The sequence below is a fragment of the Brevundimonas sp. genome (assembly GCF_041911375.1).
Lineage (GTDB): Bacteria > Pseudomonadota > Alphaproteobacteria > Caulobacterales > Caulobacteraceae > Brevundimonas.
In genome coordinates this window covers 1-50,886 of sequence record NZ_JAYRPA010000035.1, presented here as the reverse complement: position 1 = coordinate 50,886, position 50,886 = coordinate 1, and the positions used below count along the sequence as shown (strand labels likewise).

The following is a 50,886-nucleotide window of genomic DNA, read 5'->3' as shown; positions in this document are numbered from 1 at the left end:
GGGCGCCCTGCCCGTGCTGCCGGTCGCCGACAGCCTGCGGCGCGCGACCGACGGCCGGATGGACGGCGTGGTCGAGCGGGACGGTCTGTGGCGCGCCCAGACGCCCCAGGCCTTCCGTCGTGGCGTGATCGAGGGCGCCTACGCGGCCTGGAGCGACGCCGAACCGCCCGCCGACGAGGCCGTGGTCGTCCAGCGCCACGGCGGCCGGGTCGCCCTTGTCGACGGCGACCCGCGGCTGATGAAACTGACCTACCCTGAGGATTTCGCCATGGTCGAGGCCCTATCGCCGCGTCAGACCCGCATCGGCTCCGGCTACGACGTCCACCGCTGGGGGCCCGGCGGGTCGGTCTGGCTTTGCGGGATCGAGGTGCCGCACGACCAGACGCTTATCGGCCATTCCGACGCCGACGCCGGCCTGCACGCCCTGACCGACGCGATCCTGGGCGCGCTCGCTGACGGCGACATCGGCGACCACTTCCCCCCCACCGATCCGAAGTGGAAGGGCGCGTCCTCGGACCAGTTCCTGCGCCATGCCGCGGATCTGGTGACCGCGCGCGGCGGGCGCATCATCAATCTCGACGTGACCCTGATCTGCGAGCGTCCGAAGGTGAAGCCGCATCGTCAGGCCATGCGCGAGCGTATCGCCAGCCTGCTGTCGCTTCCCCTGGACGCCGTCAGCGTCAAGGCCACCACCACCGAGGGGCTGGGCTTCACGGGGCGCGGCGAAGGCCTGGCCGCCCAGGCCGTCGCGACGGTCGACCTGCCGGCGCCGCTCTAGCCGACAGCGTAGCGCATCTGCCGGACCAGCGAGCCGAACAGATTGACGTAGTCGTCGGTCCACGGGCGCACCGACGTCGGCTGCAACCGACGCCAGCGGGGATCTTCGCGATAGGGCGCCATGCCGGCCTCGGTCGGCGACAGGATCATCGCCTCGGTCGAGGCCTCCGCCATGACCGGCGTGTCGTCGCGCTCGATATAGACCTGGTGCAGGTTCGGGACGTTCAGGGCCTGCGCGGCGGCTTCGGCCGGCAGGGTGATCTCCAGGTTTCGGTTGGACAGGTGCAGCACCACCACGCCGTCGGGCTTGAGCAGGCGCAGATAGCCTTGGATGGCCTCGACCGTCAGCAGATGGGTCGGGACGGCGTCGGAGGTGAAGGCGTCGATGATCAGCAGATCGTAGCTGCCGGGCGCCTCGCGGGCCATCGTCAACCGCGCGTCCCCCAGGACCGTGCGCACCGGCCCGTCGGCGCAACCGTTGATGAAGCTGAACCAGCGCGGGTCGCGCGACATCCGGTCCACCATCGGATCGATCTCGAAGAAGGTCAGCCGGTCCTGTTCGCGCTTATAGGCGGCCATGGCGCCCGAGCCCTGGCCGACCACGCCGATGACGGCGCCGTCCGGATGGCGCGTCTGGGTCTGTAGCGCCGCCTGCCCCAGGGGCGCCGACGTCGCATAGTACAGGGTCGGCTGGCAGCGATAGCGGGCCGCCTGGGCCTGGGCCCCATGCAGCGTCGTGCCGTGCATCAGCACATGCACCGGCCCGCCCAGCGCCGGATCCGGCGAGGTCGCCACCCGCATCACGCCGAAGAAGCTTCGCTCCGACATGTCCCAGTCGTAGCCGCGCGAGATGTGATAGCCGGACCAGACCATGGCGGCGATGACGACGGTGAAAAGGACCGCCCGGTCCCGCACCATAAAGGCGAACAGCGCCGCGACGCCCAGCGTCCCCTGCGCCATCCGGACCATGTGCGCCTCAGGCACAAGGGCGCGGAAGCCGGGATTATAGCGCATGGTCTCCAGCACGCCGGGCGGCGTCAGGGCGATGGCCACGCCGATCAGCATACAGGCGATCTCCCAACGCTTCAGCGGCCCGCCGCCCCACGGCCGGAACAGGCCCACGGCGATCAGGACCAGCGGGTACTCCCAGACCATGTTGAACACGACCGGCGCGACCAGGGCGTTGAACGCTCCGCCCACCACGCCGCCCAGGGACAGCAACAGGTAGAACTCGGTCAGCCGATCCGGCGCCGGCCGGCGCGCCGCCAGCAACTGGTGGCACATCAGGGCCGTGATGAAGAAGGTCGCCAGATGGACGACGAAGATCACCGCCCACTCGCCCGTGCGGAAGGCGATCAGCGCCGCGCAGGCCGCCGCCGCGCAGCCCTGGATCGAAAGCGTCAGCGGCAGAGAGATCGCCGGCCGCGACTGGAAGGCGATGACGAACGTCAGCAGATAGAGCGCCAGCGGCAGGACCCACAGGAAGGGCGCCGAGGCCACATCGGTCGACAGGTGGGCGGTCACGCCCAGCATCAGGCTGGAAGGCGCCGCCGCCAGCAGGACCAGCAGGCCCTTCTCGCGCCAGGCGATCGGCGCGCTCGTCGCCAGCCGCGGCGGCTCCGGCGCCGTACGGGTCCGGCGCAGCCAGACGACGGCGCCCAGCCCCGCGACCATCAGGACGAACAGTCCGTAGCCGCCGCTCCAGCCCCAGCGCTGCCCCGACAGGCTGGCCAGAGGTTCGATCAGGATCGGATAGGCCAGCAGGGCCAGGAAACTGCCCAGGTTCGACGCCGCGTACAGCACATAGGGATTGCGACCGTCGGCGTGTCCGACCCGGACACGGGCGAACCAGGCCTGCAGCAGCGGGGCCGTCGCCGACAGGACCGCGAAGGGCGCGCCGACCGAAAGCGCCAGGGTCGCCAGCAGCCACGCCGTCGGGGACGCGGGGTCGGGATCACCCAGTAAACCGTTGATCCTGAGCGGCAGGAACAGCGCCGCCGCCAACAGCAGCGCAAGGTGTATTCCCACCTGACCGCGCAGAGAGCCGACCCGCTGAAGCAGGTGGGCGTAGCCGTATCCGACCAGCAGCGCCGTCTGGAAAAAGACCATGGAGGCGTTCCACACCGACGGCGAACCGCCCAGCGTGGGCAACACCAGCTTGGCGACCATCGGCTGGACGACGAACACCAGACAGGCCGAGGTGAAGATGGCCGTCGCGAACAGCCAAGGCGTGACCCGATCCCGCGTCGCCTCGGAGGGTGGAGACTCTGGATAGACGGCGTCGGTCATGGCTCTGGTTAGAGCGGGACTCGCAGCCTATGAAAAGATCATGTTCCCCGAAGACATCCAGCAGAGCGCGCAGCAGATCGTCGCAATCGCGACCGCGCGCGGCCTGATGCTGACCACGGCCGAAAGCTGCACCGGCGGGCTGGTCGCCGGCGCCCTGACTCAGATTCCCGGCTCCTCCGCCGCTCTTGACCGCGGCTTCGTCACCTATAGCAACCTGGCCAAGATGCAGATGCTGGGCGTGCCGGCAGCCACGCTGACGACTTACGGCGCCGTCTCGCGCCAGACGGCCGAGGCGATGGCGCAGGGCGCAGCCGCTCATGCTCAGGCGACCGTCGCCGTCTCGGTGACCGGCGTCGCCGGACCGGGCGGAGGCTCGGCGGACAAGCCGGTCGGGCTGGTGCATTTCGCCGCCGTGGGGCCGGCGGGCCTCATCCATCGCGAGGCGCGCTTCCGCGACATCGGCCGCGACGCGGTTCGCCTGGCCAGCGTCCGCGTGGCGCTGGGTCTGCTGGCCGAACAATTGGCGTGAACGGCTCCACCATCATCGATGCGCGCGGTCATCGCTGCCCGACGCCCAGCCTCAAGCTGCAAAAAGCCATGCGGGGCGCCGCCCCGGGCGCGCGGTTCACCCTGCTGGCCACCGACCCTATGGCGCGCATCGACGTGCCGTACCTGATGCAGCAGTTGAAGGGCCGCGTGGTGTCGGTGGACCAGGCTGACGGCGCCTTGCGGATTACAGTCGAGACTGGCCCCGGGACGCTCGCCGCTCCGACAGACTGACCACGCCCGCCGGCGGCTTGGCGACGGTCGCCTGGTCCCGCGCCGCGATCTCCATCTCCGTGGCGAAGGCGCCGCCGTAGAAGATCGCGTTGACGTTCCACGACAGCCAGATCAGCAGCACCACGACCGCACCGACTGATCCGTAGGTCGCGCCCAGCGGCGCGATCTGTTCGACATAGATGGCGCACAGCCAAGATGCGACCACCGACATCAGGGTGGCGATCAGTCCGCCGACCAGAGCGGGCAACCAGGCCACCGGCGTCCTGTGGCTCATGGCGTAGCGATAGAGCAGCGTCAGCCCCAGAGCCAGGCCGGCCGCCGGCAGCAGGGTGTCCATCGGCCCCAGCCCGCCCCCGCTCTGCGCCCCGGCCGGCGACGCGGCGTGGGCCAGGATGCGGGCGGTGACGACGGCGCCGGAGACGATGGTGAACAGCGCGAAGGCGAAGATGGCCACGAAGAAGGCCAGCAGGTTGAACTTGAAGAAGCCGTGCGGCTCCGTTTCGTCATGGATCAGGTTCAAACCCGCCAGCAAGGCCTTGAATCCACGGTGCGCGGCATAGGCGCCGACAATCAGGGCAAAGGCGCTCTGGGTCGACACGGTGCGCGCCGAGGCGTTGGCCAGGCGGCTGATCTCATCCTCAAAGATGCCTTGGGCGGCGCTGGGCAGAAGGTCCGACAGGGCGGCCGCCTGCTCGCTGACCTGGCCGATCGACAGGCCCAGCTTGTAGAAGCCGATCAGAATGGCGATGGCCGGAAAGACCGCCAGCAGGGCGAAGAAGGACACCCCGCCCGTGTAGAGCATGACGTCGCGTCCCCAGCTGCGGGCGAAGGCTCTTACAGACAGCCGCCCCCAGAAGTCGGGCGCCTTCAACACCGCGCGGCTCAGATGCTCGCTCAACCAGGTTCTCTCGACCGCCTTCGCCAAGCCGGGGAACCTAACCGATTTGCTCGGCAGGGAAAGCCTTACGTTGGCCGCCCGGCGTTACACGCGTTCAACCGCCTCGACATTGCCTGACACGCGGTCGTCTCGCTATGCTTGCACGGCGTCGCCGGGGGCGACAGGCGCGCATGGCGCTCAAGGGGCGACTGGTTTTGGATTTCGACACACGCGTATTGGTTCTGGCGTCGAACGATGACCGGATCGGCCCTCTGACGTCGGGATTGGATTCGCTGGGTTGGCGCACCGTGACGGCGCGCAATCTGGATTCGGCCGAGGCCACGCTTCAGGACTTCCCCCTGGAAGCCGCCGTGATCGACGCGGCCGACCTGTCGCCGGACGCCGTCGCCCGCCTGCGCGCCGCGGCCGAGCCGAGACGTCTGCCGATCATGGTCGTCGGCGCCCGCCCGGACGCGGCGCCCGGCGCCGATCTGGCCATGTCCAAGCCGCCGCATCCCGTCCAGGCCTCCCTCCGGCTGGAACAGCTGATTCGCGCCGCGATCGCCGAGGAGGAGTTCCGCCTTCGCTCCTCCACCTTCGCCGCGCGCGGCGTGAGCCTGGACGCGCGCGACGCGGACGATCCGCCCTTGCGCATCCTGGCCGCCGGCGCCGCCGACCGTCGCTTTCTGGCCCTGTCCAATGCGTTGTCGGCAGCCGGGGTCGACGTCGTCGCCGCGCCGACGCCCTACACCGCCTTCGACTTCCTGCACGAAAGCGCCTTCGACGCGGCTGTGCTCTGGGGCGCCGACGACCACGCTCCGGCGCTCTCCATCGCATCGGGCATGAAGCGCAACACGCGCCTCTACCACATCCCGCTGATGCTCTATCTGCGGGGCAAGAACGAGATCAACCTGGGCGAGCTGTTCCACCGCGGCTTCGCCGACGTGGCCTCGGTCGACACGCCGGAGGGGGAGACCGCCGAGCGTATCCTGGCGCTCGCCCAGTCTCACCGACGTCAGCTGACCATACGCAAGGCGCTGGATTCGGTACGCAGTCTCGAGCTGATGGACCCATCCACCGGCCTGTTCACCGCCGATCTGTTCGCCTCCCATCTGGGGCGTGTTGTCGAGGCGGCGCGGGCCCGGCGCCGCCCGCTTTCGGTCTGCGTTCTGCGGGTGCGCGAGGGCGATGCGGTGACCCTCGCCCGCCAGAGCGGCTGGCTGGATCGCGCCATGCCCCAGATCGGAGCGATGATCGCGCGGCTGGTGCGGGTCGAGGATACGGCCGCGCGTCTGGCGAAGGAGGTCTTCGCACTGGCCCTGCCGGCGACGCGCGGCGAGGCGGCGCGACTGGCCGCCGAGCGCATCGCCGCGGTCATCGGCTGCACCGCCTTCGACGCCGGGCCGGACCGCTCGCCCTTCGTGGCCGAGTTCGACGTCGGCGCGGCGGAGCTGAGTCCCGGTGAAGCCCCCGGCGTGTTGCTGGAGCGCGCCTCCGCCGATCTGTTCGCCCGCACCGGACGCTAGAGCGACGTCGGCCAGGCCGATTAGGCTTCAGGCGCCCGCGACCCGCGCCAGGTCGGCGGTGATGCGCTCCGCCGCCTTCAGCCGCGCCTCGGCCGTCGGCCAGTCGCCGGAAATGACGACCTTCTGATCGGGCCGTATCTTCCAGAAGGCGTGGTTCTTCTGGATCAGCCCCACCAGCCCCGCCGGATTGGGGAAGCTGTTGTCGCGCAGCGTCAGAACCGCGCCACGAGGCCCGATGTCGATCTTCTCGATGCAGGCCTTGCGACAGTTGGCCTTGATCCCGACGATCTTCAGCAGCTGCTGAGCCTCATCGGGCAGAGGGCCGAACCGGTCGATGAGTTCCGCAGCCAGGGCTTCGCGGTCCTCGCTCTGTTCGGCGTCCGACAACCGGCGATATAGGCTCAGACGAACGTTCAGGTCGGGAACGTAATCCTCTGGGATCAGGACGGAAGCGCCGACATTGATCGAGGGCGACCAGCCGCGATCGACCGCTCCGCCCTCGCCCTTCTCGCGCAGCTCCGCGACCGCATCCTCCAGCATTTGCTGATACAGCTCGACGCCGACTTCGCGGATATGACCCGACTGTTCGTCGCCCAGCAGATTGCCGCCGCCGCGCTGGTCCAGGTCGTGGCTGGCCAGCTGGAAACCGGCGCCCAGATTGTCCAGCGACTGCAGCACCTGCAACCGCCGCTCGGCCGACAGGGTCATCGGCTTGATCGCATCGGTGGTCAGATAGGCGAAGGCTCGGGCCTTCGAACGGCCGACCCGGCCCCGGATCTGATAAAGCTGCGCCAGGCCGAACATGTCGGCGCGGTGGACGATCAGGGTGTTGGCGGTCGGGATGTCCAGCCCGCTTTCCACGATGGTCGTGGAGACCAGGACGTCATACTCGCCGTCGTAGAAGGCGCTCATCACCTCTTCCAGCTGGGTCGCGCTCATCTGGCCGTGCCCCACGACGAACTTCACCTCAGGCGCCTGCTCGCGCAGGAACTTCTCGATGTCCGGCAGGTCCTTCAGCCGCGGCGCGACATAGTAGGCCTGGCCGCCGCGATACTTCTCGCGCAGCAGCGCCTCGCGCACCAGCACCGGGTCCCAGGGCGTCACATAGGTCCGCACCGCCAGGCGATCGACCGGCGGGGTGGCGATGATCGACATTTCGCGAATGCCCGACAGCGCCATCTGCAGCGTGCGCGGGATCGGCGTGGCGGTCAGGGTCAGCAGGTGGACGTCGGCGCGCAGCGTCTTCAGCTTCTCCTTGTGCTTGACGCCGAAGTGCTGCTCCTCGTCGACAATGACCAGGCCCAGGTCGCGGAAACCGACCTGTTCCGACAGCACCGCATGGGTGCCGACGACGATCTCGACCGAGCCGTCCTTCAGCCCCGCCCGCGTCTCCGCCGCCTCCTTGGCCCCCACCATCCGCGACAGCTGACGCACCTTCACAGGCCAGCCGGCGAAGCGTTCGGTGAAGGTCTTGTAGTGTTGCCGCGCCAACAGGGTGGTCGGCGCGACGACCGCCACCTGCTGTCCCGTCATCGCCACCACAAAGGCGGCCCGCAGCGCCACCTCGGTCTTGCCGAAGCCGACGTCGCCGCAGATCAGGCGGTCCATCGGCACGCCCTTGCCGAGATCTTCGAGCACGTCGCCGATGGCGTTCAGTTGGTCGTCCGTTTCCTCATAGGGGAAGCGGGCGCAGAATTCGGCGAACAGGCCCGACGGCGGAACCACGGCCTCGGTCTCGCGCAGCGCGCGCTTGGCCGCCAGGGCGATCAGCCCCTCGGCCATGGCGCGCAGGCGTTCCTTGGCCTTGGCCTTCCTCGCCTGCCAGCCCGCGCCGCCCAGCCGGTCCAGCTGAACCCCGTCAGCGTCCGTGCCATAGCGGGTCAGAAGGTCAATGTTTTCAACCGGCAGGTAAAGCTTGCTTTCACCGGCGTACACCAGCTCCAGGCAGTCGTGCGGCGCCTCCTGGATGTCCAGCGTCTTCAGGCCCTCGTACCGCCCGATGCCATGATCCAGGTGCACGACCAGATCGCCGGTCGTCAGCGCCGAAGCCTCCGCCAGGAAGTTGGACGCCCGACGCTTCTTGCGCGGCCGCGCCAGCCGATCTCCCAGAATATCGGTCTCGGAGATCACCGCGACGTCGTCGGTGACGAAGCCATGCTCGATCGGCAGCACGCCCCGCAGATACAGCTCCTTCGGCGCAGCCTGGACGTCGGTCCAGTCGCGCACCGCGACGATGTGGTCCAGGCCGTGGTCCGCCAGCATGGTGGCCAAGCGCTCGGAAGAGCCCTCGGTCCAGGAGGCGAACAGCACCCGCTTGCCGTCGGCCTTCAACGCCGCGGCATGGGCCGCGACCGCCTCGAACAGGTTGACGCTGTCCTGCGCCCGCTCGGCCGCAAAGGTCCGGCCCAACCGACCGCCGGCGTCCTCTCCGCCCCCCGAGAAGGGCGTGAACCGCCGCACGGCGCGGCCCGCCAGCGCCTGGTTCCAGTCGCCGGCGTCGAGATAGAGCGACTTTGGCGGCAGGGCGCGGTTGGCGATCGCATGGCCCTTGGCCTTGGCCGCCTCGGCTCGCGCGTCATAGGCGTCGGCGATCAGGTCCCAGCGCTCGCCCCTGGCCGTCTCGACCTGATTGTCCAGGAAGACCTGCGCCTGATCCGGCAGATAGTCGAACAGGGTGTCCAGCGTCTCGTAGAACAGCGGCAGCCACTGCTCCATGCCCTGTCGCCGCGCGCCCTCGCTGATGGTGGCGTAGAGGGGGTCGTCGCCTGGCGTGCCGAACAGGTTCAGATAGCCGGTGCGGAAACGAGAGATAGCCGCCTTGTCCAGCAGGGCCTCGGACACGGGGGCCAAGGACACCGTCGTCATCTGCCCGGTCGACCGTTGCGTCTCCGGATCGAAGGTCCGGATCGATTCCAGCTCGGACCCGAACATGTCCAGACGGACCGGCTCCTCGAAGCCCGGCGGATAGACGTCCACCACCCCGCCCCGCACCGCGAACTCGCCGCGCTCGGACACGGTCGAGGCGCGGACATAGCCGTTGGCTGCGAAGTACCGCTCCAGCGCCTGGATATCGAGATCGCGCCCGACCTTGGTTTCGAACCCGGCCGCCGTGGTCACGGACTTCGGCGGCGTCCGCTGCATCGCGGCCGAGATGGTGGTGACCACCAGAATGGGCGCATCATCGGCCGTGCGCTGCGCCAGCCTCGTCAGCGTCGCCATACGCTGGGCTGCGACGCCGGCGGTCGGACTGAGCCGGTCATAGGGCAGGCAGTCCCATGCCGGATATTCCAGAACTTCAATGTCCTTGGAGAAGAACTGGAACGCCTGGACGAACCCGCCGGACCGCTGGAAATCCCGCGCGACGAAGAGCGCCACGCCCCCCGCCGCCTTCAGCCGTTCGGCGACGACCAGGGCGTCCAGCCCTTCCGGCGCGCCGCCCAGATCGGCGTCCGTCCTGTGCTCCACCTTGGCGTCCATCAGCCGATGCCCCTTCCGACCTCGGCGGCCACATGTGCGCGCATGAAGGCCCGCACCTGCGCCATCACCGGCGTCTCGAACTCTGGCGGGGTCGGATCACGCTCGATGATCCAGCCGTAGAGCCACTGGTCTTCCTCGTTGAGAAGCGCTTCGAACTGGTCGAGCTCGGCGTCGGTCAGCCCCGGCGCCACCTGATCCGCGAACGGGCCCAGCACCATGTCCGCCTCGCGGAAGCCGCGCCGCCAGGCGCGGAACTGGATGCGGCCCAGCCGCAGCTTGCGGTCCGGAGTCATTTCACGGTCGGCGCACGAGTCGATTTCGGCCACAAGAATCCTTGCCCGTTGAACTGCCAAGGTGCGCTCAAGCAGCGGCCGCCGCGCGGCGAGCGTTGGCGCACCAAGAATGGAAGAAGCGCAGATAGCGTTCCTGACGCCGCTTCGCCACCCGTCATGGTCACGCTATGTTCCCGGGCGATGCGTCCGCAGATTCTCTTTCCCCTGTTCGCCGAGGCCTCCAGCCTGAAGGGCGTGGGCCCGCGCGTCCTGCCTCTGGTGCAACGCGTCGCGGGCCCTCTGGTGCGCGACCTGGTGTTCCTGAGCCCCTCGGGCGTGATCGTGCGCCGCCCGATGCAGGCCGCCAGCGCCACGGACGGCGACGTCGGAATATTCGAGGTCGTCATCGACCGCCTGTTTCCGCCCGGCCGGCCCGGCGCCCCGTTGAAGGTGCGGGCCAGCGATGCGACCGGCTTCGTGCATCTGGTCTGGTTCGGCGGATCGCCCCAGCACATCGACCGCCTTCTGCCGCGCGGCGAGACCCGGCTGGTCTCGGGCAAGGTCGAGCGCTTCAACGGCGAGGTCCAGATCGTTCATCCGGACATCGTCACGGTCGAGAAGGCCGCCGACATCCCGTCCTGCGAACCTGTCTATCCGGCGACGCAGGGCCTGACATCGCGCCAGTTGCGCAAGCTAGTGCAGGCCGCCCTGGCCGCCGCTCCGGACCTGCCCGAATGGCAGGACGCGGCCTGGCTGAAGAAGCAGGGTTGGCCGGCCTGGCGCGCCGCCGTCGACGCCCTGCACGCGCCGACCGGAGAGATCGACCTGTCGCCGGACGCGCCGGCCCGGCAACGCCTGGCCTATGACGAATTCCTGGCCCACCAGCTGGCGCTGTCCCGACGCCGCCGCGCCCGCCAGATCGCGCCGGCGGCCGTCATCACCCCCGGCGCGGCCTCCGATCAGCTGCTGGCCGCCCTGCCCTTCCAGCTGACCGACGCCCAGGCGCAGGCCTTGGCCGAGATCCGCCGCGACCTGGCGTCCGGCCAGCAGATGGGGCGGCTGCTGCAGGGCGACGTCGGCTCGGGCAAGACGGCGGTCGCGGCCCTCGCCCTGGCCGACGCCGCATCCAGCGGCTTTCAGGCGGCCCTGATGGCGCCCACCGAAATCCTGGCGCGGCAGCATTTCGAGAAGCTGGGTCCGCTGCTGGCCTCCGCCGGCGTCCGGGCCGTCCTGCTGACCGGCCGCGATACGAACGGCCAGCGGCGCGAGAAACTGGCCGCACTCGCCTCCGCCCCCGGACCGGGGCAGGCTCATGTCGCCATAGGCACCCACGCCCTGTTCCAGGACGCCGTGCGCTTTGACCGCCTCGCCCTCGCCGTCATCGACGAGCAGCACCGCTTCGGCGTCGGTGAACGCCAGCGGCTTCAGGCCAAGGGGGATCCGCGCCTGGGCGCCGTCCATCTGCTGACCATGTCGGCAACCCCCATCCCCCGCACCTTGGAGCTGACGCAATATGGCGAGCTCGAAGTCAGCCGGCTGATGGAGAAGCCGCCGGGCCGCACGCCGGTGACCACCGCCGTTCTGCCCCTGGCCCGCATCGGCGAGGTCGCCGCGCGCCTGAAATCCGCCGTCGAGAGCGGCGCTCAAGCGTACTGGATCTGCCCGCTGGTCGCTGAATCCGAAGCAGTCGACCTGGCCGCCGCCGTCGAACGCGCCGACGACCTGCGCCGCCTGCTCGGCGTTGAGGTAGGCCTCGCCCATGGGCAGATGCCCGGCGCCGAGCGCGAGGCGGTGATGGCCGACTTCGCCGACGGCCGCCTTCCGGTGCTGGTCGCCACGACGGTCGTGGAGGTAGGCGTGGATGTGCCCAACGCCTCCATCATGGTCATCGAACACGCCGATCGCTTCGGCCTGGCCCAATTGCACCAGCTCAGGGGCCGGGTGGGTCGGGGAAGCAAGGCGAGTTCCTGCATCCTGCTTTACGGCGGCCAGGACGGCGCCCTCGGAGAGACGGCCAAGGAGCGGCTGGACACCCTGCGCCGGACCGAGGACGGCTTCGTCATCGCCGAGGAGGATTTCCGCCTGCGCGGCGGCGGGGATCCCCTGGGCCTGAAACAGAGCGGCTTTCCCGCCTATCGTTTCGCCGATCCGATCCGACACCGGACCCTGATGCTGGCCGCCGCCGACGATGCGCGCCTGATCATGAACCGCGACCCGGACCTGACCACCGATCGCGGCCAGGCGATCCAGGTGTTGGAAGAACTGTTCGACTGGAAGGGCCACAAGTCCGGTTCGGACTGATAGGCTGCGCGGATGGACCTCGCAAAACGCGCCTACGACCACGGCTTTCGCCTGGACCCGATCGTCCGCAGCCTGCTGGACACGGACTTTTACAAGCTGCTGATGCTGCAGCTGATCTGGCGCGAGCACCGGGACACGCCCGTGACCTTCCAGGTCATCAATCGCACGCGCTCGGTCCGCCTTGCCGAAGAGATCGACATCGCGGCCTTGCGCGACCAGTTGGACCATGCCCGCACCCTGCGCTTCACCAACAAGGAGTTGGTCTGGCTGGCCGGCAACAGCTTCTATGGCGTCAAGCAAATCTTCTCGCCCGACTTCATGGCCTGGCTGGCCGACTACCGCCTGCCCGACTATGAGCTGAGCGTGCAGGATGGGCAGTATGTGCTGACCTTCTCCGGCGCCTGGGCCGAGGTGACCCTGTGGGAAATCCCCGCCCTTTCGATCCTCAACGAGCTGCGCTGTCGTACGGGCCTGAGGCGGTTGGGCCGCTTCGAGCTGGACATCCTCTATTCGCGCGCCAAGACGCGGCTCTGGTCCAAGCTGGAACGGCTGCGCGCCCTGCCCGATCTGGCCCTGTCGGACTTCGGCACGCGCCGCCGCCACGGCTTCCTTTGGCAGCGCTGGTGCATCCAGGCGCTGAAGGAAGGGTTGGGCCGGTCCTTCATCGGCACCTCGAACGTGCTTCACGCCATGGAGAACGACCTGGAGGCCATCGGCACGAACGGGCACGAACTTCCGATGGTGCTGGGCGCCCTGGCTCCGGACGATGCGGCGCTCGCAGCGGTCCCCTATGCGGTGCTGGACGAATGGCGGCGGCATTATGCGGGCAATCTGCGGATCGTGCTGCCGGACGCATTCGGCACGGAGGCCTTCCTGGACAGGGCGCCGGACTGGGTCGCCGACTGGACCGGCTTTCGTCCCGACTCCGCACCACCCATCGAGGCTGGTGAGCGGCTGATCGCCTGGTGGAAGGAACGGGGCCGGGATCCCGCGAAGAAGCTGCTGATCTTCTCGGACGGCATGGATGTCGACTCGATCGAGCAGGCCTACGCCCGCTTCCACGGCCGCGCGCGGCTCAGCTTCGGCTGGGGCACCAATCTGACCAACGACTTCCGCGACTGCTCGCCGGCCCAGGCGCCCGAGCTCGAGCCGATCTCCCTCGTCTGCAAGGTGGTCGAGGCCGGCGGGCGCCCCGCCGTCAAGCTGTCGGACAATCCAGAAAAGGCGGTCGGCGATCCCGAGGAAATCGAGCGCTATCGACGCGTGTTCGGCGTGCGCGGCGTCGTCGCCCAGCCCGTCCGCGTCTGAAACCGCGCCTTAAGCCGTCCCATGACACAAGTGCGGGCATGAGCGCCCTCTTCGACAAGATGCGCCGGCGCGCCGGCCGCTATCTCGACGTCCGCCCCGTGACGATCGACCCGCCGCGCGGCGTGCTGAGCCTGTCGTTCGACGACATTCCCCGATCCGCCTGGACCGAGGCCGGACCGATCCTGGCCGAACATGGCGTCAAGGCGACCTACTATGTCTGCGGCGGCCTGTCGGGCGGCCGCAACCTGGATCTGCCTCAGTTCGAGGTCGAGGATCTTCAGGCGCTGCACGCCGCCGGGCACGAGGTCGGCTGTCACACCTATGAGCATGTCTCGACCCTGACCCTTTCGCCGAAGGGACTGGACGCCAGCCTGGCCCGCAACGCCGCTTGGGTCGCCGAACGTCTGGACGGTCACCAGATGCGCACCTTCGCCTATCCGTTCGGCGATTGCGCCCTGGGCGCCAAGGCCGTGATCGACCGCCGATTCCTGTGCGGGCGCGGCGTGCGCGACGGGATCAACAGCGGCCGCGCCGACCGCAACCTGCTCCAGGCCATTGGTCTCGAGAGCCGTCGCCTGCCCGGCTACGACCTGGAGAAACTGGTTCACGACACGGCTGAGGCGAAGGGCTGGCTGATCGCCTACGGTCACGACGTGAGCGACAGCCCCACCCCGTATGGCTGTCGGCCCGAGGACATCGATCGGCTGATCCGCCTAGCCAAGACCGCAGGGCTGGACATCCGGCCGGTTGGGGCGGCGTGGGAGCAGGCGGCGCGTTAGGCGCCCTGGACCTTCCGCCGATCCGCCCAGGCGATCAGTTCCTTCCGCGGCCAGACCATCAGCCAGGAGCGGGCCGTGTACTCGCCGCTGTCGATCAGCGCCTTGCGGCTGGCCGAGGCCGTTCCCGCCCGCAAGGTGTGAATCTCCCCCGGGCCCTGGTGCACCATGAAGGCGCCGCCCTTCAGCGGATTGAGCCGCAGATGCGCCAGTCGCGGGCTGATCTCGGTCAGCGGCGGATCGTAGAACCAGCTGGAGCCGATCATGCCGGCCAGCTCCGGCCGGCCACGGCAGATTTCCGCCGCTGTCGCCCAGGCCTCGTTCCAGCCGTCTTCGTTGAAGCCGCGTAGCCACCGGCTCTCGGTGTGCACCTCCAGCCAGGGCTCCTTCTTCGCCCCGGCGGCCAGATAGCGAAACAGCGGCCCAACGCCCCGGCCGTCCAGCGCGTGCTTGACGATCTGCTTGGGGCCCAAGGGCGAACTCATGTCGATCACCTGGCTCTTCGCGCCCGGCACGCTCAGCGCCAGGGTGAAGCGCACGTCCTTGGACCAGTGGTCGAAGTCATAGGGCCCCTCGGCCTTGCTGAGGAAGCTCGCCAGTTGCTCCACCCAGTAGGGATAAAGCGCCATCACCTCGGCCGGCAGGTTCAGCGCCGCCGCCCGCTCTCCCAGGCCCAGCGCCCAGGTGGCGACCAGGCCGCGCCGGACATCGTCGGACGCCTCAGGTCCCAAGAGCTGATCGACGGCCTTGGCCGGCATCTCGAAATCCCAGTGAGGCGCGGCGCGGGCGGCCTCGGCGGCGGCAGGGACGGCGGCGGCGTCAACCCGCGCCCGATTTTCTGGCGAAAGCTGCGCGAGCACGCTCTGGAACGCGACGACGTCGGGGGTCAGGTGCATGTCCATGGCTGTCAGCATGGCACGGCGGAGTTGGCGAACGCTTAAAGGGCTCCGAAGCGGGTGACGCGGCCCTTGCCCCGCGCTAGACCGCCGCCCAAATCAGAGGAGCACACCCATGACCATCGACGCCCGTATCGCCGAACTCGGCATCACCCTGCCGGAGCCCGCCAAGGCCGTGGCCAACTACGTGCCCTTCGTCCAGACGGGCGCCCTGGTCCACATCTCCGGCCAGCTTTCGAACGACGCCTCGGGCGGCGTGAAGGGCACGGTCGGCGTGGACGTGACGCCGGAACAGGCCAACGCCGCCGCCCGCCTGTGCGGGATCAACCTGCTGGCCCAGATCAAGGCCGCCTGCGAGGGCGACCTGTCGCGCGTTGTCCGCGTGGTCAAGCTGGGCGGCTTCGTCCAGGCTGGCCCGGACTTCGAGGCCATCCCCGCCGTCATCAACGGCTGCTCGGACCTGATGGTCGAGGTCTTCGGCGACGCCGGCCGCCACGCCCGCTCGGCCGTCGGCGTCTACAAGCTGCCGCTCGGCTTCGCCGTCGAGGTCGACGCCATCGTGGAGATCCGTTGAGCTTCCAGATCACGGTTCACGACGGGATCGCCGACATCGGCCAGGCCGCGTGGGACGCCTGCGCGGACCCCAGCGGCGATCCCTTTGTCTCCTACGCCTTTTTGCACGCCTGCGAAGCGTCGGGCAGCGCGACCCCGCCGCAGGGCTGGGCGCCGCGCCACCTGGCCCTGCGTGACGAAGACGACGCCGTCCTCGGCGTCATGCCCCTCTATCTGAAGGGCCACAGCCAGGGCGAATACGTCTTCGACCACAGCTGGGCCGACGCGTATGAGCGCGCCGGCGGCCGCTACTACCCCAAACTCCTCGGCGCCGTGCCCTTCACCCCGGCGACCGGCCCGCGCTTCCTCAACCACCCCGACGCCGATCGCGCCACGGTCCGTCAGGCCCTGATCCAGGGCGCGGTGACCCTGACCGAGCGGTTGGGGGTCTCGTCGCTGCACGTCAACTTCCCGACCGAGACCGACTGGCGAGCCATGGCCGACGCCGGCCTGCTGCCTCGGCGGGACATGCAGTTCATCTGGCGCAACGACGGCTACCAGAGCTTTGACGACTTCCTGGCGGCGCTGTCGTCCAATCGGCGCAAGACCATCCGGCGCGAACGACGCGACGCCCAGGCTGGGCTCGACATCCGCGTCCTGACCGACGCCGACCTCAACGCGGACGCCTGGGACGCCTTCTTCGCCTTCTACATGGACACAGGCAGTCGCAAGTGGGGCCGCCCCTACCTGACGCGCGACTTCTTCACGCGGGTCGGCCAGACCATGGCTGACCGGATCGCCCTGGTGATGGCCTTCCGCGACGGAACGCCCATCGCCGGCGCCCTGAACTTCATCGGACGCGATGCGCTGTACGGCCGTCAGTGGGGAACGCTGGAAGACGTGCCCTTCCTGCATTTCGAGCTCTGCTACTACCAGGCCGTCGACTTCGCGATTTCGCGCGGCCTGTCCCGCGTCGAGGCCGGCGCCCAGGGCGAGCACAAGATCGCGCGCGGCTACCTGCCCTCCCCGGTCTATTCGTCCCACTTCATCGCCGATCCAGCGCTGAGGGAGCCGGTGGCCGACTATCTCAGGCGCGAAGGCCAGGCGGTGGAGGCGGAGATCGTCGCCCTGACCGAGGATCAGTCGCCGTTCCGCCGTGAGCCGCTCGCCTAGGACTGCGCCCAGAACTGGTACATGCCCGCGAACAGGGTGGGATGGCGCTGTTCCAGACGGTCCCACAAGGCCAAGTCCAGGGAATCCGCCGCTCCGAACGTTTCCCGGAAGCGCGCGGCGGCCTCCGGCGGCGCCTCGAAGCCGATCAGCCGCAGGCCGGCAGAAGCGAGCAATTCGCCCAGCCCAAGCGGCGTGTAGCGATGCTCATGCACGTGAAAGACCAGATCCCGGCATCCGCTGAGGCTGTAGAAGTCGTCGCTGTACCGCAGCCCGGCCAGCGGCGCAGTCTCCGGCAGCGCCAGGACATGCGCCCGGAAGGCCCGGATGTCCTCCGGAACCGCCCGCCAGCCCTTCTCGCGGATCAGGGTGTGAGCCAGCTTCACCAGATCCCGCGCGCGATCACTGTAAAGCGCCAGTCTCAGCACGCCCCCGGGCCGCAGCACGCCGACCAGACGCGACAGGCCCGCCGCCGGCTCCGCCATGTGATGGATCACGCCGGTGCTGACGACGACGTCGAACCGCGCGTCGATCCGGTCCAACGCCAGAATGTCGCCTTGCGCGAACCGCACGCGGTCCAGCCCCTGGTCCGCCGCCACGCGGGCGCCGTAAGCCAGGCTGGCGCGGCTCAGGTCCATCGCCGTGATGTCCAGCGTCGGGTCCATCCGGGCCAGGTCGATGGGCTCGAACCCCGTGCCGCAGCCGGCGACCAGCACCCGCCGCCAGGCGTCGCCGAAGGCTCGCCGGTCCAGACCGGGTTGAGCCTTGATCCCGGCGCGAAGCGGACGGGGCGCCGGTGCGGGCGGCATGGTCCAGCGCGGATAGGGATTGGCCTCGTACTGCGCCCGCACCTCGGCGGACAGTGTGTCTTCAGACGGGGGCGTCAGTCTCTCGAGGGTGGGGCCCAGCGACCGCTCCAGCGCGGGCTCGTCCACGGTGCGGCGCACCAGCAAGGCGGCCAGGGGGCCGGCGTCACGAATCGCGGCGGCTTCCGCCGGACTCAGAGGGCGGAACATCGCGGCGGCCAATCCCGTCGCATCCTCGGCGCCAGGCGGAGGAACGGCGACGTATTCCACCGCGAATCCGGCCAGGCCCAGGGCGCAGGCCAGGGCGTGCGTCGCGCCGCCTTCCTGCGCCTCTTCGCGGGCCCACACCGCCGCGCGCAGGACGTTCAGGCGCTGCTCCATCTCTGGATCGACATTGAGGCATTGCGTCAGGAAGGCCCGCCACAGCGGGTCCTCGCCCATCGCCGTCAACGCCGGGACGGCGTCGTCGAACGACGGATATTTCAGCAGAAGGGTCCGCGCCGTCACGCGCGCCAGACTCTGAGCCGTCACGGCGGGCGAAGCCAGACAAGCCCGCAGATCGGCGTCCAGCCGGGCATGCCAGGCGTCCGGCCACAGCGCGGCCAGAAGCCGCGCCAGCGCGGGCGCCAGCCTGTCGACCTCCGGGCCGTAGCCCCCCGCCAGCTCCAGCGCCCGGCTCAGCAGGTGCGCCGCCGCGCCCGGGTCGCCATGATCGGCCAGGAACAGCCCCATCGCCCCGGTTGCGGCCGGATGGTCTGGCGTCAGGCGCAGCGCGGCCTTCAGCCCCGCGAACGCGCCATGCAGGTCGCCGGCCGCCAGCTGTCGCTCGGCCGCAGCCGTCAGGGCGTCGGCGTCGGCCGATTGGTCGAGGGCTTGCGGCGTCATCGCCCCACTATGCCGCGCCGGCGCCGGCCTGTCAGCGTGGCGGCATCAGCCAGGCGGCCAGGTTCGTCATGTACTGCCGTGTCTGCCGCAGCCCTTCCGGATCGTCGATCATGCGGCGGCCCGGCGGCTCGCCAGACGCGAGAACCGGCCGATGCGCCAGTCGTCCTCGATCGGCGGGATCGTCGTCTGCAGCAGAATCCGGGTCATTGCGTCCGCCCTCCCGACGCAAGAAGGCCCGGGCGTCTCCGCCCGGGCCCCGAACCGGCCGATCAGGCCGTCTCTTCTTCCTCTTCCGACCGGGCCGGCGTCCCCGAAGGACCGGCGATGTCGAAATCGATCTTGCCGTCCTTCAGCTGCACCTTCACGTGCCCGCCGCGCGTCAGACGCCCGAACAGGATGTCGTCGGCCAACGGCTTCTTGATCGAGTCCTGGATGACCCGCGCCAGGGGGCGCGCGCCGTACAGTTCGTCGAAGCCGTTCTTGGCCAGCCAGTCGGCCGCCTCGTCGGTCAGCTCGATGGTGATGTTGCGGTCCGCCAGCTGGGCTTCCAGTTGGAGGATGAACTTGGTCACCACCGACCGGATCGTCTCGGCGCCCAGCGGCTTGAAGGCCACGATGGCGTCCAGGCGGTTGCGGAACTCCGGCGCGAACAGGCGCTGGATGGCCTTGTCGTCCTCGCCCTCGACCTTGCCCCGACCAAAGCCGATGGAGGCGCGGGCGTTGTCGGCGGCCCCGGCGTTGGTCGTCATGATCAGGATGACGTTCCTGAAGTCGACCTTCTTGCCGACCGCGTCGGTCAGCATGCCGTTGTCCATCACCTGCAGCAGGATGTTGTAGACGTCGGGGTGCGCCTTCTCGATCTCGTCCAGCAGGATGACCGCATGCGGATGCTGGTCGACGGCGTCGGTCAGCAAGCCGCCCTGGTCGTGCCCGACGTAGCCCGGAGGCGCGCCGATCAGTCGGCTGACGGTGTGGCGCTCCATGTATTCCGACATGTCGAACCGCTGCATCTCGATGCCCAGAGTGGCCGCCAGTTGCTTGGCCACCTCGGTCTTGCCGACGCCGGTCGGGCCGCTGAACAGGAAGCTGCCGATGGGCTTGTTCGGATCTCGCAGACCCGCCCGCGCCAGCTTCATCGCGGCCGAGACCTGCTCGATCGCCTGCTCCTGGCCGAAGACCACGCGGGTCAGGTCGGTCTGCAGCTCCTTCAGGCTCTCGGTGTCGGACTTCGAGACCGACTTGGCCGGAATGCGCGCCATCTTGGCGATGACCGCTTCCACTTCCTTCTGGCCGATGACCTTCTTGCGCTTGGATTCGACCACCAGCATCTGCGACGCCCCGGCCTCGTCGATCACGTCGATCGCCTTGTCCGGCAGCTTGCGGTCGGTCATGTACCGGGCCGACAGCTCGACCGCGGTGCGGATCGCGCTATCGGTGTAGCGGACCTTGTGGTGCTGCTCGTAATAGGTCTTCAGACCCTTCAGGATCTTCACCGAATCCTCGACCGTCGGCTCATTGACGTCGATCTTCTGGAAGCGACGCACCAGGGCGCGGTCCTTCTCGAAGTGCTGGCGATATTCCTTGTAGGTCGTCGATCCCATGCACCGCAGCGAACCCGAAGCCAGGGCGGGCTTCAGCAGGTTCGACGCATCCATCGCCCCGCCCGAGGTCGCGCCCGCGCCGATCACCGTGTGGATCTCGTCGATGAACAGCACGGCGTTGTCGTGGTTCTCCAGCTCCTTGACCACCTGCTTCAGGCGCTCTTCGAAGTCGCCGCGATAACGGGTGCCGGCCAGCAGCGCGCCCATGTCCAGCGAATAGATGGTGGCGTCCTTCAGGACGTCCGGCACCTCGCCATTGACGATCTTGCGGGCCAGGCCCTCGGCGATGGCGGTCTTGCCGACGCCGGGGTCGCCAACCAGCAGCGGATTGTTCTTGGTCCGACGGCACAGGATCTGGATTGAGCGTTCGACCTCGGCCTGGCGGCCGATCAGCGGGTCGACCTTGCCCTGGCGCGACTTCTCGTTGAGGTCGACGCAATAGGCTTCCAGCGCCTCGCCACCCGACTTGACGGCCGAGGCGTCCTCGGCCTCCTCGGGCGAGGCGCCCTTGGCGGGACGGGTTTCGCCCGCGCCGGCCTTCTTGGCGATGCCGTGGGCGATGAAGTTGACCGCGTCGTACCGCGTCATGTCCTGCTCCTGCAGGAAATAGGCGGCATGGCTTTCACGCTCGGAGAAGATGGCGACCAACACGTTCGCGCCTGTCACCTCCTCGCGGCCCGAGGACTGGACGTGAATGACGGCGCGCTGGATCACACGCTGGAAGCCGGCGGTCGGCTTGGCCTCGTCGCCGTCGGCCGTGGCCAGCGCCGCCAGGTCGTTGTCGACATAGAGTGTCAGCGCCGTCTTCAGCGCGGTCAGCTCGACATTGCAGGCGCGCATGACCGCCGAGGCGTCGGGGTCGTCCGTCAGCGCCATCAACAGGTGTTCGAGCGTCGCGTATTCATGCCGCCGCTCGTTGGCGTAGGCCACCGCGCGGTGGAGGGTTTCTTCGAGAGGACGGGAAAATGAAGGCATCGGAGGCTCCTCTCAGTCCTTTTCCATGGTGCATTGCAGCGGGTGCTGGTGGCGGCGCGCCGTCTCGATGACCTGCGCGACCTTTGTCTCGGCGACTTCGTAGGTGAAGACGCCGCACACGCCGACGCCATGCTGGTGCACATGCAGCATGATGCGGGTGGCTTCCTCGCGGCTCTTCTGGAAGAACCGCTCCAGCACATAGACGACGAATTCCATCGGCGAATAATCGTCGTTCAGGATCAGCACCCGATAGAGCGAGGGCTTCTGAAGTTTCGGCTTTGTTTCGGTTACCGTGGCGGTTCCTTGACCGCCGCCGGTTTCACCGGGCCTTTGTATGGGCATTCGTGTTCCGTAATCGGGGAGTCGTCTTGGCTCTCAGATAGGGAATGATGGCCTGAATTGAAGCGGCGTCCAGTCACGGATTGCGTGAGCGACGAACAGGGCTGCCCAAACAAGAAAGGCCCCGGAGCGAACTCCGGGGCCCTTTGATATTCAAAAACGGCGTTCAGATCAGCGCGCGGCCTGGAAGGTTTCGACCGAAGCGGTGACCCGCTCGTTGATCGGCTTGAAGCTGTCCTTGACCGTGGCGGTGACGATCTCGTTCGTCTTGGCCAGTTCGGCGACGTAACGCTCCATCGACTTCTTGGCCCAGTTGGTCTGCAGCTCGAAGAGCTCCTGCGCCGAACGCGCGCCCGACAGTTCCTTGCTGGCGGCGACTGTGTCTTCCCAGGACGCCTTGGCGAAGCCGAGCGCCTGTTGCGACAGGGCTTCGGCGCCCTTCTGGGCGACCGTGGCCGACTCGACCATGGCGTCCAGGTTCTTCTTGCCGTGCGCGTTCAGTTCGCTCATCGAGGCGACCGACTTGTTGATGCCTTCGCGGAACGCCTGGGCGCCGGCGGCCTGGAAGGTTTCGGCCTGAGCCTTGGCCTTTGCGGCGGCCGAGGCCGCGGCGGCGGTCGCCTGGTCAGCGGTCTTCTTCACGGTTTCGGCGCTGTCGGCCATGATGTCTCTCCGGAAAGATGGCCCGCAGGGACGGGCTGTGCGGAAGCTTGATGCCCGCCATCATGCTGCAAGTGCGAACACAGGTCAATGACGGATTGTGCACTGCACAATGTGATCAGCGATAACCGTTCATTAGACCGCCCGCCCTTCAAATTCCCGTTGACGGTCGGTTAACCACCATGAAACCCCGGACGCCTATGCTAGCGTTCGACCGCGTCGGCTGGGGGCCTGCCGCAACCCTGCTTACCGAGGGCGTATGCTTATGATCGAAGTTCTCCGCCGCAGCCTCCTTGCCGTCCTTGCCCTGACGGTTCTCTGGCTTGGCGCGGTACAGCCGTCTGTCGCACAGGAAAACGTCCGTTACGCCGCCATCGTCGTCGACGCGGAGACCGGCGAAGTCCTGTTCGCGCGTCACGCCGATAGCCGCCGCTATCCGGCCTCGCTGACCAAGATGATGACGCTGTATCTGACCTTCGAGGCGTTGAACGAGGGCCGCGTCCACCTGACGGACGTCCTGACCGTCTCCCCCCGCGCCGCCTCCCAGCCGCCGTCGAAACTGGGGCTGGCGGCCGGCCAGACCATCACCCTGGACAACGCCATGCGCGCCACCGCTGTGCGGTCGGCGAACGACATGGCCGTGGCGATCGCCGAGCACATCGGCGGCTCCGAGGCCCGTTTCACCAACCTGATGACGCTGAAGGCCGAGCAACTGGGCATGACCCAGACCCGCTACGCCACCGCCAACGGTCTGCCCGATGCGCGCCAGCTGACCTCGGCCCGGGACCAGGCGATCCTGGCGCGCGCCATCATGCGCGACTTCCCCCAGTACTACAGGTATTTCGGCCTGCATGACTGGGCCTATAACGGCCGCGACTACCGCAACACGAACGGCCTGCTGGCGACCGGCCGCGGCTACGACGGCATGAAGACGGGCTACACCAACGCCTCGGGCTACAACCTTGCGGCCTCGGCCGTGCGCGACGGCAAGCGGCTGATCACCATCGTCCTTGGCGGCCGGTCCACCGCCAGCCGTAACGCCCACGTCGCCGAACTGATGGACACCGGCTTTGAGGTCGAGCGCCGTCGCGCCCAGGGCGAGTCGATCCAGGTCGCTCAGACCTTCTTCGAACAGCGGGGATTTGGCGTCGGGAACGACCTTTCACCCGCCGCCCCCGTCGCCTACGCGGCCTTGAATGAGGACGCGGACATCGGCGCCGAAGCGACCGAGGTCGCCTACACCTCCGCCCCGGCGCCGGCCGCCCTGCCGACCCGGGTGGCCCCCGCGCCGTCAGAACGCGCCGCCGCCGCTCGGCCGCAGACCCTGACCGCCGCCCTGAACGCCACCGCCGGAACCCGCCTGTCGGCCCCGCCGCCCGCGCGAGAGCCTGCCCGGGCTGCGTCGGGAGGCTGGGCGGTTCAGGTCGGCGCTTTTCGCGAGGAAAAGATCGCTAATGACTGGCTGACCGAGGTCAATCGCCGTTTCCGCGCCCATTTCAGCAGCGCCGAGCGCAATGTCCAGGCCGCCGGCGAGTGGTATCGCGCCCGCTTCACCGGCCTGACCGAAGTGGCCGCCAAGGCCGCCTGCGACACCTTGGCCGAGCGTCGCGTGACCTGCATGGTCATTCGTCCCGGCTGAGGCCAGGCGGCGGCCTAGCGCTGCGTGATCGCCAAAGTGTCCTGCGGCCGTCCATCGCCGACTGGAGCCTGGACGCCCAGCATGCGCGCCAGGAACGGTTGGACATCGACGCTGTCAAGATCGGTCAGTCGCCGCCCGGCCACCACGCCCGGTCCGTGCGCGATGAAGACCGCCCGCATCTCCGGGGCTTGATTGTCGTATCCGTGCGCGCCCCCGGCGCGGGTCAGGGGACGATCGCGCGTCACGGCCACCCAGCCTGTCTCGACCAAGCAGACGATGGCGGCGACACGCGGATTGGAGCCGTAGGCCAGCCGCGTCGGCACGTCCGCCTTGTTCCGGCATTCCATATGCGGGTGTTCGCCGACCAGCTTGGCCTGAACTTCGGCCTCGTGTCCCGGAGCGGGGTCGACGGTCAGAACGGCGCCGCTATACCCGATACGCAGTTGCTCGGGATCGATCAGGTCGTCGATCCAGACCACGCGTTCGGGCGAGGTCGCCGCCATACCATGGTCGGCGACGACCACCAGCAGGGTGCTGTCGGACAGCCCTCTGGACTTCAGACCCTCCACCAACCGTCCGATCGACGCGTCGACCGACGCGGCGGCCTCCAGCGTCTCCGGCGCGTCCGGGCCGTAACGGTGCCCTATCGTGTCGACGATGTCGAAATAGAGGGTTCCCAGCTGGGGGCGCTGGTCGACGGGCAGGTCCAACCAGGACAGAATCTGATCGACCCGCGCGTCGCCGGACATGGACTGGTCGAAGGCGAGCCACTGGCTGGGCCTGACGCCATGGATTTCGACCTCGGATCCCGGCCAGAACATCGTGCCTGTCTTCAGGCCCGCCTTCTCTGCGGTGACCCAGATCGGCTCGGCCTGGTCCCACCACGCGGTCTCCTTGCTCTGCATGGTGAAGGTCCCCAGCGTCGGGTCGAAGAAGCGGTTGGAGACGATGCCGTGATGATCGGGGTGCAGCCCCGTCACCAGCGTGTAGTGGTTGGGAAAAGTCACGCTGGGCCAGGACGGCCGCATCGGTCCATGGGCGCCCTCGGCCGCGAGACGATCCAGGACCGGCGTCGCGCCCCGGTTCAGATAGTCGTCCCGGAAGCCGTCGATGGAGATCAGGATGACGCGGTCGGGCCGATCGGCGCGGCTGCTTGGCGTCGGCGTCGTGGCGCAGGCGCCCAGGGTCAGGGCGACGGTCAGGGCGAGGATGGAGAAGGTCGGTTTGAACATGGCCGCATTGCCTAAACTTAATCCGCGACATCTCCACGACGGCTTGTGAGAACGTCGGTCTCGCGCCAAGCTTCGTTCATGGACACCGTGATCGAGACCCGCGCCCTGACGAAGGCCTATGGCGCGGTGAAGGCGCTGGACGGCCTGACGTTGTCGATCCCGCGCGGCGGCGTCTACGGCGTGCTGGGTCCGAACGGCGCGGGCAAGTCCACGCTGTTTCGCACCCTGCTCGGCCTGATCCGTCCGACCGAGGGCGAGGCGTCGGTCATGGGCGGCCGGATCGGCGATCCGGCGTCGATGCGTCGCATGGGCTCGATGATCGAAACGCCGCGCTTTCCGCCCTTCATGACCGCGCGCCAGGTCCTGGAATGGCTGGGGCGCGCGCACGGCGGCGTGGCCCGCACCGACATCGTCGCCTGGCTGGAGCGTGTCGGCCTGAGCGAAGCCGCCGACCGCAAGGTGCGCGGTTTCTCGGTCGGCATGTTGCAACGGCTCGGCGTGGCGGCGGCGCTGATGACCAAGCCAGACCTGGTGATTCTCGACGAGCCGACCAGCGGCATGGATCCCCCCGGCATCCAGCAGATGCGGGCGCTGATCCGCAGCTTGGCCGACCACGACGGCGTCACCGTCATCCTGGCCAGTCACCAGTTGCAGGAAGTACAGCGCGTCTGCGACCGCGTGGCCATCTTCAATCGCGGCCGGGTCGTCGCCGAGGGGCGCGTCTCCGACCTGACCGCTTCGGGCGAGCGCCTTCGTCTTTCTGCCACGCCGCTCGCCCGCGTCCTAACGGTTCTCGGCGATCGCGCCAGCCTGGACGGCGACGGCGTCCTGGCCGCCATCCCCAGACACGAAGGGCCAGCCGCGATCCGCGCCCTTGTCGAAGCGGGCGTCGAGATCGAGGAGGCGCGCTGGATCGGCGCCGACCTGGAGGCCGTGTTCATGACCGAGACCGGCTGGACCGGCGTAAAGGAGCGGCCCCATGTTGGCTGACGCCGTTCGGGCCGAATCGTATCGCCTGGCCCAAAACCGCACCGCCCTGTTCTGGAGCGTGCTGTTCGTCCCCCTGATCAGCCTGGCGCTGTCGACGGCGACCTTCGTCTTCACCAAGGCGAACGAGGCGGCGCTTGTCGGCAAGTTGCCGCCGGAACTCGCCGTCCGAGGGGGGCCGCTGAACCTCGGCGACGTCCTGATCGACAGCGTCGGCGACCTCGCCAATCCAGCGGTGTTGATGTTCGTGCTGATCGGCGCCGCGACGCTGTACGCCGGCGATTACCGCTGGGAGACCTGGCGGCTGATCAGCGCCCGCAACCGGCGCACCAACCTGGTGCTGGGCAAGGTGATCGTGGTCGCCGGCGTCATCCTCGCGGCGACCTTGGCGGTCTTCGTCGCCGACGTCGCCTCGGGCGGGATACGCGCGCTGGTCTTCAACCGGCCGCTGGCGTTCAGCGTCTCCGGCGAAGGCTGGGCGGACATCGGCCAGCTGGCCCTGCTGTCCTGGGCGCGGATTCTTCAGTTCACCATGATGGCCCTGTTGGCCGCGACCGTGACCCGGTCCCTGTTGGCCGCCCTGTTCGCGCCCCTGGTCATCGGCGTCGCCCAGTTCTTTCTGCCCCAACTGCTAGCCCAGATGGGCGTTTCACCCGACAGCTGGATCCCGCCGCTCGTCTCGCCCGGCTTCGCGACCGATTTGATCAAGACCGCGATCCAGGGCGGGCTTCCCGCCGCCAGCCTGCCCGACCAGGCGGTGACGCAGGGCGTCGTCAGCCTGCTGGCCTGGACCGCCCTGCCCTTCGCCGCGGCCGTCGCCTGGTTCAACCGCCAGGACCTGTCCAAGGAATAGGCGGCGGACTGCGCCGCCCTTCCGCAACCAGCCAGTCGCGAAACGCCTGCGTCGCGCCGGCCGGTCCCAAGGTCGCCTACGGCCTGTGCATCGTGATCATATGGGCGACGGCCCTGGGCGCCGTCCTGGCGGGTTAGAGGCGCTTCTCCATGAACACGTCCGCGCGCGCATACGGCGTCGGCCGCGGCGGCAGATGGACGAAGCCGGCGCTTTCGTACAGGGCGATGGCGGGCTTCAGCGCGCTGTTGGTCTCCAGATAAAGCCGCAAGGCCCCGGCCTGCCGCGCCGCGGCCTCGCAGGTCTCCAGAAGGCGACGGGCCAGCCCCAGCCCGCGAGCGGCGGGCGTGACGGTCATCTTCGACACCTCGAAGCCGTCTTCGATGCGGATCAGGGCGCAACAACCGAGGGCCTCGCCGTCCCGCTCGGCGATGAATATACGCCCGCCGCCGACCAGGAAGGCCCCGTGCGGATCGTCGATGGCCTTCAGATCCTTGGCTTCGATCTCGAAGCCGCCTTCCGCCAGCCAGGCGCGGTTCAGGCCGGCCCAGGCGGGCGCATGATCGGGACGAAAATCAACAATGGCGACGCTCATGCGCGCTTAATGGCGCACCCGTCGGCAAAGCAAAAGGGCGGCCGGATCACTCCGACCGCCCTTCCGGCGTTTTGATCTCGAGAGATCGATACCTAGTCTTCGGCTTCGTCGAACGACTGGACCGGACCGGAGTCCTTGCCCTTGGCTTCGACGTCGCGATCGACGAACTCGATCACGGCCATCGGCGCGTTGTCGCCGTGGCGGAACCCGGCCTTCATGATGCGGATGTAGCCGCCGTTACGTTCGGCGTAGCGCGGGCCGAGCGTTTCAAACAGCTTGCCGACTTGCGGCACGTCGCGGACGTGGCTGATGGCCTGACGACGGGCGTGCAGATCGCCCTTCTTGGCCAGGGTCACCAGCTTCTCGACGAAGGGGCGCAGTTCCTTGGCCTTGGGCAGGGTCGTGGTGATCTGCTCGTGCTTGATCAGCGACGCGGCCATGTTGGCGAACATCGCGGTGCGGTGGCTGGTCGTGCGACCGAGCTTACGATAGGCGGCGCCGTGGCGCATCGGGGTCTCTCCTACTCCGGTCCCGGTATCTCCTCGAGGGAGACCTAGGCCCGTATCCTTCTAACCGCCCCGACATTCTCCAAGGAGGAGACGGGCGGAGGGTTGAACTTAGATCTGGTCGTCGAACTTCTTGGCCAGATCTTCGATGTTTTCGGGCGGCCAGTTCGGCACGTCCATGCCGAGGCTGAGGCCCATCGTCGCGAGAACTTCCTTGATCTCGTTCAGCGACTTGCGGCCGAAGTTCGGGGTGCGAAGCATTTCGCCCTCGGTCTTCTGGATCAGGTCGCCGATATAGACGATGTTGTCGTTCTTCAGGCAGTTGGCCGAACGGACCGACAGCTCCAGTTCGTCGACCTTCTTCAGCAGGGCCGGATTGAACGGCAGGTCCGGCTTGCCTTCCGAGGCTTCGACCGCCTTGGTCGGCTCCTCGAAGGTGATGAAGATCTGCAGTTGGTCCTGCAGGATGCGCGCGGCGTAGGCCACGGCGTCCACGGGGCTGACCGCGCCGTTGGTTTCGACCTCGAGCAGCAGCTTGTCATAGTCCAGCGACTGGCCCTGGCGGGTCGGCTCGACCCGATAGGCCACGCGCTTGACCGGCGAATACAGGGCGTCGACGGCGATCAGGCCGATCGGCGCGTCCTCCGGACGGTTGAACTCGGCCGCGACATAGCCCTTGCCGTTCTGGACGGTCAGTTCCATGCGCACGGAAGCGCCGTCGTCCAGCGTGCAGATGACGTGATCGGGGTTCAGCACCTCGATGTCGGCCGGAACGTCGATCTGACCGGCGGTCACCGGGCCGGGGCCCGTGGCGCGCAGGGTCATGCGCTTCGGACCTTCGGCATGCATGCGAAGGGCCAGTTGCTTGATGTTCAGGACGATGTCCACGACGTCTTCACGAACGCCTTCCAGCGACGAGAATTCGTGAACCACGCCGTCGATCTGGATGGCGGTCACCGCCGCGCCTTGCAGCGAGGACAGCAGAACGCGACGAAGCGCGTTGCCGAGCGTCACACCGAAGCCGCGCTCCAGAGGTTCGGCCACCAGACGCGCCTTGCGTTGGGCGTCGGAACCGGTCTCGATCTGCGGCTTCTCGGGACGGATCAGCTCTTGCCAGTTTCTTTCGATCATTTTGTCCCTCGAACGGGTTTCGTCGGCTCCGGCCTTGTCGACGAGGCCATGTGGAGCCGACGGAGATGGGGGTGCTTCAGGCGTCGTCGCGATTAGACGCGGCGGCGCTTCGGCGGACGGCAACCGTTGTGCGGCATGGGGGTGACGTCACGAATGGTCGTGATCGTCAGGCCGACCGACTGCAGGGCGCGCAGAGCCGACTCACGGCCGGAACCCGGACCCGAGACGTTCACTTCCAGCGTCTTCACGCCGTGTTCCTGGGCCTTCTTGCCGGCGTCTTCCGCCGCCATCTGGGCCGCGTACGGGGTCGACTTACGCGAACCCTTGAAGCCCATGTGACCGGCCGACGACCAGGAAATCGCATTTCCTTGCGCGTCGGTGATGGTCACCATGGTGTTGTTGAAGCTGGCGTTCACGTGGGCGACGCCCGACGTGATGTTCTTGCGTTCGCGGCGCTTTACGCGACCCGGTTCCTTGGCCATCGATCAGCTCTCTCTTACTTCTTCTTGCCGGCGATCGGCTTGGCCGGACCCTTGCGGGTGCGGGCGTTGGTGTGCGTGCGCTGGCCGCGGACCGGCAGGCCCTTGCGGTGACGCAGGCCGCGGTAGCAGGCCAGGTCCATCAGACGCTTGATGTTCATCGAGGTCTCGCGGCGCAGGTCGCCCTCGACGGTGTGATCCTTGTCGATCGTCTCGCGGATCTGCAGGACTTCGGCGTCCGTCAGCTGGTTCACGCGGCGCGCCGGCTCGATGCCGACCTTGCCGGTGATGTCCTTGGCGGCGGCGGGGCCGATGCCGTGGATGTACTGAAGCGCGATTTCAACGCGCTTGTTGGTCGGGATGTTGACGCCAGCAATACGGGCCACGAAATTCTCCAGATACGCGTTAGTCCGACGCAACAAACGCTCCGGTCAACAGACCTGGAGCGTGGCGCCCTTCGCGGGAAGGCGCCCTTATACAGATGATTCACCGGCCGTCAACGGCTGGCGGGCCGTCACCGCGGGCGATTGCCGAAGTCCACGCCGACCGTGACCCGCTGACCCGCGACCGGCCTGCCGTCCTCGGTCGGCGGCTGAAACCGGAAATAGCCGGCGACCTGAAGGCCCGCGGCCCCAAAGCCCAGGCCCGGCGGCGTCTCGTCCACCACCCGGCATTCGTCCAGCCGGCTGTCCAGGCGAATGACGCATGACAGTTCGACCCGACCATAGCGGCTGCGGGCGCGCGACGGGTGGTTGGCGCGGATCTGGCCGATCGTGGGGCCGGTAACCAGGCGCGGACCCGTCGATCCGCTGCCGGGGCCGGATCCCGATCCAACCCCCGAACCGGCGCCAGTCCCCTGCCCGCCTTCGCCGAAACCCGGCTGGGGCGACGGTACGGGGGCGACACCGACGACAGGCGCAGGCTCGGGCGCCTTGACGGGCGGCGCAGGAATTTCACGCGGGCGCTCTCTGGGCGGAGGCGGAGGCGTATGAACGACCGAGGGCGCGGCGGGCGCCCCGCCTCCGGCCTCAGGGGCCGGCGGCTCGTCAGAGATGGGCGGCGGAGGATCGTAGAGCACGACCTCGAACGGCGGCGGCTCGGCCACCGGCGTCTGAACCGGCCCCCTCACCTGTCCCAGCAGCAGGAACAGGCCGATCTCAGCGACGGCGACGGCGACGAAAACGCCCGCCATGCGCCAGCGTCGCAGGCGGGCCTTCTCGGGATCGGGTTCGGTCTGGTCGGTCATCAGGCGATCAACGCCCGAAACCGCAAATCAGGCCAGGGCCTCGTCGATGGCCTTGGCCACGGACTCGATGGAGCCCATGCCGTCAGCCTCGGTCAGCTTGCCCTGGGCTTCGTAATAGGGAAGCAACGGCGCCGTGTTGCGGTTGTACGCCTCGAGACGGACCTTGAACGACTCGGGATTGTCGTCGGGCCGGCCCTGTTCGGCGAACCGCTTTGCGATCCGTTCCGTCAAGGCGGCGTCGTCAACCTTCAGCCGGACCACGGCGTCGATCTGGGCGCCGCGCTTCTCAAGCATGGCGTCCAGGGCCTCGGCCTGGGCCACGGTGCGGGGAAAGCCGTCGAAGATGGCGCCGCCGGCGGCCTCGGCTTCCGGCAGGCGATCCTCGATCAGGGCGATGACGATCTCGTCGGTGACCAGATCCCCGCGGGCCAGCACGTCCTTGACCTTCAGGCCCAGGTCCGAGCCCGAGGCGATGGCGGCGCGCAGCATGTCGCCGGTGGAGAGCTGGACCATGCCCTTCTCTTCCACCAGCCGCTTGGCCTGCGTCCCCTTGCCCGCCGCCGGCGGTCCGAACAGGATCAAGTTCACGCGTCAGCCCTCCCCCAGGCGTTCAAGTCCATCATTCAGCGGCGAACCGGCGTAGGCGCGCCGCGACCGCCGCGTCCGCGCAGCTTCGCCTTCTTGATCAGCCCCTCGTACTGGTGCGCCAGCAGTTGCGACTGGATCTGGGCGACAGTGTCCATCGTCACCGAAACCACGATCAAGATAGACGTTCCGCCGAAGTACAGGCTGTTGCCCATCTGGGCGACCATGAACTCGGGCAGCAGGCAGACGGCGGTGATGTAGGCGGCGCCGATCACCGTCAGACGGGTCAGGACATAGTCCAGATACTCCGCCGTGCGCTTGCCCGGCCGGATGCCCGGAAGGAAGCCGCCGTACTTGCGCAGGTTCTCGGCCGTGTCCTCCGGGTTGAAGGTGATCGAGGTGTAGAAGAAGCAGAAGAAGATGATCAGGGCGGCGTACAGCGCCATGAACAACGGCTGGCCGTGCGTCAGCTGCGCCGTCACCAGCGGCAGCCAGCTCATCCACGGCGGCAGGTCGGCGTTGGCCGTCATGGTCGCCACCGTCGTCGGCAGCATCAGCAGCGACGAGGCGAAGATCGGCGGAATGACGCCGGCGGTGTTGACCTTCAGCGGCAGGAACGAGCGCTCGCCCCCGGCCATGCGGTTGCCTTCCTGGCGCTTCGGATACTGAATCAGCAGGCGGCGCTGGGCGCGTTCCATGAAGACGATGAAAACGACCGTGGCCACCGCCAAGACGGCGATGAACAGCAGGGCGAAGGCCGACATCTGGCCCTGCTGGGCCAGGCCCAGCAGGCGCGCCACCGTCGACGGCAGAACCGCCACGATGCCGGCGAAGATAATCAGCGAGATGCCGTTGCCGACGCCGCGCGCCGTCACCTGCTCGCCCAGCCACATCAGGAACATGGTGCCGCCGGTCAGGGTCACGACCGTCGAGACGATGAAGAAGACGCCCGGATTGTCGACCAGGCCGGCGGTGCTGTTCAGGCCGGCGGCGATGCCGAAGGACTGCGCCAGGGCCAGGAACACCGTCAGATAGCGCGTGTACTGGTTCAGCTGCTTGCGGCCGCTCTCGCCGCCTTCCTTCTTCAGCTTCTCCCAGGGCGGATACACCGTGCCCATCAGCTGCACGATGATCGACGCCGAAATGTAGGGCATCACGTTCAGCGCGAAGATGGCCATCCGCTCCACCGCGCCGCCCGAGAACATGTTGAACATGTCCAGGATGCCGCGCGACTGGTCCGGGTTCTGGAAGAACTGCAGGAAGGCCTGCGAGTTGATGCCGGGGATCGGCACATAGGTCCCGATCCGATAAACCAGCAGCGCGCCCAGCGTGAACAGCAGGCGCTTGTGCAGCTCGGTCGCTTTCGCGAACGAGCCCATGTTCATATTGGCGGCGAGTTGTTCAGCGGCCGAAGCCATTATGCGTCCCCACGACTGACAGAGTCGTCAGATAGGCGGAAAGCGGCGCTCTTGCGAGGCCGCTTCCGTTCTTTCGTCGTCGCAATGTGATCAAGCCACGGCCCGACGCCGCGACGACGCTTGTGATCAGGCCTTGGCGGCCGAGCGCTTGGTGCGGGCCGAGATCTTGTTCTCGTCGCCACGCGGAGCCTTGGGGACCGGAGCCTTGCCCTTGGCGGCGTTACGCTTCTCGACGCGCGCCGCGGCCTTGGCCTCGGCTTCGATGCGCTGCTCGACGACCGAACCGCCGGCGGCTTCGATGGCCTTCTTGGCGCCGGCCGTGGCCGACCAGACGACCAGGTTCAGCTTGGCCTTGACCTCGCCGGTGCCCAGCAGACGCACGCCGTCCTTGACGCGACGGATCACGCCGGCGGCGACCAGGGCGTCGCCCTTGATTTCCGACTTGGCGTCCAGCTTGCCGGCGTCGACCGCGTCCTGCAGGCGCCACAGGTTCACTTCAGCCAGCTTCAGGGCGTTCGGGTTGTTGAAGCCGCGCTTGGGCATGCGCATGTACAGCGGCATCTGGCCGCCTTCGAAGCCCAGCAGGCTGACGCCGGTGCGGGACTTCTGGCCCTTGACGCCGCGGCCGGAGGTCTTGCCCTTGCCCGAGCCCGGGCCACGGCCGACACGCATGCGCTTCTTGTGCGCGCCTTCGTTGTCGCGGATTTCGTTCAGTTTCATGTGCCTGATCCTTTCGGGTTCTAGCGCCCGGACGTTCGTCCGGACTCGGCGTTGATCCATAGTCGCCCTCCCCGTGCGGGAAGGATGGTCGCCAAGCGACCGGGTGGGGACGGCAAGAGAGACATCCCCGAAACTTCAAGGTCGCGCGCTATAGCGGCTCCCCAGACAACAGTAAAGGCGGCTCTTGCCGAGCCGCCCCCACCCGGTCGCTTGCGCGACCTGCCCTCCCCCGAGGGGGAGGGAAAGTCTTTCGATTACTTCTCGACGATCTCGGTCAGGTGGGCGACCTTGGCGATCATCCCGCGAACCGACGGCGTGTCCTCCAGCGTGGATTCACGGCCCATCCGGTTGAGGCCCAGGCCCACCAGGGTGGCGCGCTGGTCGTTCTTGCGGCGGATCGGCGAACCGGTCTGCTTGACGGTGATCGTCTTGGCTTCGGTCTTGTTCGTGGCCATGACTTAGGACTCCACGGCTTCCGGCGCCGAGGCGCCGTCGTTGCGGCGGCCCATCAGATCCGCGACCTTCTTGCCGCGCTTGGACGCGACTTGACGGGGCGAGGACTGGACCTTCAGCGCTTCGAACGTCGCGCGGATCATGTTGTAGGGGTTCGACGAACCGGTCGACTTGCCCACGACGTCCTGGACGCCGAGGGTTTCGAGCACGGCGCGCATCGGACCGCCCGCGATGACGCCGGTCCCGGGAGGGGCGGCGCGCATCATGATCTTGCCGGCGCCCCAACGGCCGTTGCCGTCGTGGTGCAGGGTGCGGTTCTCGCGCAGCGGAACGCGGATCATGGTCTTCTTGGCTTCTTCGGTCGCCTTGCGGATGGCTTCCGGCACTTCGCGCGCCTTGCCGTGACCGAAGCCGACGCGGCCCTTGCCGTCGCCGACGACCATCAGGGCCGCGAACGAGAACCGGCGGCCGCCCTTCACGGTGGCGGCGACGCGGTTGATGTGCACCAGCTTCTCGACGATGTCCGAATCCGGGCCGTCGACGGGCGGGGCGTTGCGGTTGTCACGACGGTTGCGATCGTTGCCGCCGCCGCCGCGTTGGGGTTGTTGCGCCATCTGTCGCGTCCCTTAGAAGTTCAGGCCGGCTTCACGCGCGGCTTCCGCCAGCGCCTTCACCCGTCCGTGATAGATGTACTCGCCCCGGTCGAAGACGACGTCCTTGACGCCCTTCTCGATGGCGCGCTCGGCGATCAGCTTGCCGATGGCCGAGGCCGCGGCGATGTCCGAACCCTTGGAGCCCTTGCCGCCTTCCAGCGACGAGGCGGCCACGACCGTCACGCCCTGGGAGTCGTCGATGATCTGGGCCGAGATGTTCTTGTCCGAACGGTACACCGACAGACGCAGACGACCGTTGGCGACAGCCTTCAGGCGACGGCGAGTGCGCTCGGCGCGGCGCTTGGCTTGTTGTCGAAGAGAGAGAGCCATGACTTACTTCTTCTTGCCTTCCTTGCGACGCACGGTCTCGCCGGCGTAGCGGACGCCCTTGCCCTTATAGGGCTCCGGCGGACGCAGCTTGCGGATCACCGCGGCGACCTGGCCGACGGCCTGCTTGTCCGAACCCGAGATCTTGATCTCGGTCTGCTTCGGAACGGCGAAGCTGACGCCGGCGGGCGGATCGATGTCGACTTCGTGCGAGAAGCCGAGCTGCAGCGACAGGGCGTTGCCCTTCATGGCGGCGCGGTAACCCACGCCGACCAGTTCCAGCGACTTCTCGAAGCCGGTCGTGACGCCGGTGACCATGTTGTCGACCAGGGTCCGCGACAGGCCCCACATCGCGCGGGCGCGCTGGGTGTCCGAGCGCGGGCTCAGCGACAGTTCGTCGCCTTCCTGCTTGATCTCGACTTCTTCCGCGACGGTCCAGGCGCGCTCGCCCTTGGGACCCTTCACGGTGATGTTCTGGCCGTCGAGCGTGAGCGTCACGCCCTTCGGCACGGTGATGGTTTTCTTGCCGATACGGGACATATCAGTAGACCCTGCAGAGGACTTCGCCGCCGACGTTGGCGTCGCGCGCGGCGGCGTCGGACATGACGCCCTTCGAAGTCGAAAGGATCGAGATGCCGAGGCCGTTCTTGACCGGCTTCAGATCGCCGATCGCCGAATAGACCCGACGGCCCGGCTTGGACACGCGGCTGATCTCGGCGATGACGGGCTGGCCGTCGAAGTACTTCAGCTCGATCTCGAACTGCGGAAACTCACCCGGGTTCTGAACCAGGTTGTAGCCGCGGATGTAGCCTTCGTCCTGCAGCACGTCGAGGACGCGCTGGCGCAGACGCGAGGCCGGGGTCAGCACCTTGGAACGCTTGCGGGTCGCCGCGTTCTTGATGCGAGCGATCATGTCGCTCAGGGGATCGTTGATCATCATGTCTGTTCGCTCCCCTTACCAGCTCGACTTCGTCAGGCCAGGGATCTGGCCCTGGTTGCCGAGTTCACGCAGGGCGATACGGCTCATCTTGAGCTTGCGATAGAACGCACGCGGACGACCGGTCACTTCGCAGCGGTTGCGAATGCGGGTCGGCGCGGAGTTGCGCGGCAGAGCCGCCAGCTTCAGGCGCGCGTCGAAGCGCTCCTCCAGCGGCAGGCTCTCATCGTTCGCGGTCGCCTTCAGGGCGGCGCGCTTTGCGGCATACTTCGCAACCAGGGCCTTGACGGCTTCGTTGCGGTTTACGGCGCTTTTCTTAGCCATTGATCTCTTCCCTTCCCGCTCAGTTCACGAACGGGAACTTGAACTCGACCAGGAGAGCCTTGGCTTCCTCGTCGGTCTTGGCCGTGGTGCAGACGACAATGTCCATGCCCCACATCTGGTCGATCTGGTCGTAGTTGATCTCGGGGAACACGATGTGCTCCTTCAGACCGGTGGCGTAGTTGCCGCGACCGTCGAAGGACGTGCCCTTCAGACCCCGGAAATCCTTCACGCGCGGCAGCGCGATCGTGATGAACCGGTCCAGGAACTCGTACATCTGGTCGCCGCGCAGCGTCACCTTGCCGCCGATGACCATGCCTTCGCGCAGCTTGAAGCCGGCGATGGAGTTACGGGCCTTGGTGGCGACGGCCTTCTGACCGGCGATGGCGGTCAGATCCTTGAGGGCGGCGTTCGCCTTCTTGGAGTCCGCGACGGCTTCGCCGATGCCCATGTTCAGGACGATCTTGTCCAGCTTGGGCACCTGCATTTCGTTCGTGTAGCCGAACTTTTCCTTCATCACCTGGCGGATGCGCGCCTGGTACTCGCCCTTGAGGCGGGGGGTGTAGGTCTCGGTAGCCATCAGATGACGTCTCCCGTCGTCTTGGCGATGCGGACCTTCTTGTCCCCATCGATCTTGAAGCCGACGCGGGTCGCCTTGCCGTTGGCGTCGGCGATCGCGACGTTCGACAGGTGAAGCGAGGCTTCCTTGTTCTTGATGCCGCCTTGCGGGTCAGCCTGGCTCGGACGCGTGTGGCGCTGAACCATGTTGACGCCTTCGACGAGGACGCGGTTTTCGGCGGGCAGGACCTTCAGCACGTTGCCCGTGCGGCCCTTGTCCTTGCCGGTCAGGACGACGACGCGGTCGCCCTTCTTGATCTTGGCGGCCATGTTACAGGACCTCCGGAGCCAGCGAGATGATCTTCATGTGGTTCTTGGCGCGCAGTTCACGGGGAACCGGGCCGAAGATCCGCGTACCGACCGGCTCGTTCTGCTTGTTGACGATGACCGCGGCCGACTTGTCGAAGCGGATGACCGAGCCGTCCTTGCGCTGGATGTCCTTGGCGGTGCGCACGACGATGGCGCGAACGACGTCGCCCTTCTTCACGCGGCCACGCGGGATGGCTTCCTTGACGGAGGCGACGATGGTGTCGCCGATCGAGGCGTAGCGGCGCTTGGAGCCGCCCAACACCTTGATGCACATGACCCGGCGGGCGCCCGAATTATCGGCCACTTCCAGGTTAGTTTGCATCTGGATCATAAGATCAGATCCTTCTGATTACGACGCCGATGCGGGGGAAAGAACTTCCCAACGCTTCAGCTTGGACTTGGGGGCGCACTCGACGATGCGAGCGACGTCGCCGACCTTGAGCGCGTTGGCTTCGTCGTGCGCGTGATACTTCTTCGAAAGACGCACGGTCTTCTTCAGAACGGGGTGAAGCAGGGTGCGCTCCACCTTGACGACGACGGTCTTCTCGCCCTTGTCGGACACGACCACGCCTTCGAGAATTCGCTTGGGCATCTTCGTTTCCTTACGAGGCCGCACGCTTCTCGCGCAGAAGCGTCGAGATACGGGCGATGTCCTTGCGCACTTCCGAAACGCGATGGGTCTTTTCCATCTGGCCGGTGGCGGCCTGGAAGCGCAGGTTGAACTGTTCCTTCTTGAGCTTCAGCAGCTCGTCGGACAGCTGGTCGGTGGTCTGCGACCGGAGATCGGCGATCTTGGTCATTAGGCGGCTTGCTCCGTGACGATGCCGGCGTCGAGGCGGGTGACCACCTTGGTGCGGACCGGCAGCTTGGCGGCGCCCAGACGCAGCGCCTCACGAGCCACGTCGTCCGGCACGCCGTCGATTTCGAACATGATGCGGCCCGGAGCCACGCGAGCGGCCCAGTGGTCCACCGCGCCCTTGCCCTTGCCCATGCGGACTTCGGCCGGCTTGCCGGTGACGGGCAGGTCGGGGAACACGCGGATCCACACCCGGCCCTGACGCTTCATCTGGCGAGTGATCGCGCGGCGGGCCGCTTCGATCTGACGCGCCGTGATGCGCTCCGGCTCCATGGTCTTCAGACCATACGAGCCGAAGTTCAGCGAGAAGCCGCCCTTGGCCGAGCCGTGGATGCGGCCCTTGAAGGCCTTGCGGTACTTGGTCTTCTTCGGTTGCAACATGACTTAGTTCTCACGTCCCCGGTCGCGACGCGGACCGCGGTCGCCACGGGGGCCGCCGCGTTCGCGGCCTTCGTTCGAGGACGGACCCGAGGCTTCCTGGGCCCAGCGCTTGTCCTGGGCCATCGGATCGTGCTCGAGGACTTCGCCCTTGAAGACCCAGACCTTGATGCCGATGATGCCGTAGGTCGTCTTGGCTTCGTAGAAGCCGTAGTCGATGTCGGCGCGCAGGGTGTGCAGCGGCACGCGGCCTTCGCGATACCACTCCATCCGCGCGATTTCGGCGCCGCCCAGACGACCCGAGACGTTCATCCGGATGCCCTTGGCGCCCAGGCGCATGGCCGACTGGATCGAACGCTTCATCGCGCGACGGAAGGCCACGCGGCGCTCCAGCTGCTGAGCGATGTTCTCGGCGATCAGCTGCGCGTCGGTTTCCGGCTTGCGGACTTCGACGATGTTCAGGTGAACTTCGCCTTCGGTCTGGGCCGAGATGTCCTTGCGGAGCTTCTCGATGTCAGCGCCCTTCTTGCCGATCACGACGCCCGGACGGGCGGCGTAGATGGTGATGCGGCACTTCTTGTGCGGGCGCTCGATGATGATGCGCGACACGCCGGCGGCCGCCAGGCGTTCCTTCAGCCACTCGCGCAGCTTCAGGTCCTGGTGCAGCAGGCGGGCGTAGTCGGCGCCGCCGGCGAACCAGCGGCTGTCCCACGTGCGGTTCACGCCGAGGCGCAGACCGACCGGATTGATTTTCTGTCCCATCAGGCGGCCTCGCCGGCTTCACGGACCACGATCGTGATCTCGCTGAACGGTTTCAGGATGCGCGACGAGCGACCACGAGCGCGGCTCGCGAAACGCTTCATCACCAGGTTCTTGCCCACGAAGGCCTCGGCGACGACCAGGTTGTCGATGTCGAGGTTGTGGTTGTTCTCGGCGTTCGACACGGCCGAATACAGGACCTTGCGGACGTCGCCAGCGATGCGCTTGCGGCTGAATTCCAGCTCGTTCAGCGCCTTCTGGACCGGCATGCCGCGGATCGATGCGGCGACCAGGTTCAGCTTCTGGGGGCTGATGCGGACGTTGACCAGCTTGGCGCGGGCCTCGGTCGGCGCGACCCGACGGGGGTTCTTGGTCTGGGCCATCTTACTTCCTCTTGGCCTTCTTGTCCGCCGCGTGGCCCGGGAAGTTCCGGGTCGGGGCAAACTCGCCGAGCTTCATGCCGACCATCTCTTCCGAGACCGACACGGGCACGTGCTTCTGACCGTTGTGGACGCCGAACGTCAGACCGACGAACTGCGGCAGGATGGTGGAGCGGCGCGACCAGGTCTTGATCACGTCCTTGCGGCCCGACGATTGAACGGCGTCGGCCTTCTTGAGCAGATACCCGTCGACAAACGGGCCTTTCCAGGAGGAGCGGGCCATTCTTAGCGAGCCTTCTTCACGTGGCGGCTACGGATGATGAACTTGTCCGTCGCCTTGTTCTTGCGGGTACGAGTGCCCTTGGTGTCCTTGCCCCACGGGGTGACCGGGGTGCGACCGCCAGAGGTCCGGCCTTCACCACCACCGTGCGGGTGGTCGATCGGGTTCATGGCCACGCCGCGGACGTGCGGGCGGAAGCCCATGTGACGCTTGCGGCCGGCCTTGCCGAGGTTCTGGTTCATGTGGTCGGGGTTCGAAACCGCGCCCACCGTGGCGATGCAGCCGTCCAGGACCATGCGCAGCTCGCCCGAGCCGAGACGGATCTGGGCGTAACCCTGATCGCGGCCGACCAGCTGGGCGTAGGCGCCGGCCGAACGGGCCAGCTGGGCGCCCTTGCCCGGCTTCATCTCGATGTTGTGGATGATCGTACCCACCGGCATCGAACGGAGCGGCATGGCGTTGCCCGGCTTCACGTCGGTCTTTTCGCCCGCGACGATGGTGTCGCCAGCCTTAAGGCGCTGCGGCGCGATGATGTAGGTCTTCTCGCCGTCCTCGTAGGTCACGAGCGCGATGAAGGCCGTGCGGTTCGGGTCGTATTCCAGACGCTCGACCGTGCCGACCATGTCCCACTTGCGACGCTTGAAGTCGATCTTGCGGTACAGGGTCTTGGCGCCGCCGCCGCGGAAGCGGACCGCGATGCGACCGCCCTGACCACGTCCGCCCGACTTGGTCAGGCCTTCGGTCAGCGACTTTTCCGGACGGCCCTTGTGCAGTTCCGAACGGTCGACCAGCACGAGGGCGCGACGGCCCGGCGAAGTCGGATTGTAGGTTTTCAAGGCCATCTGATCAGAGCCCCGTGGTGACGTCGATCGACTGGCCGTCGGCCAGCGTCACGATCGCTTTTTTGATGTCGACCCGGCGGCCCAGGATACCCCGGAAGCGCTTGGTCTTGCCCTTTTGGACCAGGGTGTTGACCTTCAGGACGTTGACTTTGAACAGGCTTTCGACCGCCGCGGCGATCTCGTCCTTGGTCGCCGTTTCGGCGACGCGGAAGACGACCTTGTTCTGCTCGGACAGGATCGTGGCCTTCTCGGTGATCACCGGAGCCAGGATGGTGTCGTAGTGCTTGGCGGTAGGTTGAGCGGCCATTACGCGGCTTCCTTGTCGCTGAAGCGGGCTTCGATCGCCTCGACGGCGGCCTTGGTCAGCACCAGCTTGTCGGCCCGCAGGATGTCGTAGACGTTCAGGCCGGCGTTCGGCAGCACGTCGATGTGCGGGATGTTGCGAGCGGCCAGGCCGAAGTTCGTGTCGACTTCCGGACCCGCGATGATCAGGGCCTTGGTCCAGCCCAGCTTGCCGAAGGTCTCGCGCAGCGAGGCCGTCTTGGCTTCCTTGACCGAGACGCTGTCGACGACGATCAGGTCGCCGGACTTCGCCTTGGAGGACAGGGCGTGACGCAGGGCCAGGGCGCGGATCTTCTTCGGCAGCGAGAAGCCGTGGTCGCGGACGACCGGACCGAAGGCGCGCGAACCGCCGACGAACTGCGGCGCACGGCGCGAACCGTGACGAGCGCCGCCGGTGCCCTTCTGCTTGTACATCTTCTTGCCCGTACGAGAGTTCTCGTTGCGGGTTTGAACCTTGTGGGTGCCGGCGCGGCGCTTGGCCAGTTGCCAGTTGACGGTGCGGGCCAGCAGGTCGCCGCGGATGTCGGCAATGCCGAAGACGGCGTCCGACAGGTCCACGTCACCGGCGGCCTTGCCGTCGAGCTTGATGACAGAGAGTTTCATTACGCTTCACCGCCTTCGGTCGCTTCGGCCGGGGCTTCTTCAGCCGGGGTCGAGGCGGGTTGAGCAGCAGCCGTCTTGTTCGACTTGATCGCGCCCGGGAACGGGGCGTCGGCCGGACGGGCCTTCTTGATGGCGTCGCGAACCTTGACGTAGCTGCCGTCGTGACCCGGGACAGCGCCCTTGATCAGGATCAGGCCACGCTCGGCGTCCACGCGGACGACGGTCAGGTTCTGGGTGGTGACGGTTTCGGTCCCGTAGTGACCGGCCATCTTCTTGCCGGGGAACGTACGACCCGGGTCCTGACGGTTACCCGTCGAACCGTGCGAGCGGTGCGAGACCGACACGCCGTGGGTGGCGCGCAGACCGCCGAAGTTCCAGCGCTTCATGGCGCCGGCGAAACCTTTACCGATGGTCTCGCCCTGAATGTCGACCTTCTGGCCGACCAGGAAGTGCTCGGCGGTGAGCTCGGCGCCCACGTCCAGCAGACCGTCCGCATCAACGCGGAACTCGGTGACATAGGCCTTCGGCTCGACCTCGGCCTTCGCGAAGACTTCGCGTTGAGCCTTGGCCGTGTTCTTGGCCTTCTTGACGCCAGCGCCCAGCTGAAGCGCGACGTAGCCGTCACGCTCCTGGGTACGTTGGCCGACGACTTGGCAGCCGTCGAGCTGCAGCACAGTGACCGGAACGTGCGCGCCGTCATCGGCGAACACGCGGGTCATGCCCAGCTTCTTGGCGATCACGCCCGTGCGCATCGGATCCCGCCTCTTTCTTCTTTAGATCTTGATCTCGACGTCCACGCCGGCGGACAGGTCGAGCTTCATCAGCGCGTCCACGGTCTGCGGGGTGGGGTCGACAATGTCGAGCACGCGTTTGTGCGTGCGGATTTCAAACTGCTCGCGCGACTTCTTGTCGACGTGCGGCGAGCGGTTCACGGTGAACTTTTCGATCAGGGTCGGCAGCGGAATCGGACCGCGAACGGTCGCGCCGGTGCGCTTGGCGGTGTTGACGATCTCGCGCGTCGAAAAGTCGAGGACGCGGTGATCAAAGGCCTTGAGCCTGATGCGGATGCTTTGATCCATATCGGTGCTTACTTCCAATGCGGTCGGAGGACCGCGTCCCTGTGAACCATTTCAAAGACCGAAGGCCTTCGGGCACGAGGCCCTCAGGGTACGCAATCCGCAAAAACGATCGGCCCACGCAGTTGCCCGCGAAGGCCGTGAAGTCCCAAGAAGCTGCAAAGAACAGGTACTTAGGTCGTTCCTGCGAACCGCGTCTGCACCGAAGTGCACAGCCGGTCCAACAAGAGTGGCGGCTTATGCCTATCGATTCCGATTTCGTCAAGCGGTGAAGCCAGGGCTCAGACAGGATTTCGTCAGCCCGCGATGGGGGCCGCTTATCCGCTTCGTAGATCGCGCCCCTGACGAACGGTTCTGATGCGGAGCGCCGTCCTTCGCCGATCCGCAGCGCCTCCGTCCACGGCTCGATCTCCACGGCGCAGCGTTCCAATGACGCCAGGTCGATGATGTGCCTTCTCTTATTAGGCGCGGAGAAAAGGCGATGGGTTCGCACGCCGCATCCGCGCCCTCCCCCCCGAGCAGAATCGGCCCGCAGGTTCGGGCACGGGATTCGCCGACATTGCCGCCCCTTAACCGATCCGCCCCACAGCCTCCCCAACTGTGACACAGCCGCGCCACAATGCGTGACAGTTACGCAACAATCGTGCGACAGCCCGTCGTCTAACAGCGGTTTAATGCTCAGCTTCGTCCGGATGCTGTTAGCAGCGCCCTCCCCTGAGCCCCCACTCAGGGTCAAGACTGCTAGGAAACAGAAAAATGAAGACGCTCTTTCTCGCTTCGGCCGCCGCGGCCGCCCTGTTCGCCGCCCCGGCGCTGGCCCAGGACGCCATCGGTTCGGTCGGCCTGACCTACTCCAACCCGTCGGTCGAAATCGCCGGCGAGGACTTCGACGCCGACGTCTGGACCGTGGACGGCACGGTCGCCATCCCGGCCAACAACTGGACCGTCACCTTCAACGGCGCCATCGACTACGCCAAGGCCTTCGGTGAAGACGACACCACCGGCGCCGCCGCCGCCCACCTGACCACCATGGTCGCTGGCGACGTTCGCGTCGGCGGCTTCGTGGCCGGAAACGGCATCGGCTCGGGCGACACCGTCTACACCGTCGGTGCCGAAGCCCAGAAGTACCTGGCCGGCTCGACCCTGACCGGTCTGGTCGCCTACACCTCGGCCGATGACCTGGACGCCGACATCTGGACCGTCGGCGGCGACGCGGCCTTCTACGTGACGCCGAACCTGCGCCTGAACGCCGGCGTCAGCTACAACAACGTCGATGCGAACCTGGGCGACGTCGACACCTGGACCTACGGCGTGGGCGGCGAGTACGAGTTCACCGGCACCCCGTTCTCGGTGGCCGCCGGCTACACCCGCGCCGACATCGAGTCGATCGACGTCGACACCTGGTCGTTGGGCGTCCGCTACAGCTTCGGCGGCGGCCTGCAGGCCCGCGACCGCGCCGGCGCCGGCCTGAACGTCTCGTCGATCGCGAGCGTCCTGGGCGGCCTGTAAGACTCGGCTAAGCCAACCTGAAATGTCACGGCCCCGGCGGAGCGATCCGCCGGGGTTTTCGTTTGTCCGATCTGCGGCGCGCACAAGAAAAGGCCCCCGGGGTTCCACGACCGGGGGCCTTCCTCTCGCGGCGGAGAGACTCGGGTCTAGCGCCCGATGTTCACGGATCCCGAACCCACCACCGTTCGGGACACCTGGCCGGTCGCGGCGCCGATGTTGACGTCGCCGGAACCGGCGATGGCCACGTTCAGATCGCGGGTTGCGCCGCCGTAGCGCACATCGCCCGACCCGCCGATCGCCACCGAAAGCTCATTCATCCGGCCGTCACGGACGGTCACGTCGCCCGAGCCGCCGATGGAGATGTCGCCGTCTCCATCGACCCGCGCCACCAGGATGCTGCCCGAACCGCCGACGGCGGCGTCCAGGTCGCGGGTCGCGCCGGCCGAGATCGAGCCGGACCCGCCGACCTTGGCGTCCAGCGACCGCGAGGTTCCGGCCCGGATCGAACCGGATCCGCCAACGCTCAGCGCCACCGCGCCGTCGGTGTTGGCCACGGTCCAGTCGCCGCACCCGCCGCTGCCGAGTTCGACCGAGCGCGCGCCGCGTCCGACCGCCCCATAGACCGCCCCCCCGGCGCTGACGTCCACGTCGCGGGGCGTCCGCAGCACGATCAGCGGGGCGTCTTCCAGCCGGATGCGGCCCAGGTCGCGCACCTCGACCACCGCGCCCTCGCCGGGCTGGCGCGCATTGGCGGGTCCGCTGCTGCAGTTGCGGATGCCGTCGCTGCTCCCGAACACGCCGCCGCGGCGCAGGCCGCCGTCGATGCGGACTTCCCCGCCACGGCGCTGCACGTCGATGCGCGGCAGGCGTGAATTCCCTTGGGTGACCTCGACACCGACGTCGCTGCGGTCCTCGACGATGACGATGACGCGGGCGACCGCGTTGCGGATCTCGACCTCGTCGGCCATCGCCGGCGCCGCGGCGCAGGCGGCGACCAGGGCGGCGGATGCGGCGGCGAACAGTGCGGATTTCATGAGGCTCTCCCTTTCCCGAATGTGTGGGAAAGGTGCGTCACGGCCCGTACGAAGTCATTTTAACTCGAGGTCATGAACTCGAATTAACGCGCCGTCACCGGGTCAGAAGGCCGGCGCCGTCGGCGGCGCCGACCTCTGGCTCGAAGTCGCGCTCGAACTTGGCGATCCGGCTCTTCATGGCCCCGGCGCGCTTCAGCGCCAGCGACGCCGCCCACCGCGCGGCCAGTTCCGGCGTGGACATGCCGTCGGTGAACCGGGGCTGGCCGCCCCGACTGCGGATCACCGCATTGGTGAACAGCGCCCCGTTTCTGAACCGCGACGGCCAGGTCTGAAAGTCCATCGACAGGCTGACGCAGAACCGGTCCAGGTTCTCCACCCGATGCGGCGCGTACAAGGGCCACGTCAGCGCCTGCCCGGGCTCCAGGTCCATGACCTGCGCGTCGCCCTCGAACGCCAGCACATAGGGCAGTTCCTCCGTCGTCTGCCGCGCGACCACCTGCTCCATGTTGCGTTCAGGCAGATGCTGCTCGTCGCCCGGATAGATGAACAGCCGCTTGCGTCCCCGCATGTGGAACAGCACGACCCCCGCGGCGTCGAAATGATAGGGCACCCGCGCCTTGGGCGACGACAGGATCAGCTGGCCCGCAGTCTTCACCGCCCGCATCCCCGGATACGCCGCCTGGATCTTTGCGAAGTCCGCCATGGCGGCGGCCCACAGTTCGGGCCAGCCGGTCTCGACCTGGCGCAGGTTCACCCACAGTCGCCCCTGCTTGATCGCCTCAAGCAGGTCCTCGCCCGACAGCCTGCCCCGCGCCCCGGTCCGCAGCGAGACCTGCCCCTCGGCGTCGTAGTCGTACAGATTGATGTCGAAGAGGTCCGCCGGATAGCGGTCCAGCACCGCCGCCAGCGCCGCGTCCTCGGCGAAGCCCTGATCGACCAGGGTGTGTGGATGCTGCCGGGCCTCGGCGATCGGGCCTGGATAGCGGGTGCGGCGGTGGGTCATTGAGCCTTCCTCAGGCGTGCGCGACGCGCGCAGGCGTCTTGCGTCGGACGGCGATCTTGGCGGCCGCAGAGCGGGCCGCGACGGCGGCGCCCCGCAGCCGTCCGGCGGCCGTGTCTTCGCAGGCCTCGATGGTCGCCCAGCGTCGCCGCAGCGAGGCGCGGATCGCTTCCCCCCGTCCCCCGGCGCGGTCCAGCGCGCCGACCATGGCGTCGGTCGCCAGGCTGGTCAGCCCGGGCCGCATCACCACGGCCTCGCGCACCGTCTGGCGCGCGTTGACGAAGTACTTCTTGTAGTGCTCGCCCTCGAAGCCGAAATCGAACACCCGGAACCCGTCGGCGCCTGCCAGCCGCATGGTGTCCATGCTCAGCAGGATGCCCGGCGAGCAGCGCGCCAGGCTGGGCTCATAGGCCGGGAACCAGAAATGGTAATGCCGCCCGGCGTGCAGCGAGAACTCGATCGCGGTCAGCCGGTCGCCGCCATGCATGGTCGCCAGAGAGGCGCCGAAGTCGGGGCGATCCTCCCGCATCAGCGCGTGCAGCAGGTCCCGTGTCCAGCCGCAGGCGAAGATGTCGTGCAGGCCCGAGCGTCGATACTGAGCCGCCTTCAAGTCGATCAGGTGATCCAGCAGCACCGGATCTCGCAGGCCATGCGCGACCGTGATCGGGCCCAGCTCGGTCTCCAGGCTGCGTCTTGCCCGCTCCTTGTCCTTGAAGAACTTGCCGAAGGTGCTGCGGCGCTCGGCGTACCAGCCGTCGAAGCCTTCGTCGGGCAGGGCCGCCTGCACCGTCATCCGGGGCTCGCCGCTCTCGGCCGCGCCGATCCAGCCTGGCACGTTCAGCCGCCGCGCCTTCAGCAGGCGCGCGACCTCTTCCAGGCCGATGTCGCCGCCCGTCGGGGCGATCACGCCGTGATAGTCGTTCATCGGCGCGCCCAGCGGCTGTACCGCTCCGCCGCGCCGCTGATGGGGGAAGAAGCCGACCGTTTCCTGCCCGCGCCGGAACACCGCCACTGCGGCCCCAGGACAGACCCGCGACGCGACCTCGGTGTAGTCCCAGCGGAAATAGGGGCTGCTCAGCGCCGGATTGGTCGTCGACCATTGGCGCCACAGGGCGACGTCGGCGGCGCCCAGGGCCTGCGCCTTCACGATCTCGACCTGCAGCATTTCGGCCATGGAAGTCCTCATGCGGTCCTCGGCAAGCAAGGACCGTTCCGCCCCCGACATTGCCCTCTGCGCTGTTTCGGCACGGTTCATGGTCATGGTGAACTTCCGTTCACGGAGCCGTGTCGCTCCGCCCGCGTTAGGGACAGGCGGACGCTCCTGCTCCGCTGCGAGACACCACGATGACCGACCCCCGGCCCGAAGATCGCCCCGACAACCGCAAGGTCGAGAACGAGAACCAGCGCACGCCCGCCCATGAGGGCGAACCGCCCCGGCCGGCCACCGAGCCGCGCGGTTCCGAGGGCTCCAGCAACTCGGGCGAAACCGCCACGGATCCGGCGACCGGCGAAGAGAACTGACGCCCTATCCGCCGCATCGCCGTTCGCCTCAGCCTTCAAGAGTTTGCATGTCCCATCGTTCCGTCTTCCTCGCCGGCGTGACCGCCCTTTCGCTTGCCGCCTGCAGCCCGCCCGCTCCTACGCCGCCCGCGCCGGAAGAAGCGGGCCAGACCGGCCCGCTGTCTCGCGACGCCATCGAGAACACCGCCTACGCGCCGGCCGCGTCCGCATCGGCGTCTCAGCAGGCCGATGGCGCCGCGCCCACCGCGCCGGCGCAGCCCGACCCAGCCCTGATCCGCGCCCAGGTCCTGCTTGAGCGGGCCCGCTTCTCGCCCGGCGCCATCGACGGCCTGGCCGGCTCGAACATGCGCCAGGCCGTGGCCGCCTTCGAGAAGGCCAACGACCTGCCCGTCGACGGCGAGCTGGACGCCGAGGTCATGGCGCGCCTGCGCGCGGGCGGGACCGGCGCGGTCACCTCGACCTACGAGATCACCGCACAGGATGTCGCCGGCCCCTATCTGGGCGCCGTCCCGACCGAGCTGGAAGCCCAGGGCGAAGCGCCGCACATGGGCTACGCCAATGTCGTCGAGGCCCTGGCCGAGCGATTCCACGTCACGGAGCCTCTGCTGCGCGCCATGAACCCGAACGCGGACTTCACCCGCGTGGGCCAGAAGCTGCTCGTCCCCGCCGTCGACAACACGCCCCTGCCCGCTGACGTCGACCGTATCGATGTCGACAAGGCCGAGGGCTCGGTCCGGGCGTTCGCCGCCGACGGCCGACTGCTCGCCTACTATCCCGCCACCATCGGCAGCGGCGACAATCCGACGCCGACCGGCACGGTCAAGGTCAACGGCGTCGCCCGCAATCCTGACTACACCTACGATCCCGACAAGCTCAGCTACGGCGATGTCAGTCGCAAGATCGTGGTCAAGCCGGGTCCGAACAATCCGGTCGGGGTCGTGTGGATCGACCTGAACAAGCCCAGCTACGGCATTCACGGCGCGCCGGAGCCGGCCACGATCGGCAAGACCCAGTCACACGGCTGCGTCCGCCTAACCAACTGGGACGCCTGGGAACTGGCCGACATGGTCAAGCCCGGCGTCACGGTCCGCTTTCTCTAAAGCCTGACCCCGCGTCGGGTCGGTCTAGGGCGCGACCGCCCCGAACGGCGTGCCGTCCCAGAAGGCGCACTGGTGCCGCTCGAAGAAGGTCCGGTCCAGCCGGTCGCCCTCTGGAGCGAACACGCGAACTGGCCCCGCGTCTTCGATGCGGGGCCAGTCTGCGCCGAAATCCCTGTGCCCGAAATCGGCCCACAGCCCGCGCATGCGCGCCGACAGCGCCGCCTGTTCGGGCGTGAACCGCGCTGGGTCGGCGAACACCCAGCTGGTTCCGAAGACATAGGCCAGCTCGCTGGCGTGATAGGCGCCCAGGTCCAGCCCGACCAGCCAGACCGGAAGCCGGAACGGGGCGTCGCGGTCCGCGAACTCATAGGCCCAGACCGGCGCATACTTCGACATTTGCCGCCGCAGCGCCTGGGACGGACAGGCGAAGCGCTGGGCCGTGAAGTTGGCGGCGATGGCGTAGGCGGGCCCGTCCTCGCCGACCGGATACCGCTCCAGCACGCGCGGACCCACGTCGCCGTACATCCAGACGGTCTCTTTCTGGTAGCGATCCAGATCCTTCACCTCGTTGGCGAACAGCCGCCCCTCGTCCAGGTTCGTGCCGATGATCGCCGGTACGCGGGTGAACCTCCCCTCGGCGATCGCCACTGCGGGGCTTTCGGGCACGGTCGCATCGGTGTGCACCGGCCCCCACGAACCCGGCCCGTTGATGCCGGCCCGCAGCGAGGCCGCCCGCGACAGCCGCCACGCCGGCAGCGCCCGCAGGCAGTCAACGGCGTCTTCGCCCTCGCAGCCCAGGCGCGCGGCGAACGCCGGACCGCTTTCGGCCGCCGCCTGCGCGCTGACCAGCGACGAGGGCTCCAGGCATCCGCCGCTTTGCAGGATCACGCGTTGGAACAGGCCCCGCGCGGCGGGCGCCGTCATCAGGTAGCACGCCGTCCACGCCCCGGCGCTCTCGGCGAACAGGGTGACATCAGCAGGATCGCCGCCAAACGCGCCGATGTTTTCACGCGCCCACTTCAGCGCGGCCAGCTGGTCCATTAGCCCGAAGTTGCCGCCGAAGCCTTCTCCATCGGCCTGAAATCCTGGATGCGCCAGCCAACCCAGCGCGCCCAGCCGGTAGTTGAGCGTGACCACAACGCGGTCCTGCTCGCGCGCCAGCCGCGTCGGGTCGTAGTTGGCCCCGCTTCCCACGGTGAAGGCGCCGCCGGGCACATAGACCATCACCGGTTTCGCCCCGCCTTCGCCCGCCGGCGCATAGACGTTCAGGTAAAGGCAGTCCTCGGAACCGACCACGATCCCCCCGCCGCCGCCCAGGATGGCGCGTCGCCCGATCGCCTGGGTGCAGTCGGCCCCGATGCGGGTCGCATCCCGGACCCCGCTCCAGGGCTCGGCCGGCTCGGGCGCGCGCCAGCGTCGTTCGCCGACCGGCGGCCGGGCGAAAGGCACGCCCAGGAAGGCCCTGACACCGTCCCCCTCGACCCCGCGCAGCACCCCGGCCTGGGTTCGAGCCGATGCCGGCCGGGCGTCGGCGGCGAAGCGGACATGATCGACCTTGCCGGGGTGGGTGGCGCAGGCCGCCAACCCGAACAGGACAGCGATCAGGGCGATCAGGCGCATCGAAAACCTTTGCTGTTCCGGAGACGGGAATAACGTCGAAGGTCCCGGAGGTTTCCTTCGCGACGCTACGCCCGTGCAAACGCAGAAGCGGCCCCCGGATTTCTCCGGGGGCCGCTCTGTCACGTGATCCAGTCTCGGCCTCGAACCGCGCGTGAGCGCGACAGGCCGAAATCGGCGATCGTCGATTACTCGATGATCTTGGCCACGACGCCGGCGCCGACGGTGCGGCCGCCTTCACGGATGGCGAAGCGCAGGCCCTGGTCCATGGCGATCGGGGTGATCAGCTCGACGTTCAGCTCGGCGTTGTCGCCGG

At 67.8% G+C, this 50,886-nt stretch carries 57 protein-coding genes and 2 pseudogenes; 15 read left to right on the top strand and 44 right to left on the bottom strand.

Features of this window, described 5'->3' with window-relative positions:
* A partial coding sequence (ispF, locus tag ACE3PU_RS07205) for a 2-C-methyl-D-erythritol 2,4-cyclodiphosphate synthase (protein WP_374388146.1) occupies positions 1-778 on the top strand: 778 nt, incomplete at its 5' end.
* On the opposite strand, the gene ACE3PU_RS07200 is transcribed toward ispF, so the two are convergent.
* Entirely contained in the window at positions 775-3,066 is a 2,292-nt protein-coding gene (locus tag ACE3PU_RS07200; protein WP_374388144.1) for a fused MFS/spermidine synthase, read from the bottom strand. The two genes, ispF and ACE3PU_RS07200, sit on opposite strands and share 4 nt — an antisense overlap.
* A 40-nt stretch (positions 3,067-3,106) precedes the next feature.
* Here ACE3PU_RS07200 and ACE3PU_RS07195 point away from each other — a divergent pair, with 40 nt between their 5' ends.
* Both ACE3PU_RS07195 and ACE3PU_RS07190 read left to right on the top strand, forming a co-directional pair.
* Positions 3,107-3,595 (top strand): CinA family protein, encoded by a 489-nt coding sequence (locus tag ACE3PU_RS07195; protein WP_374388142.1) that lies wholly within the window; start codon positions 3,107-3,109, stop codon positions 3,593-3,595.
* Positions 3,592-3,846, top strand: coding sequence for a sulfurtransferase TusA family protein (locus ACE3PU_RS07190; protein WP_374388140.1), 255 nt, complete (start codon positions 3,592-3,594; stop codon positions 3,844-3,846). Before ACE3PU_RS07195 ends, ACE3PU_RS07190 begins: the two co-directional genes overlap by 4 nt.
* Here ACE3PU_RS07190 and ACE3PU_RS07185 read toward each other — a convergent pair.
* Positions 3,800-4,648: a YihY/virulence factor BrkB family protein gene (locus tag ACE3PU_RS07185; protein WP_374388148.1), complete on the bottom strand. Its 849-nt coding sequence runs from the start codon at positions 4,646-4,648 to the stop codon at positions 3,800-3,802. The two genes, ACE3PU_RS07190 and ACE3PU_RS07185, sit on opposite strands and share 47 nt — an antisense overlap.
* A 266-nt stretch (positions 4,649-4,914) precedes the next feature.
* Here ACE3PU_RS07185 and ACE3PU_RS07180 point away from each other — a divergent pair, with 266 nt between their 5' ends.
* Positions 4,915-6,249 (top strand): diguanylate cyclase domain-containing protein, encoded by a 1,335-nt coding sequence (locus ACE3PU_RS07180; protein WP_374388136.1) that lies wholly within the window; start codon positions 4,915-4,917, stop codon positions 6,247-6,249.
* 27 nt (positions 6,250-6,276) lie between these two features.
* Here the strand turns inward: ACE3PU_RS07180 and mfd are convergent, their stop codons facing one another.
* The gene (gene mfd / locus ACE3PU_RS07175) at positions 6,277-9,726 is read right to left on the bottom strand and encodes a transcription-repair coupling factor (protein ID WP_374388134.1); all 3,450 of its coding nucleotides are present in this window, start codon (positions 9,724-9,726) and stop codon (positions 6,277-6,279) included.
* Entirely contained in the window at positions 9,726-10,019 is a 294-nt protein-coding gene (locus ACE3PU_RS07170) for a succinate dehydrogenase assembly factor 2 (protein WP_374388132.1), read from the bottom strand. The genes mfd and ACE3PU_RS07170 overlap by 1 nt, the downstream gene beginning before the upstream one ends.
* A 180-nt stretch (positions 10,020-10,199) precedes the next feature.
* Between ACE3PU_RS07170 and recG the strand changes: the two genes are divergently transcribed.
* Genes recG through ACE3PU_RS07155 form a run of 3 tightly spaced genes read left to right on the top strand, consistent with a single transcriptional unit; the run spans position 10,200 to position 14,386 of the window.
* Positions 10,200-12,299 (top strand): ATP-dependent DNA helicase RecG, encoded by a 2,100-nt coding sequence (gene recG / locus ACE3PU_RS07165; protein WP_374388130.1) that lies wholly within the window; start codon positions 10,200-10,202, stop codon positions 12,297-12,299.
* A 12-nt stretch (positions 12,300-12,311) separates the two neighbouring features.
* Positions 12,312-13,607, top strand: a complete 1,296-nt coding sequence (gene pncB / locus ACE3PU_RS07160; RefSeq protein ID WP_374388128.1) for a nicotinate phosphoribosyltransferase — start codon at positions 12,312-12,314, stop codon at positions 13,605-13,607.
* A 38-nt stretch (positions 13,608-13,645) separates the two neighbouring features.
* Positions 13,646-14,386: a polysaccharide deacetylase family protein gene (locus ACE3PU_RS07155; RefSeq protein WP_374388126.1), complete on the top strand. Its 741-nt coding sequence runs from the start codon at positions 13,646-13,648 to the stop codon at positions 14,384-14,386.
* On the opposite strand, the gene ACE3PU_RS07150 is transcribed toward ACE3PU_RS07155, so the two are convergent.
* Entirely contained in the window at positions 14,383-15,297 is a 915-nt protein-coding gene (locus tag ACE3PU_RS07150) for a hypothetical protein (RefSeq protein ID WP_374388124.1), read from the bottom strand. The genes ACE3PU_RS07155 and ACE3PU_RS07150 overlap by 4 nt on opposite strands.
* Before the next feature lie 97 nt (positions 15,298-15,394).
* On the opposite strand from ACE3PU_RS07150, the gene ACE3PU_RS07145 reads away from it, so the two are divergent.
* Together ACE3PU_RS07145 and ACE3PU_RS07140 are read left to right on the top strand one after the other, a co-directional pair.
* Positions 15,395-15,853, top strand: coding sequence for a RidA family protein (locus tag ACE3PU_RS07145; RefSeq protein ID WP_374388122.1), 459 nt, complete (start codon positions 15,395-15,397; stop codon positions 15,851-15,853).
* Positions 15,850-17,004, top strand: a complete 1,155-nt coding sequence (locus ACE3PU_RS07140) for a GNAT family N-acetyltransferase (RefSeq protein ID WP_374388120.1) — start codon at positions 15,850-15,852, stop codon at positions 17,002-17,004. The genes ACE3PU_RS07145 and ACE3PU_RS07140 overlap by 4 nt, the downstream gene beginning before the upstream one ends.
* Here the strand turns inward: ACE3PU_RS07140 and ACE3PU_RS07135 are convergent.
* The 4 genes from ACE3PU_RS07135 to ACE3PU_RS07120 all read right to left on the bottom strand — a co-directional run bounded on the left by ACE3PU_RS07135 (position 17,001) and on the right by ACE3PU_RS07120 (position 22,270).
* On the bottom strand, positions 17,001-18,692 hold the full coding sequence (locus ACE3PU_RS07135; RefSeq protein ID WP_374388118.1) for a methyltransferase domain-containing protein: 1,692 nt from the start codon (positions 18,690-18,692) through the stop codon (positions 17,001-17,003). The two genes, ACE3PU_RS07140 and ACE3PU_RS07135, sit on opposite strands and share 4 nt — an antisense overlap.
* A 269-nt stretch (positions 18,693-18,961) precedes the next feature.
* A complete protein-coding gene (clpA, locus tag ACE3PU_RS07130) occupies positions 18,962-21,268 on the bottom strand; it encodes an ATP-dependent Clp protease ATP-binding subunit ClpA (protein WP_374388116.1) in 2,307 nt (768 codons plus the stop codon).
* A gap of 12 nt (positions 21,269-21,280) precedes the next feature.
* On the bottom strand, positions 21,281-21,610 hold the full coding sequence (gene clpS, locus ACE3PU_RS07125) for an ATP-dependent Clp protease adapter ClpS (RefSeq protein ID WP_201097917.1): 330 nt from the start codon (positions 21,608-21,610) through the stop codon (positions 21,281-21,283).
* A gap of 168 nt (positions 21,611-21,778) precedes the next feature.
* Positions 21,779-22,270 (bottom strand): phasin family protein, encoded by a 492-nt coding sequence (locus ACE3PU_RS07120; protein ID WP_374388113.1) that lies wholly within the window; start codon positions 22,268-22,270, stop codon positions 21,779-21,781.
* 262 nt (positions 22,271-22,532) lie between these two features.
* Between ACE3PU_RS07120 and ACE3PU_RS07115 the strand changes: the two genes are divergently transcribed.
* Positions 22,533-23,906 carry an SPOR domain-containing protein gene (locus tag ACE3PU_RS07115; RefSeq protein ID WP_374388111.1) on the top strand — a complete coding sequence of 458 codons (1,374 nt, stop codon included), beginning with the start codon at positions 22,533-22,535 and terminating at the stop codon, positions 23,904-23,906.
* A gap of 14 nt (positions 23,907-23,920) precedes the next feature.
* Here the strand turns inward: ACE3PU_RS07115 and ACE3PU_RS07110 are convergent, their stop codons facing one another.
* Entirely contained in the window at positions 23,921-25,138 is a 1,218-nt protein-coding gene (locus ACE3PU_RS07110; RefSeq protein WP_374388109.1) for an ectonucleotide pyrophosphatase/phosphodiesterase, read from the bottom strand.
* A 78-nt stretch (positions 25,139-25,216) separates the two neighbouring features.
* On the opposite strand from ACE3PU_RS07110, the gene ACE3PU_RS07105 reads away from it, so the two are divergent.
* Together ACE3PU_RS07105 and ACE3PU_RS07100 are read left to right on the top strand one after the other, a co-directional pair.
* Positions 25,217-26,128 (top strand): ABC transporter ATP-binding protein, encoded by a 912-nt coding sequence (locus tag ACE3PU_RS07105; protein ID WP_374388107.1) that lies wholly within the window; start codon positions 25,217-25,219, stop codon positions 26,126-26,128.
* Positions 26,118-26,978 (top strand): ABC transporter permease subunit, encoded by an 861-nt coding sequence (locus tag ACE3PU_RS07100; RefSeq protein ID WP_374388105.1) that lies wholly within the window; start codon positions 26,118-26,120, stop codon positions 26,976-26,978. The genes ACE3PU_RS07105 and ACE3PU_RS07100 overlap by 11 nt, the downstream gene beginning before the upstream one ends.
* 133 nt (positions 26,979-27,111) lie before the next feature.
* Here the strand turns inward: ACE3PU_RS07100 and ACE3PU_RS07095 are convergent, their stop codons facing one another.
* The 29 genes and pseudogenes from ACE3PU_RS07095 to rpsJ all read right to left on the bottom strand — a co-directional run bounded on the left by ACE3PU_RS07095 (position 27,112) and on the right by rpsJ (position 42,792).
* The gene (locus tag ACE3PU_RS07095; protein WP_374388103.1) at positions 27,112-27,570 is read right to left on the bottom strand and encodes a GNAT family N-acetyltransferase; all 459 of its coding nucleotides are present in this window, start codon (positions 27,568-27,570) and stop codon (positions 27,112-27,114) included.
* A 92-nt stretch (positions 27,571-27,662) separates the two neighbouring features.
* Entirely contained in the window at positions 27,663-28,079 is a 417-nt protein-coding gene (gene rplQ / locus ACE3PU_RS07090) for a 50S ribosomal protein L17 (RefSeq protein ID WP_374388101.1), read from the bottom strand.
* Positions 28,080-28,187: 108 nt separating this feature from the next.
* Positions 28,188-29,207, bottom strand: coding sequence for a DNA-directed RNA polymerase subunit alpha (locus ACE3PU_RS07085; protein ID WP_249750407.1), 1,020 nt, complete (start codon positions 29,205-29,207; stop codon positions 28,188-28,190).
* Between the two features lie 92 nt (positions 29,208-29,299).
* Entirely contained in the window at positions 29,300-29,689 is a 390-nt protein-coding gene (gene rpsK / locus ACE3PU_RS07080) for a 30S ribosomal protein S11 (RefSeq protein ID WP_201100505.1), read from the bottom strand.
* Positions 29,690-29,703: 14 nt separating this feature from the next.
* Positions 29,704-30,072, bottom strand: coding sequence for a 30S ribosomal protein S13 (gene rpsM, locus ACE3PU_RS07075; RefSeq protein WP_343792843.1), 369 nt, complete (start codon positions 30,070-30,072; stop codon positions 29,704-29,706).
* 128 nt (positions 30,073-30,200) lie between these two features.
* Entirely contained in the window at positions 30,201-30,932 is a 732-nt protein-coding gene (locus ACE3PU_RS07070; protein WP_374388097.1) for an energy transducer TonB, read from the bottom strand.
* A 27-nt stretch (positions 30,933-30,959) separates the two neighbouring features.
* Positions 30,960-31,520 (bottom strand): adenylate kinase, encoded by a 561-nt coding sequence (locus ACE3PU_RS07065; protein WP_374388095.1) that lies wholly within the window; start codon positions 31,518-31,520, stop codon positions 30,960-30,962.
* A 35-nt stretch (positions 31,521-31,555) separates the two neighbouring features.
* Positions 31,556-32,935, bottom strand: coding sequence for a preprotein translocase subunit SecY (secY, locus tag ACE3PU_RS07060; protein ID WP_374388093.1), 1,380 nt, complete (start codon positions 32,933-32,935; stop codon positions 31,556-31,558).
* Positions 32,936-33,199: 264 nt separating this feature from the next.
* Positions 33,200-33,655, bottom strand: a pseudogene (gene rplO, locus ACE3PU_RS07055) (50S ribosomal protein L15); the annotation flags it as partial.
* 254 nt (positions 33,656-33,909) lie between these two features.
* Complete coding sequence (rpmD, locus tag ACE3PU_RS07050) at positions 33,910-34,110, bottom strand: 50S ribosomal protein L30 (protein WP_374388091.1); 201 nt, start codon at positions 34,108-34,110, stop codon at positions 33,910-33,912.
* Between the two features lie 3 nt (positions 34,111-34,113).
* Complete coding sequence (gene rpsE / locus ACE3PU_RS07045; RefSeq protein ID WP_374388088.1) at positions 34,114-34,722, bottom strand: 30S ribosomal protein S5; 609 nt, start codon at positions 34,720-34,722, stop codon at positions 34,114-34,116.
* Positions 34,723-34,734: 12 nt separating this feature from the next.
* On the bottom strand, positions 34,735-35,091 hold the full coding sequence (rplR, locus tag ACE3PU_RS07040) for a 50S ribosomal protein L18 (RefSeq protein WP_374388086.1): 357 nt from the start codon (positions 35,089-35,091) through the stop codon (positions 34,735-34,737).
* 3 nt (positions 35,092-35,094) lie between these two features.
* On the bottom strand, positions 35,095-35,628 hold the full coding sequence (gene rplF / locus ACE3PU_RS07035) for a 50S ribosomal protein L6 (protein WP_374388084.1): 534 nt from the start codon (positions 35,626-35,628) through the stop codon (positions 35,095-35,097).
* Between the two features lies 1 nt (position 35,629).
* Complete coding sequence (gene rpsH / locus ACE3PU_RS07030; RefSeq protein WP_374388082.1) at positions 35,630-36,028, bottom strand: 30S ribosomal protein S8; 399 nt, start codon at positions 36,026-36,028, stop codon at positions 35,630-35,632.
* Between the two features lie 15 nt (positions 36,029-36,043).
* The gene (gene rpsN, locus ACE3PU_RS07025; RefSeq protein WP_374388079.1) at positions 36,044-36,349 is read right to left on the bottom strand and encodes a 30S ribosomal protein S14; all 306 of its coding nucleotides are present in this window, start codon (positions 36,347-36,349) and stop codon (positions 36,044-36,046) included.
* A 19-nt stretch (positions 36,350-36,368) separates the two neighbouring features.
* Complete coding sequence (gene rplE, locus ACE3PU_RS07020) at positions 36,369-36,926, bottom strand: 50S ribosomal protein L5 (RefSeq protein ID WP_249750396.1); 558 nt, start codon at positions 36,924-36,926, stop codon at positions 36,369-36,371.
* On the bottom strand, positions 36,926-37,234 hold the full coding sequence (gene rplX, locus ACE3PU_RS07015) for a 50S ribosomal protein L24 (RefSeq protein ID WP_374388076.1): 309 nt from the start codon (positions 37,232-37,234) through the stop codon (positions 36,926-36,928). Before rplX ends, rplE begins: the two co-directional genes overlap by 1 nt.
* A gap of 1 nt (position 37,235) precedes the next feature.
* The gene (gene rplN / locus ACE3PU_RS07010) at positions 37,236-37,604 is read right to left on the bottom strand and encodes a 50S ribosomal protein L14 (RefSeq protein WP_003164378.1); all 369 of its coding nucleotides are present in this window, start codon (positions 37,602-37,604) and stop codon (positions 37,236-37,238) included.
* An 18-nt stretch (positions 37,605-37,622) separates the two neighbouring features.
* The gene (rpsQ, locus tag ACE3PU_RS07005) at positions 37,623-37,865 is read right to left on the bottom strand and encodes a 30S ribosomal protein S17 (RefSeq protein ID WP_219895809.1); all 243 of its coding nucleotides are present in this window, start codon (positions 37,863-37,865) and stop codon (positions 37,623-37,625) included.
* Between the two features lie 10 nt (positions 37,866-37,875).
* Entirely contained in the window at positions 37,876-38,073 is a 198-nt protein-coding gene (gene rpmC / locus ACE3PU_RS07000) for a 50S ribosomal protein L29 (protein WP_374388073.1), read from the bottom strand.
* On the bottom strand, positions 38,073-38,510 hold the full coding sequence (rplP, locus tag ACE3PU_RS06995) for a 50S ribosomal protein L16 (protein ID WP_201100518.1): 438 nt from the start codon (positions 38,508-38,510) through the stop codon (positions 38,073-38,075). The genes rpmC and rplP overlap by 1 nt, the downstream gene beginning before the upstream one ends.
* A gap of 3 nt (positions 38,511-38,513) precedes the next feature.
* Positions 38,514-39,269, bottom strand: a complete 756-nt coding sequence (gene rpsC / locus ACE3PU_RS06990) for a 30S ribosomal protein S3 (protein WP_374388070.1) — start codon at positions 39,267-39,269, stop codon at positions 38,514-38,516.
* Entirely contained in the window at positions 39,269-39,649 is a 381-nt protein-coding gene (rplV, locus tag ACE3PU_RS06985) for a 50S ribosomal protein L22 (protein ID WP_374388068.1), read from the bottom strand. Before rplV ends, rpsC begins: the two co-directional genes overlap by 1 nt.
* 1 nt (position 39,650) lies before the next feature.
* Positions 39,651-39,929, bottom strand: a complete 279-nt coding sequence (gene rpsS, locus ACE3PU_RS06980; RefSeq protein ID WP_017506055.1) for a 30S ribosomal protein S19 — start codon at positions 39,927-39,929, stop codon at positions 39,651-39,653.
* Positions 39,930-39,931: 2 nt separating this feature from the next.
* A complete protein-coding gene (gene rplB / locus ACE3PU_RS06975) occupies positions 39,932-40,768 on the bottom strand; it encodes a 50S ribosomal protein L2 (protein ID WP_374388066.1) in 837 nt (278 codons plus the stop codon).
* A 4-nt stretch (positions 40,769-40,772) separates the two neighbouring features.
* Positions 40,773-41,075: a 50S ribosomal protein L23 gene (locus tag ACE3PU_RS06970; RefSeq protein ID WP_374388064.1), complete on the bottom strand. Its 303-nt coding sequence runs from the start codon at positions 41,073-41,075 to the stop codon at positions 40,773-40,775.
* Positions 41,075-41,713: a 50S ribosomal protein L4 gene (gene rplD, locus ACE3PU_RS06965; protein WP_374388062.1), complete on the bottom strand. Its 639-nt coding sequence runs from the start codon at positions 41,711-41,713 to the stop codon at positions 41,075-41,077. Before rplD ends, ACE3PU_RS06970 begins: the two co-directional genes overlap by 1 nt.
* Entirely contained in the window at positions 41,713-42,465 is a 753-nt protein-coding gene (rplC, locus tag ACE3PU_RS06960; RefSeq protein WP_374388060.1) for a 50S ribosomal protein L3, read from the bottom strand. Before rplC ends, rplD begins: the two co-directional genes overlap by 1 nt.
* Before the next feature lie 21 nt (positions 42,466-42,486).
* The gene (rpsJ, locus tag ACE3PU_RS06955) at positions 42,487-42,792 is read right to left on the bottom strand and encodes a 30S ribosomal protein S10 (protein WP_003164367.1); all 306 of its coding nucleotides are present in this window, start codon (positions 42,790-42,792) and stop codon (positions 42,487-42,489) included.
* Between the two features lie 753 nt (positions 42,793-43,545).
* On the opposite strand from rpsJ, the gene ACE3PU_RS06950 reads away from it, so the two are divergent.
* Positions 43,546-44,298: an outer membrane beta-barrel protein gene (locus ACE3PU_RS06950; protein WP_374388057.1), complete on the top strand. Its 753-nt coding sequence runs from the start codon at positions 43,546-43,548 to the stop codon at positions 44,296-44,298.
* A gap of 146 nt (positions 44,299-44,444) precedes the next feature.
* Here ACE3PU_RS06950 and ACE3PU_RS06945 read toward each other — a convergent pair whose 3' ends face one another.
* The 3 genes from ACE3PU_RS06945 to ACE3PU_RS06935 all read right to left on the bottom strand — a co-directional run bounded on the left by ACE3PU_RS06945 (position 44,445) and on the right by ACE3PU_RS06935 (position 47,506).
* Positions 44,445-45,332: a GIN domain-containing protein gene (locus ACE3PU_RS06945; RefSeq protein ID WP_374388055.1), complete on the bottom strand. Its 888-nt coding sequence runs from the start codon at positions 45,330-45,332 to the stop codon at positions 44,445-44,447.
* A gap of 94 nt (positions 45,333-45,426) precedes the next feature.
* A complete protein-coding gene (locus tag ACE3PU_RS06940; RefSeq protein WP_374388053.1) occupies positions 45,427-46,335 on the bottom strand; it encodes a transcriptional regulator in 909 nt (302 codons plus the stop codon).
* Positions 46,336-46,345: 10 nt separating this feature from the next.
* Positions 46,346-47,506 carry a GNAT family N-acetyltransferase gene (locus ACE3PU_RS06935; RefSeq protein WP_374388051.1) on the bottom strand — a complete coding sequence of 387 codons (1,161 nt, stop codon included), beginning with the start codon at positions 47,504-47,506 and terminating at the stop codon, positions 46,346-46,348.
* 170 nt (positions 47,507-47,676) lie between these two features.
* On the opposite strand from ACE3PU_RS06935, the gene ACE3PU_RS06930 reads away from it, so the two are divergent.
* Both ACE3PU_RS06930 and ACE3PU_RS06925 read left to right on the top strand, forming a co-directional pair.
* The gene (locus ACE3PU_RS06930) at positions 47,677-47,853 is read left to right on the top strand and encodes a hypothetical protein (RefSeq protein ID WP_374388049.1); all 177 of its coding nucleotides are present in this window, start codon (positions 47,677-47,679) and stop codon (positions 47,851-47,853) included.
* A 47-nt stretch (positions 47,854-47,900) separates the two neighbouring features.
* Complete coding sequence (locus ACE3PU_RS06925; RefSeq protein WP_374388047.1) at positions 47,901-48,953, top strand: L,D-transpeptidase; 1,053 nt, start codon at positions 47,901-47,903, stop codon at positions 48,951-48,953.
* 24 nt (positions 48,954-48,977) lie between these two features.
* On the opposite strand, the gene ACE3PU_RS06920 is transcribed toward ACE3PU_RS06925, so the two are convergent.
* A complete protein-coding gene (locus ACE3PU_RS06920; protein WP_374388045.1) occupies positions 48,978-50,573 on the bottom strand; it encodes a carboxylesterase/lipase family protein in 1,596 nt (531 codons plus the stop codon).
* A gap of 185 nt (positions 50,574-50,758) precedes the next feature.
* Positions 50,759-50,886, bottom strand: a pseudogene (gene tuf, locus ACE3PU_RS06915) (elongation factor Tu); the annotation flags it as partial.

Bases quoted from the DNA above. Each gene is read 5' to 3' on its own strand.
- ACE3PU_RS07200 (WP_374388144.1), bottom strand. From the start codon at position 3,066: ATGACCGACGCCGTCTATCCAGAGTCTCCACCCTCCGAGGCGACGCGG.
- ACE3PU_RS07195 (WP_374388142.1), top strand. From the start codon at position 3,107: ATGTTCCCCGAAGACATCCAGCAGAGCGCGCAGCAGATCGTCGCAATC.
- ACE3PU_RS07185 (WP_374388148.1), bottom strand. From the start codon at position 4,648: ATGCTCTACACGGGCGGGGTGTCCTTCTTCGCCCTGCTGGCGGTCTTT.
- ACE3PU_RS07180 (WP_374388136.1), top strand. From the start codon at position 4,915: ATGGCGCTCAAGGGGCGACTGGTTTTGGATTTCGACACACGCGTATTG.
- mfd (WP_374388134.1), bottom strand. From the start codon at position 9,726: ATGGACGCCAAGGTGGAGCACAGGACGGACGCCGATCTGGGCGGCGCG.
- ACE3PU_RS07170 (WP_374388132.1), bottom strand. From the start codon at position 10,019: ATGACTCCGGACCGCAAGCTGCGGCTGGGCCGCATCCAGTTCCGCGCC.
- recG (WP_374388130.1), top strand. From the start codon at position 10,200: ATGCGTCCGCAGATTCTCTTTCCCCTGTTCGCCGAGGCCTCCAGCCTG.
- pncB (WP_374388128.1), top strand. From the start codon at position 12,312: ATGGACCTCGCAAAACGCGCCTACGACCACGGCTTTCGCCTGGACCCG.
- ACE3PU_RS07155 (WP_374388126.1), top strand. From the start codon at position 13,646: ATGAGCGCCCTCTTCGACAAGATGCGCCGGCGCGCCGGCCGCTATCTC.
- ACE3PU_RS07150 (WP_374388124.1), bottom strand. From the start codon at position 15,297: ATGCTGACAGCCATGGACATGCACCTGACCCCCGACGTCGTCGCGTTC.
- ACE3PU_RS07145 (WP_374388122.1), top strand. From the start codon at position 15,395: ATGACCATCGACGCCCGTATCGCCGAACTCGGCATCACCCTGCCGGAG.
- ACE3PU_RS07135 (WP_374388118.1), bottom strand. From the start codon at position 18,692: ATGACGCCGCAAGCCCTCGACCAATCGGCCGACGCCGACGCCCTGACG.
- clpA (WP_374388116.1), bottom strand. From the start codon at position 21,268: ATGCCTTCATTTTCCCGTCCTCTCGAAGAAACCCTCCACCGCGCGGTG.
- clpS (WP_201097917.1), bottom strand. From the start codon at position 21,610: ATGCCCATACAAAGGCCCGGTGAAACCGGCGGCGGTCAAGGAACCGCC.
- ACE3PU_RS07120 (WP_374388113.1), bottom strand. From the start codon at position 22,270: ATGGCCGACAGCGCCGAAACCGTGAAGAAGACCGCTGACCAGGCGACC.
- ACE3PU_RS07115 (WP_374388111.1), top strand. From the start codon at position 22,533: ATGATCGAAGTTCTCCGCCGCAGCCTCCTTGCCGTCCTTGCCCTGACG.
- ACE3PU_RS07110 (WP_374388109.1), bottom strand. From the start codon at position 25,138: ATGTTCAAACCGACCTTCTCCATCCTCGCCCTGACCGTCGCCCTGACC.
- ACE3PU_RS07105 (WP_374388107.1), top strand. From the start codon at position 25,217: ATGGACACCGTGATCGAGACCCGCGCCCTGACGAAGGCCTATGGCGCG.
- ACE3PU_RS07100 (WP_374388105.1), top strand. From the start codon at position 26,118: ATGTTGGCTGACGCCGTTCGGGCCGAATCGTATCGCCTGGCCCAAAAC.
- ACE3PU_RS07095 (WP_374388103.1), bottom strand. From the start codon at position 27,570: ATGAGCGTCGCCATTGTTGATTTTCGTCCCGATCATGCGCCCGCCTGG.
- rplQ (WP_374388101.1), bottom strand. From the start codon at position 28,079: ATGCGCCACGGCGCCGCCTATCGTAAGCTCGGTCGCACGACCAGCCAC.
- ACE3PU_RS07085 (WP_249750407.1), bottom strand. From the start codon at position 29,207: ATGATCGAAAGAAACTGGCAAGAGCTGATCCGTCCCGAGAAGCCGCAG.
- rpsK (WP_201100505.1), bottom strand. From the start codon at position 29,689: ATGGCCAAGGAACCGGGTCGCGTAAAGCGCCGCGAACGCAAGAACATC.
- ACE3PU_RS07070 (WP_374388097.1), bottom strand. From the start codon at position 30,932: ATGACCGACCAGACCGAACCCGATCCCGAGAAGGCCCGCCTGCGACGC.
- secY (WP_374388093.1), bottom strand. From the start codon at position 32,935: ATGGCTTCGGCCGCTGAACAACTCGCCGCCAATATGAACATGGGCTCG.
- rpmD (WP_374388091.1), bottom strand. From the start codon at position 34,110: ATGGCCACGAACAAGACCGAAGCCAAGACGATCACCGTCAAGCAGACC.
- rpsE (WP_374388088.1), bottom strand. From the start codon at position 34,722: ATGGCGCAACAACCCCAACGCGGCGGCGGCGGCAACGATCGCAACCGT.
- rplR (WP_374388086.1), bottom strand. From the start codon at position 35,091: ATGGCTCTCTCTCTTCGACAACAAGCCAAGCGCCGCGCCGAGCGCACT.
- rplF (WP_374388084.1), bottom strand. From the start codon at position 35,628: ATGTCCCGTATCGGCAAGAAAACCATCACCGTGCCGAAGGGCGTGACG.
- rpsH (WP_374388082.1), bottom strand. From the start codon at position 36,028: ATGATGATCAACGATCCCCTGAGCGACATGATCGCTCGCATCAAGAAC.
- rpsN (WP_374388079.1), bottom strand. From the start codon at position 36,349: ATGGCTAAGAAAAGCGCCGTAAACCGCAACGAAGCCGTCAAGGCCCTG.
- rplE (WP_249750396.1), bottom strand. From the start codon at position 36,926: ATGGCTACCGAGACCTACACCCCCCGCCTCAAGGGCGAGTACCAGGCG.
- rplX (WP_374388076.1), bottom strand. From the start codon at position 37,234: ATGGCCGCCAAGATCAAGAAGGGCGACCGCGTCGTCGTCCTGACCGGC.
- rplN (WP_003164378.1), bottom strand. From the start codon at position 37,604: ATGATCCAGATGCAAACTAACCTGGAAGTGGCCGATAATTCGGGCGCC.
- rpsQ (WP_219895809.1), bottom strand. From the start codon at position 37,865: ATGCCCAAGCGAATTCTCGAAGGCGTGGTCGTGTCCGACAAGGGCGAG.
- rpmC (WP_374388073.1), bottom strand. From the start codon at position 38,073: ATGACCAAGATCGCCGATCTCCGGTCGCAGACCACCGACCAGCTGTCC.
- rplP (WP_201100518.1), bottom strand. From the start codon at position 38,510: ATGTTGCAACCGAAGAAGACCAAGTACCGCAAGGCCTTCAAGGGCCGC.
- rpsC (WP_374388070.1), bottom strand. From the start codon at position 39,269: ATGGGACAGAAAATCAATCCGGTCGGTCTGCGCCTCGGCGTGAACCGC.
- rplV (WP_374388068.1), bottom strand. From the start codon at position 39,649: ATGGCCCAGACCAAGAACCCCCGTCGGGTCGCGCCGACCGAGGCCCGC.
- rpsS (WP_017506055.1), bottom strand. From the start codon at position 39,929: ATGGCCCGCTCCTCCTGGAAAGGCCCGTTTGTCGACGGGTATCTGCTC.
- rplB (WP_374388066.1), bottom strand. From the start codon at position 40,768: ATGGCCTTGAAAACCTACAATCCGACTTCGCCGGGCCGTCGCGCCCTC.
- ACE3PU_RS06970 (WP_374388064.1), bottom strand. From the start codon at position 41,075: ATGGCCGCTCAACCTACCGCCAAGCACTACGACACCATCCTGGCTCCG.
- rplD (WP_374388062.1), bottom strand. From the start codon at position 41,713: ATGAAACTCTCTGTCATCAAGCTCGACGGCAAGGCCGCCGGTGACGTG.
- rplC (WP_374388060.1), bottom strand. From the start codon at position 42,465: ATGCGCACGGGCGTGATCGCCAAGAAGCTGGGCATGACCCGCGTGTTC.
- rpsJ (WP_003164367.1), bottom strand. From the start codon at position 42,792: ATGGATCAAAGCATCCGCATCAGGCTCAAGGCCTTTGATCACCGCGTC.
- ACE3PU_RS06950 (WP_374388057.1), top strand. From the start codon at position 43,546: ATGAAGACGCTCTTTCTCGCTTCGGCCGCCGCGGCCGCCCTGTTCGCC.
- ACE3PU_RS06945 (WP_374388055.1), bottom strand. From the start codon at position 45,332: ATGAAATCCGCACTGTTCGCCGCCGCATCCGCCGCCCTGGTCGCCGCC.
- ACE3PU_RS06940 (WP_374388053.1), bottom strand. From the start codon at position 46,335: ATGACCCACCGCCGCACCCGCTATCCAGGCCCGATCGCCGAGGCCCGG.
- ACE3PU_RS06935 (WP_374388051.1), bottom strand. From the start codon at position 47,506: ATGGCCGAAATGCTGCAGGTCGAGATCGTGAAGGCGCAGGCCCTGGGC.
- ACE3PU_RS06930 (WP_374388049.1), top strand. From the start codon at position 47,677: ATGACCGACCCCCGGCCCGAAGATCGCCCCGACAACCGCAAGGTCGAG.
- ACE3PU_RS06925 (WP_374388047.1), top strand. From the start codon at position 47,901: ATGTCCCATCGTTCCGTCTTCCTCGCCGGCGTGACCGCCCTTTCGCTT.
- ACE3PU_RS06920 (WP_374388045.1), bottom strand. From the start codon at position 50,573: ATGCGCCTGATCGCCCTGATCGCTGTCCTGTTCGGGTTGGCGGCCTGC.